General features: G+C 45.9%; 56 protein-coding genes, 2 tRNA genes and 1 riboswitch (1 of these 59 running past the window's edge). Of the genes, 23 read left to right on the forward strand and 35 right to left on the reverse strand.

What is annotated here, in order from left to right:
• The first annotated feature begins 172 nt into the window (after positions 1-172).
• Together ICN37_RS07535 and ICN37_RS07540 are read left to right on the forward strand one after the other, a co-directional pair.
• Positions 173-598 (forward strand): PAS domain S-box protein, encoded by a 426-nt coding sequence (locus ICN37_RS07535; RefSeq protein WP_216156260.1) that lies wholly within the window; start codon positions 173-175, stop codon positions 596-598.
• A 476-nt stretch (positions 599-1,074) separates the two neighbouring features.
• Positions 1,075-1,842, forward strand: a complete 768-nt coding sequence (locus tag ICN37_RS07540) for a metallophosphoesterase (protein ID WP_216156263.1) — start codon at positions 1,075-1,077, stop codon at positions 1,840-1,842.
• Positions 1,843-1,871: 29 nt separating this feature from the next.
• Here the strand turns inward: ICN37_RS07540 and ICN37_RS07545 are convergent, their stop codons facing one another.
• The 8 genes from ICN37_RS07545 to ICN37_RS07580 all read right to left on the reverse strand — a co-directional run bounded on the left by ICN37_RS07545 (position 1,872) and on the right by ICN37_RS07580 (position 9,270).
• On the reverse strand, positions 1,872-3,179 hold the full coding sequence (locus ICN37_RS07545) for a type II toxin-antitoxin system HipA family toxin (protein ID WP_216156266.1): 1,308 nt from the start codon (positions 3,177-3,179) through the stop codon (positions 1,872-1,874).
• Positions 3,179-3,535 (reverse strand): helix-turn-helix transcriptional regulator, encoded by a 357-nt coding sequence (locus ICN37_RS07550; protein WP_234397328.1) that lies wholly within the window; start codon positions 3,533-3,535, stop codon positions 3,179-3,181. Before ICN37_RS07550 ends, ICN37_RS07545 begins: the two co-directional genes overlap by 1 nt.
• 243 nt (positions 3,536-3,778) lie before the next feature.
• Positions 3,779-4,327 carry a hypothetical protein gene (locus tag ICN37_RS07555; RefSeq protein ID WP_216120886.1) on the reverse strand — a complete coding sequence of 183 codons (549 nt, stop codon included), beginning with the start codon at positions 4,325-4,327 and terminating at the stop codon, positions 3,779-3,781.
• Between the two features lie 64 nt (positions 4,328-4,391).
• The gene (locus tag ICN37_RS07560; RefSeq protein WP_216156269.1) at positions 4,392-5,216 is read right to left on the reverse strand and encodes an SDR family NAD(P)-dependent oxidoreductase; all 825 of its coding nucleotides are present in this window, start codon (positions 5,214-5,216) and stop codon (positions 4,392-4,394) included.
• Complete coding sequence (locus tag ICN37_RS07565; protein ID WP_255538489.1) at positions 5,217-5,960, reverse strand: SDR family oxidoreductase; 744 nt, start codon at positions 5,958-5,960, stop codon at positions 5,217-5,219.
• Positions 5,960-6,739 (reverse strand): citryl-CoA lyase, encoded by a 780-nt coding sequence (locus tag ICN37_RS07570; protein ID WP_216156272.1) that lies wholly within the window; start codon positions 6,737-6,739, stop codon positions 5,960-5,962. Before ICN37_RS07570 ends, ICN37_RS07565 begins: the two co-directional genes overlap by 1 nt.
• A 23-nt stretch (positions 6,740-6,762) precedes the next feature.
• Entirely contained in the window at positions 6,763-8,271 is a 1,509-nt protein-coding gene (locus tag ICN37_RS07575; protein ID WP_216156275.1) for a class I adenylate-forming enzyme family protein, read from the reverse strand.
• Positions 8,272-8,277: 6 nt separating this feature from the next.
• The gene (locus tag ICN37_RS07580) at positions 8,278-9,270 is read right to left on the reverse strand and encodes a tripartite tricarboxylate transporter substrate binding protein (RefSeq protein WP_216156277.1); all 993 of its coding nucleotides are present in this window, start codon (positions 9,268-9,270) and stop codon (positions 8,278-8,280) included.
• A gap of 234 nt (positions 9,271-9,504) precedes the next feature.
• Between ICN37_RS07580 and ICN37_RS07585 the strand changes: the two genes are divergently transcribed.
• From ICN37_RS07585 to ICN37_RS07610, 6 genes are read left to right on the forward strand one after another with little or no spacing between them, the layout of a single operon-like run.
• On the forward strand, positions 9,505-9,684 hold the full coding sequence (locus ICN37_RS07585; RefSeq protein ID WP_215363607.1) for a hypothetical protein: 180 nt from the start codon (positions 9,505-9,507) through the stop codon (positions 9,682-9,684).
• A 1-nt stretch (position 9,685) separates the two neighbouring features.
• The gene (locus ICN37_RS07590) at positions 9,686-9,985 is read left to right on the forward strand and encodes a hypothetical protein (RefSeq protein ID WP_216156280.1); all 300 of its coding nucleotides are present in this window, start codon (positions 9,686-9,688) and stop codon (positions 9,983-9,985) included.
• A 23-nt stretch (positions 9,986-10,008) separates the two neighbouring features.
• On the forward strand, positions 10,009-10,470 hold the full coding sequence (locus tag ICN37_RS07595) for a Smr/MutS family protein (protein WP_216156283.1): 462 nt from the start codon (positions 10,009-10,011) through the stop codon (positions 10,468-10,470).
• A 47-nt stretch (positions 10,471-10,517) separates the two neighbouring features.
• On the forward strand, positions 10,518-10,859 hold the full coding sequence (locus ICN37_RS07600) for a YqjD family protein (RefSeq protein WP_215322035.1): 342 nt from the start codon (positions 10,518-10,520) through the stop codon (positions 10,857-10,859).
• Positions 10,860-10,865: 6 nt separating this feature from the next.
• Complete coding sequence (locus ICN37_RS07605; protein WP_216156286.1) at positions 10,866-11,234, forward strand: phage holin family protein; 369 nt, start codon at positions 10,866-10,868, stop codon at positions 11,232-11,234.
• Positions 11,231-11,512 (forward strand): YqjK-like family protein, encoded by a 282-nt coding sequence (locus ICN37_RS07610; RefSeq protein ID WP_215322038.1) that lies wholly within the window; start codon positions 11,231-11,233, stop codon positions 11,510-11,512. The genes ICN37_RS07605 and ICN37_RS07610 overlap by 4 nt, the downstream gene beginning before the upstream one ends.
• A gap of 3 nt (positions 11,513-11,515) precedes the next feature.
• Here ICN37_RS07610 and ICN37_RS07615 read toward each other — a convergent pair whose 3' ends face one another.
• Entirely contained in the window at positions 11,516-12,034 is a 519-nt protein-coding gene (locus ICN37_RS07615) for an adenine phosphoribosyltransferase (RefSeq protein WP_216156288.1), read from the reverse strand.
• A gap of 11 nt (positions 12,035-12,045) precedes the next feature.
• Here ICN37_RS07615 and ICN37_RS07620 point away from each other — a divergent pair, with 11 nt between their 5' ends.
• The 7 genes from ICN37_RS07620 to ICN37_RS07650 all read left to right on the forward strand — a co-directional run bounded on the left by ICN37_RS07620 (position 12,046) and on the right by ICN37_RS07650 (position 20,136).
• Entirely contained in the window at positions 12,046-12,612 is a 567-nt protein-coding gene (locus tag ICN37_RS07620) for a 5'-methylthioadenosine nucleosidase (RefSeq protein WP_216156291.1), read from the forward strand.
• A 152-nt stretch (positions 12,613-12,764) separates the two neighbouring features.
• Positions 12,765-13,253 (forward strand): MarR family winged helix-turn-helix transcriptional regulator, encoded by a 489-nt coding sequence (locus ICN37_RS07625; protein WP_215322043.1) that lies wholly within the window; start codon positions 12,765-12,767, stop codon positions 13,251-13,253.
• Positions 13,250-14,728, forward strand: coding sequence for an efflux transporter outer membrane subunit (locus ICN37_RS07630; RefSeq protein WP_216156294.1), 1,479 nt, complete (start codon positions 13,250-13,252; stop codon positions 14,726-14,728). Before ICN37_RS07625 ends, ICN37_RS07630 begins: the two co-directional genes overlap by 4 nt.
• Positions 14,729-14,748: 20 nt before the next feature.
• Positions 14,749-15,717: an efflux RND transporter periplasmic adaptor subunit gene (locus ICN37_RS07635; RefSeq protein WP_216156298.1), complete on the forward strand. Its 969-nt coding sequence runs from the start codon at positions 14,749-14,751 to the stop codon at positions 15,715-15,717.
• A 9-nt stretch (positions 15,718-15,726) separates the two neighbouring features.
• Positions 15,727-17,259: a DHA2 family efflux MFS transporter permease subunit gene (locus ICN37_RS07640; protein ID WP_216156301.1), complete on the forward strand. Its 1,533-nt coding sequence runs from the start codon at positions 15,727-15,729 to the stop codon at positions 17,257-17,259.
• A 114-nt stretch (positions 17,260-17,373) separates the two neighbouring features.
• Complete coding sequence (locus ICN37_RS07645) at positions 17,374-18,528, forward strand: alkane 1-monooxygenase (RefSeq protein ID WP_216156304.1); 1,155 nt, start codon at positions 17,374-17,376, stop codon at positions 18,526-18,528.
• Positions 18,529-18,537: 9 nt separating this feature from the next.
• Positions 18,538-20,136, forward strand: coding sequence for a GMC family oxidoreductase (locus ICN37_RS07650; RefSeq protein WP_216156308.1), 1,599 nt, complete (start codon positions 18,538-18,540; stop codon positions 20,134-20,136).
• Between the two features lie 19 nt (positions 20,137-20,155).
• Here the strand turns inward: ICN37_RS07650 and ICN37_RS07655 are convergent, their stop codons facing one another.
• Genes ICN37_RS07655 through ICN37_RS07695 form a run of 9 tightly spaced genes read right to left on the reverse strand, consistent with a single transcriptional unit; the run spans position 20,156 to position 31,319 of the window.
• On the reverse strand, positions 20,156-22,414 hold the full coding sequence (locus ICN37_RS07655; RefSeq protein ID WP_216156311.1) for a molybdopterin cofactor-binding domain-containing protein: 2,259 nt from the start codon (positions 22,412-22,414) through the stop codon (positions 20,156-20,158).
• A complete protein-coding gene (locus ICN37_RS07660; protein ID WP_072582350.1) occupies positions 22,411-22,863 on the reverse strand; it encodes a (2Fe-2S)-binding protein in 453 nt (150 codons plus the stop codon). The genes ICN37_RS07655 and ICN37_RS07660 overlap by 4 nt, the downstream gene beginning before the upstream one ends.
• A 59-nt stretch (positions 22,864-22,922) precedes the next feature.
• Complete coding sequence (locus tag ICN37_RS07665) at positions 22,923-23,687, reverse strand: enoyl-CoA hydratase (RefSeq protein WP_216156314.1); 765 nt, start codon at positions 23,685-23,687, stop codon at positions 22,923-22,925.
• Positions 23,688-23,692: 5 nt separating this feature from the next.
• Entirely contained in the window at positions 23,693-24,673 is a 981-nt protein-coding gene (locus tag ICN37_RS07670) for a nitronate monooxygenase family protein (protein WP_216156317.1), read from the reverse strand.
• Positions 24,674-24,693: 20 nt separating this feature from the next.
• Positions 24,694-25,149, reverse strand: coding sequence for a DUF2147 domain-containing protein (locus ICN37_RS07675; protein WP_216156321.1), 456 nt, complete (start codon positions 25,147-25,149; stop codon positions 24,694-24,696).
• 41 nt (positions 25,150-25,190) lie between these two features.
• Positions 25,191-26,387, reverse strand: coding sequence for an acetyl-CoA C-acyltransferase (locus ICN37_RS07680; protein WP_216156324.1), 1,197 nt, complete (start codon positions 26,385-26,387; stop codon positions 25,191-25,193).
• A gap of 17 nt (positions 26,388-26,404) precedes the next feature.
• Positions 26,405-28,846, reverse strand: coding sequence for a 3-hydroxyacyl-CoA dehydrogenase/enoyl-CoA hydratase family protein (locus ICN37_RS07685; RefSeq protein ID WP_216156327.1), 2,442 nt, complete (start codon positions 28,844-28,846; stop codon positions 26,405-26,407).
• Between the two features lie 10 nt (positions 28,847-28,856).
• Positions 28,857-30,644 carry an acyl-CoA dehydrogenase C-terminal domain-containing protein gene (locus tag ICN37_RS07690; RefSeq protein ID WP_216156330.1) on the reverse strand — a complete coding sequence of 596 codons (1,788 nt, stop codon included), beginning with the start codon at positions 30,642-30,644 and terminating at the stop codon, positions 28,857-28,859.
• 45 nt (positions 30,645-30,689) lie between these two features.
• Positions 30,690-31,319 carry a TetR/AcrR family transcriptional regulator gene (locus ICN37_RS07695; RefSeq protein ID WP_216156333.1) on the reverse strand — a complete coding sequence of 210 codons (630 nt, stop codon included), beginning with the start codon at positions 31,317-31,319 and terminating at the stop codon, positions 30,690-30,692.
• Positions 31,320-31,604: 285 nt separating this feature from the next.
• Between ICN37_RS07695 and ICN37_RS07700 the strand changes: the two genes are divergently transcribed.
• The 3 genes from ICN37_RS07700 to ICN37_RS07710 all read left to right on the forward strand — a co-directional run bounded on the left by ICN37_RS07700 (position 31,605) and on the right by ICN37_RS07710 (position 35,049).
• Positions 31,605-32,414: a hypothetical protein gene (locus ICN37_RS07700; RefSeq protein ID WP_216156336.1), complete on the forward strand. Its 810-nt coding sequence runs from the start codon at positions 31,605-31,607 to the stop codon at positions 32,412-32,414.
• 141 nt (positions 32,415-32,555) lie between these two features.
• On the forward strand, positions 32,556-34,232 hold the full coding sequence (locus tag ICN37_RS07705) for a long-chain-fatty-acid--CoA ligase (protein ID WP_216156339.1): 1,677 nt from the start codon (positions 32,556-32,558) through the stop codon (positions 34,230-34,232).
• A gap of 76 nt (positions 34,233-34,308) precedes the next feature.
• Entirely contained in the window at positions 34,309-35,049 is a 741-nt protein-coding gene (locus tag ICN37_RS07710) for a lysophospholipid acyltransferase family protein (RefSeq protein ID WP_370623826.1), read from the forward strand.
• 4 nt (positions 35,050-35,053) lie between these two features.
• On the opposite strand, the gene ICN37_RS07715 is transcribed toward ICN37_RS07710, so the two are convergent.
• The 6 genes from ICN37_RS07715 to ICN37_RS07740 all read right to left on the reverse strand — a co-directional run bounded on the left by ICN37_RS07715 (position 35,054) and on the right by ICN37_RS07740 (position 40,904).
• Entirely contained in the window at positions 35,054-35,509 is a 456-nt protein-coding gene (locus ICN37_RS07715; protein WP_255538492.1) for a DUF4442 domain-containing protein, read from the reverse strand.
• A gap of 9 nt (positions 35,510-35,518) precedes the next feature.
• The gene (locus ICN37_RS07720) at positions 35,519-37,261 is read right to left on the reverse strand and encodes an IlvD/Edd family dehydratase (RefSeq protein ID WP_216156342.1); all 1,743 of its coding nucleotides are present in this window, start codon (positions 37,259-37,261) and stop codon (positions 35,519-35,521) included.
• 64 nt (positions 37,262-37,325) lie between these two features.
• Positions 37,326-38,189, reverse strand: a complete 864-nt coding sequence (locus ICN37_RS07725) for a transporter (RefSeq protein ID WP_370623827.1) — start codon at positions 38,187-38,189, stop codon at positions 37,326-37,328.
• Between the two features lie 18 nt (positions 38,190-38,207).
• A complete protein-coding gene (locus ICN37_RS07730; RefSeq protein WP_216156348.1) occupies positions 38,208-38,735 on the reverse strand; it encodes a hypothetical protein in 528 nt (175 codons plus the stop codon).
• A 30-nt stretch (positions 38,736-38,765) separates the two neighbouring features.
• Positions 38,766-40,079, reverse strand: coding sequence for a U32 family peptidase (locus ICN37_RS07735; RefSeq protein WP_216156351.1), 1,314 nt, complete (start codon positions 40,077-40,079; stop codon positions 38,766-38,768).
• A 99-nt stretch (positions 40,080-40,178) separates the two neighbouring features.
• Positions 40,179-40,904, reverse strand: coding sequence for a carbonic anhydrase family protein (locus tag ICN37_RS07740; protein WP_216156354.1), 726 nt, complete (start codon positions 40,902-40,904; stop codon positions 40,179-40,181).
• A gap of 272 nt (positions 40,905-41,176) precedes the next feature.
• Here ICN37_RS07740 and ICN37_RS07745 point away from each other — a divergent pair, with 272 nt between their 5' ends.
• Positions 41,177-41,761, forward strand: a complete 585-nt coding sequence (locus ICN37_RS07745; RefSeq protein ID WP_216156357.1) for a hypothetical protein — start codon at positions 41,177-41,179, stop codon at positions 41,759-41,761.
• Between the two features lie 65 nt (positions 41,762-41,826).
• Here the strand turns inward: ICN37_RS07745 and ICN37_RS07750 are convergent.
• Positions 41,827-41,902, reverse strand: a tRNA-Asn gene (locus tag ICN37_RS07750).
• Positions 41,903-41,923: 21 nt separating this feature from the next.
• On the opposite strand from ICN37_RS07750, the gene thiD reads away from it, so the two are divergent.
• Positions 41,924-42,808, forward strand: coding sequence for a bifunctional hydroxymethylpyrimidine kinase/phosphomethylpyrimidine kinase (gene thiD / locus ICN37_RS07755; RefSeq protein ID WP_215322085.1), 885 nt, complete (start codon positions 41,924-41,926; stop codon positions 42,806-42,808).
• 44 nt (positions 42,809-42,852) lie between these two features.
• On the opposite strand, the gene ICN37_RS07760 is transcribed toward thiD, so the two are convergent.
• The 9 genes from ICN37_RS07760 to ICN37_RS07800 form a co-directional block, all read right to left on the reverse strand.
• Positions 42,853-43,779: a thiamine phosphate synthase gene (locus ICN37_RS07760; RefSeq protein WP_216156360.1), complete on the reverse strand. Its 927-nt coding sequence runs from the start codon at positions 43,777-43,779 to the stop codon at positions 42,853-42,855.
• 35 nt (positions 43,780-43,814) lie between these two features.
• Positions 43,815-44,633 carry a thiazole synthase gene (locus tag ICN37_RS07765; protein ID WP_216156363.1) on the reverse strand — a complete coding sequence of 273 codons (819 nt, stop codon included), beginning with the start codon at positions 44,631-44,633 and terminating at the stop codon, positions 43,815-43,817.
• A 21-nt stretch (positions 44,634-44,654) separates the two neighbouring features.
• Positions 44,655-44,852: a sulfur carrier protein ThiS gene (gene thiS / locus ICN37_RS07770; RefSeq protein ID WP_216156365.1), complete on the reverse strand. Its 198-nt coding sequence runs from the start codon at positions 44,850-44,852 to the stop codon at positions 44,655-44,657.
• Positions 44,843-45,991, reverse strand: a complete 1,149-nt coding sequence (locus ICN37_RS07775; protein ID WP_216156368.1) for an FAD-dependent oxidoreductase — start codon at positions 45,989-45,991, stop codon at positions 44,843-44,845. Before ICN37_RS07775 ends, thiS begins: the two co-directional genes overlap by 10 nt.
• Before the next feature lie 23 nt (positions 45,992-46,014).
• On the reverse strand, positions 46,015-47,955 hold the full coding sequence (gene thiC, locus ICN37_RS07780; protein ID WP_255538493.1) for a phosphomethylpyrimidine synthase ThiC: 1,941 nt from the start codon (positions 47,953-47,955) through the stop codon (positions 46,015-46,017).
• Positions 47,956-47,992: 37 nt separating this feature from the next.
• Positions 47,993-48,100: riboswitch (TPP riboswitch) on the reverse strand.
• Between the two features lie 85 nt (positions 48,101-48,185).
• Entirely contained in the window at positions 48,186-49,019 is an 834-nt protein-coding gene (locus ICN37_RS07785; RefSeq protein ID WP_216156371.1) for an NUDIX domain-containing protein, read from the reverse strand.
• A 224-nt stretch (positions 49,020-49,243) separates the two neighbouring features.
• Positions 49,244-49,318, reverse strand: a tRNA-Arg gene (locus ICN37_RS07790).
• Between the two features lie 192 nt (positions 49,319-49,510).
• The gene (locus ICN37_RS07795; protein ID WP_251368549.1) at positions 49,511-50,743 is read right to left on the reverse strand and encodes an MFS transporter; all 1,233 of its coding nucleotides are present in this window, start codon (positions 50,741-50,743) and stop codon (positions 49,511-49,513) included.
• Positions 50,744-50,748: 5 nt separating this feature from the next.
• On the reverse strand, positions 50,749-51,969 hold the full coding sequence (locus tag ICN37_RS07800) for a CaiB/BaiF CoA-transferase family protein (RefSeq protein ID WP_216156374.1): 1,221 nt from the start codon (positions 51,967-51,969) through the stop codon (positions 50,749-50,751).
• Positions 51,970-52,048: 79 nt separating this feature from the next.
• Between ICN37_RS07800 and ICN37_RS07805 the strand changes: the two genes are divergently transcribed.
• Both ICN37_RS07805 and parC read left to right on the forward strand, forming a co-directional pair.
• Positions 52,049-54,037, forward strand: coding sequence for a DNA topoisomerase IV subunit B (locus ICN37_RS07805; protein WP_215322099.1), 1,989 nt, complete (start codon positions 52,049-52,051; stop codon positions 54,035-54,037).
• 71 nt (positions 54,038-54,108) lie between these two features.
• Positions 54,109-56,484 (forward strand): DNA topoisomerase IV subunit A, encoded by a 2,376-nt coding sequence (gene parC / locus ICN37_RS07810; RefSeq protein ID WP_370623833.1) that lies wholly within the window; start codon positions 54,109-54,111, stop codon positions 56,482-56,484.
• 14 nt (positions 56,485-56,498) lie between these two features.
• Here parC and ICN37_RS07815 read toward each other — a convergent pair whose 3' ends face one another.
• Entirely contained in the window at positions 56,499-57,458 is a 960-nt protein-coding gene (locus tag ICN37_RS07815) for an XdhC family protein (protein ID WP_216156377.1), read from the reverse strand.
• Positions 57,459-57,521: 63 nt separating this feature from the next.
• Here ICN37_RS07815 and ICN37_RS07820 point away from each other — a divergent pair, with 63 nt between their 5' ends.
• On the forward strand, positions 57,522-57,671 hold the 5' end (the start) of the coding sequence (locus tag ICN37_RS07820) for an NTP transferase domain-containing protein (protein WP_216156380.1). 501 nt of this gene lie beyond the right edge of the window; only the first 150 of its 651 coding nucleotides appear in the window; it begins with the start codon at positions 57,522-57,524; the stop codon falls past the right edge of the window.

Here is a 57,671-nt window from a genome sequence, read left to right on the forward strand (position 1 = left end):
TACATCCCCAAAAAGAGACCGCTATCTACTGTGACCGATAAGGAGCTTAGAATGATCCAAGACCGTTTAAACAACCGACCTAGAAAACGATTAGGATTTAAAACCCCCAATGAAGTATTTATGCAGTCCTTAAACCGTGTTGCACTTCGTGTTTGAATCTACTAGATTAAATATGTCAGACATCATAGATTTTAAGGCGCTAGTCAGTCATATTGGCGAGGCCGTGATCATTTCTGATCGGGATGAAAATATTCTCTTTTGGAATCCGTCTGCTGAGCGTATATTTGGTTATAGCTCAGACGAGGCCCTGGGAAAAACACTCAGCATCATTACGCCTGAGCGTTTTAGAGAGCGGCACTCTAAAGGGTATTTTCATACCATTCAGACTGGTGTAACAAAGTATGGAAATACTTTGTTAAGAGTTCCTGCGATGCATAAGGATGGGTGGTCTATCTCCATTGCTTTTTCAGTAAGCATGCTTTTTGATGATAAAAAACAACCTATTGCCATAGCTGCGATTGTCCGCGATGAAACTGAACGTTTTCAAGAAGAGCGTAATTTGAAGGCCAAACTGGCAGCATATGAGAGTAGCGAGTAAAGCTCCAACACTAAGATTGCTATAAATTTGCTTGGTTTTAGCCCTTTTGTTTCTCCTTCGCTATTACTTATGCCCATAATTTGCTTACCATCCCGCTTACCAGTGAAACATGGATTTTAGTAAGTTTGAATGGATTACTCGGGAGTAGAGTTTACCTTCTAAGCCATATGGGCAAGGGGTTTAATGGACATTGGTAGGCTTTATAATAGGGTCAAAATCTAGATCTCGTCTCCGCCATCACTTTTGGCATTTTTTCTCTTTTTGCTATATGCAACAAAGACTTAGCCCCCTAACCGGGGCTTTTTCTTTATCACTCCCGCTTACCGGTACGCTTACCACCTAAACAATATGTGATTGCAAATATGTGGCTAATACCAATTAAGCTAACAATCGCTTATTACATCCTGATGGTAAGGTTAATTTATTGAATACACTAGATTTCAATCTAAAGGTCACGATCGAGTCTTATCAAAATTATGAAACTTCATGTACTGAGTGATTTGCATCTAGAGTTTGCTGACTTTACCCCTGCATCAAATACGGCAGATGTTATTGTTCTGGCGGGTGATATCGGCCTTCGCGCGGAAGGTGTAACTTGGGCTAGGAAATCTTTTCCTGATCAAGAAATTATTTATGTGGCTGGCAACCATGAGTTCTATGGTTCTCAGCACTCTCATGTCATTGAGGACATCCAAAATACATGCGCAGAAAACGACATTCATTTCCTGGATGACGATGCGATTGTGCTACGTGATCTCCAATTAAATACTCCCGTCCGCTTTTTGGGAGCTACGTTGTGGACGGACTTTTTATTATTTGGTGAAGATCTTAAATCTAAATGCTTATCGTATGGTGAGCTTTACTTAAATGACTTCAGAAGAATCCGTGACGGAGGTAGAAATTTTTCTCCAAAAAAGTCTATCCAACTACATGGAAAGTCACTGGCTTGGCTGCAAAAAGAGTTAGAGAGTCCCTTTAATGGCAAGACGGTAGTGGTTACTCATCATCTACCCTCAATGAGCTCAGTAGCAGAGCGATATAAACCGGATCTACTGTCCGCCTGTTTTTCATCCGAGTTAGCCCATCTCTTTGGAAAGATGTCTTTATGGATTCATGGGCATACGCATGACTCCTGTGATTATCAAATGAATGGCACTAGGGTGGTTTGTAATCCTCGCGGTTATGTGCGATCTAATCATGCTGAGAACCCAGCATTTAATCCATCTTTAATAATTGAAATCTAGTTACCCACTATGCGCTTCATAATGAGATCTTAGTCTTTGGCTAAAGTCTTGATTAATTCAGCGCTGCAAATATCATCGATATGCCTAAAGGCTAGGGAGATTTCTTCGATTTGATCTGCAGCAATTCCAAGGCTCTCGAAGTGAGTTTTCCATTGCCTAGTTACTCGCCATACACGATCGATAATGTCGCTTGCTTGCTGTGCGGATAGGCCAAAGCGCTCTTTGGCACCATAGGCATTATCGAGTGTGGCCAATTTACCTTGTGGTCCAACGCCTAGATGTTGATAACGCTCACTTGCAATGACTGCATGAGGCATCACGTCATAGAGTGGACTCAGGCTCCAGCCTTTAAGTGCATGGCTCCATAAGAATGCATGATTGCGTAGATGATCATCATCATTACTAACAAAAATATTAAAGATCATGCGTGCATATAGTTCTTCAATATCAGCTTTGACTGTTTGAATCACGCAATATCTGCGGATAGCATCCGCAATATCCATATAACTTTTTGTATTGGATTCTGATTCGTGACAGGCAACTAAGGTGAGGGCACTAACGACATGATGACGAATTTCTATTGGCCGAGCAAAAGCAGTCCAAGAGCGATCAAAGCGTTTGACCATCAACACTTTTTTCTTGCCAACTTGTTCTAATTGCGTTTGCGCTACATTAAGACCGGCTAACTGCGCAAGTTTGAGTGTGGCGTATTCAATGCTTGGTACATCTAAAGCGCCATCTGTATTACCTGGGAACTTAGCCATCCATAAAATGTTTTCATCATCGCGCACGCTTGCCTTAGGACGCATGCCCCCAAGACCGCTACCCACAATCAAAATTTTGGATAGTGCTTCTGATACTGGCAAGCCCGCCTCAATCTTCTGTGCACCCTCGAGTACGTATGACAGATTGTGAATACTTTCGTGAGCAGGGCGCTCCTCTTGATCTAAAGAAGATCGAATGTCTAAAGCCCCAACACGATCACTGCCTGCTTCGATTAGATAGGTTGATTCTGGCAGGCTATTGGCTGGAACCTTAAGCCTAGCTTCAATGACTCTTCTCCCCCAAGAATCAGGAGCAGCATCCCGAATTCCACCAAAAGTCTCTAAGCCGTTAGGTGGAATGAGGCGCTTACCTTTGATCTCACTTTTACTTCTAAGGCTAAGAGCGACTGGATCCACTTCTTGTGCGTTGCTCCTATCTAAGTAACGCAAGCCATAAGCAAATGAAGAGGCAATAAGTCTTGAGCCTTCCTCATCCACTTGCAGTTGACCTGCTGGTACAAATTGCCCATCAAGATTGGCAAAGGCAAAAAGATCCTTAGTGGTATTGGCCATCAGAAATCAAGCGCTTTCATTTCCGCTGCACTTAAATCACGCACGCGTTGTGGACGTGAGCGACGCTCTAAAGCAATGATCGCAGGATCATCTCCGCTTAATAGTTGCAATAAGTTCATGCCTGGAGCGATTGCATCTAAGTAACGCAGGAGCGCGCCAATGGCTACACCAGGATCACCCTTTTCAATGCGCTGTGCAGTAGCGCGAGATAGGCCGGCACGGACTGCTGCCTCACCTTGGCGAACACGACGCGCAAGACGCAAAGAAACAAGGCATTGCGCTATTTCAGCGGATTGGCCAAGTTGCTTTGATGCTAGGGTCAGTTCTTGATCTACGCGCATAGTTGCCTCATGCATTTTGTTAAGTATGAGGCGTTAATATGCCTGTTTATACGCCATAGGTCAATAAATATGACTCATAAATGAGTCTTTAAGTGTTTTAATGACCGATTTATAAGTCATTTAATGATTTACAGTAGAAAATTTAGGCTTGTAATTCCGTCAAAGGGACACCTCTTTACCGGACAGATTCTCCGCCAGTACTTAAAAATAAAGGGGCTCTATGCCCCTTTATTTATTTCAATCACACTGATCGAGCTATCAATTAAATCCATTCACTGCCTGCATATAACCTTGGATATATTGTGGCGACACAAAAAGCTCAGTTTTCATTCCATTCTTAGCGGATAGGGTGATGATGAAACCCTTCTTCATCTTATCCTTTAGGAATGCCTCGGGCAATTGGATAGAGACGACTTCTCTAAAGATGCAACCTCTGTCACCACAAGCGCCAGCTTCTCTACCAACCACTTTAAATGTCGTAGCAGGTGTGTTTTCTAGCATTGCGGAATCGTAATAACGCCATTGTGAGAAATACGTTAGTTGCGCATTGAGCTCATAAGTCTTTGCCCCTTGTTTAGGCTGTTCAGTTTTGAGGCTAAACATCTCATAAGTATTGGTCGCATCCATCGTATTGATAGGTGGGCCTTGATAGGTTTTCCCACCAGTTGCTGAATTAGGCGTGATGATGGTCGAGTGATAGACATCATTCACTTCCCAGCCACTAATTTTTTTATCATTCATATTGCAAGCAACCAGAACAGCGCTAATTGCTAGCAATAAAACAACTCGGTAGATGATTCGATGCATATAAAGCTCCTAAAGAATCATCAAATCATACTATCCCTTAAGCTCGGGGCTGGAATTCTGGGACTTAGACGTATTTCCCGGTGAGGCCGCCATCAACCACCAGCTCAGTGCCTGTAATGTAGGCTGCGGCATCTGAGACCAGAAAGGCGCAAGCGTGTGCCACATCCCAGGCTGTGCCAGAGCGTCCCATGGGTACCTGCTTATCACGTGCGGCACGAGCCTCATCTAGACCGTTTTCAGAAAACATCTTCGCTATGGTATGGGCAATACGTGGAGTATCTATTAGGCCCGGTACTACTGTATTGGCCCGAATTCCTTTATCCGCATATTGTTGAGCAATCATCCGAATAAATTGGGTATTAGCAGCCTTGGTAACGCTGTAGGCGAGGTGAGGGTAGCCTAAATAGCGCATACCAGCGACCGAAGAGATGGCAATGATGTTGCCGGTACTGCGAGATGCCATTTCAGGCAAGACCTCTTGGGCTGCAAGTAGGAGGCTACGCACATTTACCTTGTGAATGCGATCAAAATCTTCAGCGCTGGTTTCCATTGGTCCGCCAACTTTGCCAATGCCCACGTTGTGATGCAGCACATCAATAGGACCAAATTGTTTACGAGCTTCGTCAAAGAGTCTTGTTACATCAAGTTCTTCAGAAACATCCCCAACAAAAGTTTCCGCTATACCGCCTTCATTCAGAATAATCTTGGTAGTTTCTTCTGCAGATGCTTGATCTCGATCGACTACGCAGACCTTTGCGCCTAAACGAGCATAGGTAACACATGAGGCTCTACCAATACTCCAGCCGGGCCCAGCAGATCCACCGCCAGAAACGAAGATTACTCGATTAGTGAGATCCGTTGGTAAACCAGGAGGATGTTTACTTTCCATTTATTGGCTCAGTCCCACTGTCATGCCGCCACAAACATAAACAACCTGACCAGTAGTAAAGCCGGCGCGATGATCCAGTAGTGAAGCAACAATATGGGCAACTTCGTCTGGTTGGCCAATACGACCTAGCGGGACGCTATCCAAGATACGTTGTGTAGCAGGTGCGCCAGGTGGATTGGCGCTTTGAAAGAGTTCTGTAGCAATGGGGCCTGGCCCAATGGCGTTCACCGTGATGCCATCGCTGGCCAGCTCTAAGGCCAATGTACGAGTCAAGCCTAGCAATCCCGCTTTCGAGGTTGCATAAGAAATTCGTTCTTCTTTACCCAAAGCTGCGCGACTGGCGATATTCACAATGCGACCAAAATGAGCGGCTTTCATCGCGGGGAGTACGGCTTGTGCACAAATAATGGCTGCTGCAACATTAACGCTCATAACCGCTTGAAGATCTGCAATCGTAGTCTTCTCGATTGTGGCGGGGCGCACGATTCCTGCGTTATTGACTAAACGAGTGATTGCAAATTGAGACGTTATCTTGGTTAATGCATCACGCAAAACTTTTTCATCTGCCACATCTACTTTGATGAAGGTTTCATGCTCAGCAATATTGCCAGGGACTTCTTTATCAAGGTTAATTACATGCATGCCATCCGCAATAAGGCGCTCTGTTATCGCACGCCCGATGCCGCGGCTAGCGCCAGTGACTAATACACATTCCCTGGTTGATTTGACTTCAGAAACCATCATTAGCCAATCTTATTGGCGCCATCCACAAACGGAATGGCATTTTCAATCGTGTCCCAAATAAATCGACCAGATGGGCTTTGTTGCTCCTCAACAATATGGGCCACTAAGCCAGCAGAGCGGGAGATGACCGCAAAGCCACGCATCACAGCTGTAGGAATGCCAATCTCACCCAATAGGGCGGCAACCGCACCAGTGGCATTAATCGTAATGGGGCGACCAGCCACTTCATCCACTGCTTTAGATAAAGTTTCTAGCGCACGAATATGATCACCTTTGAGTTCTTTCTCAGCGCGGCCCATGTCTAATAGCTTGTAAGCACGTGGATCTAGCGGCTTATGCAGGTGATGACCAAAGCCAGGCACTGCGCCTTTTATGCTCTTGTAATGTCGCGCAATCAAAAGGGCTTCAGCATGTTGGTCTTTAGAGGCAATAATCCGATCTAGCAAGGCGGAGCAGTTTTCCATTGTGCCAATAAAGGAACTACCAACAGCCAACAGGCCTGCAGATACAGCCCCTTGAAGGCTCTCTGGAGCGCTCATATAGATCAAGCGTGTGGCGATTGCACTGGGCGTTAGGCCATGCTCCATCAGCACAATGAGCACCACATCAGTAATGCGAATATCAACACCTCGAGGCTGTCTACCCAGAATCTGCATCAGCATTACTTCGGTGAATGTTTTCTTACCCATCAAATCCTCTACTAAATCCGCATCGCGATAATGCAAGCTAGTGAGAGTGTGAGTACACAGACTGGTAACAGGAGTTTTTTTGGTAGTCATAAGCTAAAAGGATTAATTATTGCCTAAGCAGGCGTTTGAAGTTTCTGAATCACTGCACTTTTCAGTAATTTACCCACATTGGAGCGAGGCAAGCTTTCGTAGAAGTGAACGTGTTTTGGAGTTTGTACTGGCCCCAATAAATTTCGAACAAAAGCAATCAGCTCCGCTTCATCTGTTTTTTGTCCTGGATGCAATTGCACTGCAGCTTGAACAGTTTCACCCCATTTTTCATCAGGGAGACCGAAGACAAGGCATTCGTGAACAGCAGGGTGCTGACTTAAGGCATTCTCAACATCCACTGGGTAGACATTAAATCCGCCAGTAATCACGATGTCCTTGAGGCGATCCTTGAGATACAAAAACCCACGTTCATCAATCAAGCCACGGTCACCAGTATGAAGCCAGCCATTGATAATGGTTTCAGCGGTTTTCTCAGGCATGCGCCAATAGCCGTTCATGAGAAGATCACCACGGGCAACGACTTCGCCGATTTCACCGGTAGGCAATAGTTCGCCTTCAGGAGACATGATGGCCACATCACTAAACCAAGTAGGTCTGCCAACGGCTGCCCAGTTGTTGGGATCTTCAAAATCCTCAGGTCGCATGACCGTCAAAATTTGCGGTGCTTCGGTTTGACCATAGGTCGTGCCCAATACCGGACCAAAGAAATCACGTACCTTACGAACCTGTTCTGGAGGCATTGGTGCACCGCCATAAATCAGTCTTCGTAACTTTGGATAATCATCTCTGGATGCATTAGGTAATGCCATCAACATATAAACAAGGGTTGGCGGCATGAAGCAAACAGTACCGCGTCTTTCACGAAAAGCAGTTCTGACTACCTCTGCGCCAGCACCATCCAAAATCACATGACAGCCACCTTGCGCCAAGATCGGAACGATATAAGTAGATGTGCCATGGGTAATTGGTGCTGCAACAACATAGCGCTCGTGCTCATCAAATCCCCATACCTGAATCTGATTGGTGATGTTTGCCAACCAAGCGCGATAGGGCTGCATAACTCCTTTAGGAGCGCCAGTTGTCCCCCCAGTAAATTTGATCGCCTGAATTGCATCTAGGGGTAATTCAAAAGAAGGCTGCGGCGCATCTTCATGCAATTGAATTAATTCGTTCATACTCCGCGCAGAAGCATCAGAGGCAGTGCCTGTATAAACCCATGCCCCTGCAGCGCCTTTAAGTAATGCTTGATTAGTGGCATCCAAAATCACAATAGAAGGCTCGGTGACATTAACAATACGCTGAATCTCAGGGTGGGTGCTCTTAGGGTTCAGTGGTACCCAGACCTTGCCACAAGCCAAAATAGCTAATAAGGCAGTAATGTGATCAGCGCTATTACCAGCACATATAGCAACACGACTCTGAAGGCTGGGGTCTAAAGCTGTGAGTCCTGCGGATAAGGCTTTAACGCGCTTCGCTAGGGTGGCGTAATGAATCGGGCCACTCGGTGTATCAATGGCAATGCGATCGGGCCAACGTTGTGCGGCCCTCCAAAAAAAATCAATCGGAAACATAATGAGTTATTCGGCTTTAGCGCCCGAAGCCTTTACAACTTCTCGCCAGCGTTTAACTTCGGTTGCTTCAAATGCAGCCATTTTTTCTGGTGAACCAGGCTCTGGTGTTGCTGCCAATTCTTGAAGTCGCTGTTTAACTTCAGGGGAGTTGAGTGCTTTATTTAAGGCGGCATTTAATTGCATGATGATCGGCTTCGGCGTTCCAGCTGGCGCCACCAATGCAAACCAAGACTGCACATCAAAGCCAGGATAGCCTGACTCAGCAATAGTCGGGACATCCGGTAAAAACGGGGAGCGTTGAGCGCTAGTAACTGCAATCGCACGAAGTTTTCCGGCCTTAATATGAGGCAATGCAGAGGGCGCGTTGTCAAACATGGATTCCACTTGACCACCAAGCAAATCGGTCACTGCAGGTGCGCTGCCTTTGTATGGAATATGGAGCATTTGAATTTTTGCTTGCATCTTAAACATTTCACCAGAGAGGTGAATAGATGATCCGCTACCAGAGGAGGCAAAGGTTACGCCATCTTTCGCATCTTTAGCATAGCGCACGTATTCTGCAAGCGTTTTTACTGGAAGATTTGGATTCACTACCAAAATATTCGGAATCTTAGCAATCATGCCGATCGGCTCAAAATCTTTGATCGGGTCATAGCTTAAATTTGGATAGAGCGTAGCGTTAATCGTATTAGCAATCGAGAAGGCGTAAAGCGTGTAACCATCAGCCGGTGAGCGAGCCACAATTTCAGCGCCCACGTTGCTGTTAGCACCAGGACGGTTTTCTACCACGATGGATTGACCTAAGGTATTGCCCATGCCGACTGATACCAGGCGGGTCAATACATCAGTTGCACCACCGGCCGAATAGCCAACAATAATTTTGATGGGTTTGGTAGGCCAAGCAGCTGTAGATTGTGCTAGGGCCGGAATCGAAGTAACCGTGATGAGCGCAGCAAAAACAGTCAGCAAGCCTTTTTTAGGCGTGAAATGTAAAGACATATATCTCCTTCAATTATTAGGGTGCTTTAAGACGATCTTAAGAAGCCCCAAATTTCTTATTTATTCAGTATTTATAACACCAAAGTGGCTTAAACGCCCTAATGTAGCCGCAGTTATAGCAACGATCGCAAATCTCTTTTATTAGGGTATCTCATTACTATATTATTAAACTTCACAACTTCACAACTTCACAACTTCACAACTTGTGATATAGTGCTACGACTGGGAGATGAAATGAAGAGAGAGATACCGAAAACACATCAAGCCTTGGAGTGGGTGGGTAAGGGTATGACCGCTGCTCAAGCGGCCAGAAAGATGCAGATTTCAGAATCCAGTGTGTATGCCGCCCTTAGAAAGACAAAGGCGAAAGAAGTGGGCTGTTGTCCAACATGTGGTCACAAAATAAGGAACTAAGATGAAAAAGACTCTATTAGCAGCTGCAACAATCACTGTTGCTGCATTCGCTTATGCAAATACATCGCCGTCAGATTCTTCTGAGTTAGTAAATCAGCAGTGCAAGATATCTGCTGAAGCGGTATCCACTTTGAAGGGTCTTCGTTACGGCAATACTGCAATCCGCAAAGATGTATCTACATTAATTAATTCCAGCCTTAAGACTCCAGAGAATCGCGAGCTGGCGCAGAAGACCTTGAACCTCATGGTTGACGATAAGACAGCTGATACACGAGGTTTAGAGGGTAAGTACTGCTCTTAAGGAGTTCAGTCTGATTTTGTAAGGTGGCACATAACGCTGAATGTCCTGATTGTGGAAATATGCGGGCATTGTTTAATCAGTGTCCGCATTGCGGTTCTGTCAATTTTCCTATCTTAAGCTCAGATACGATTGAGCTCAATATTAAGCAAGATGGGCCATATGTTGAAGAGGCCCTAGATCGCCTAACGGACATCCTACGAAAATCATTAGAGATCGGAATCAAGGCCATCATATTGATTCATGGATATGGATCAAGCGGTGAAGGTGGTCGAATTAAGTGGGCTATCCATGAAGCGCTTGAAAATAACCGTTACTCTGACCGAGTTGCTGAATACCATTTTGGCGAAGATGTAGCCTTTGGTAGTGAGTCCTATTATGCCTTGCTGAAACGCCGTCCTGGCCTAAAGCGATATCTCAAGCGCTTTAAAGAAGGTAACGCTGGTATGACAGTTTTATTGCTGGGATCTCAGGTTAGAAGTGCTTAGAATAGGGTTATTGGTATTTATGCCTCATCTATTAGGGATCCATTTCCATGACTACTAAGAAACTCGAACATTCAGATTTACATGATGAAAAGCAAGTTGGCGCAGAAAGCCTTATTAGTGAATTCAAATCCCTGATGGCTGATGCTGAAGCTTTAATCAAGGCAACCGAAGATCATCCAGGTGCGGCCATTAGCTCCATTCGTAATAAAGCCCTTGAAACTCTCGCAGGTGCCAAAGAGAGCCTTTCAGGTGTCGAGGGCAAGATGATTGAGAAAGCGAAGGTAGCCGCTGAAGGTGCGGATGATTTCGTGCATCGCAATCCTTGGGAGGCTGTCGGTGTTGCAGCTGGTCTAGGTTTGCTGATTGGCTTATTTATTGGACGCCGTTAGACCCTTATGTCTCAAGAAAATTTACTTTCCTCTATCAAAGGCCTTGCATCAACTGGTGCATCGATAGCGCAAACGCGCTTAGAGCTCTTATCTCTGGACGTGCATATCGCCAGAAGTAAATTCATCAGCTTGCTAGTGATGATTATCGGCGCCTTATTTTTTTTATTCTTTGGTTTAGTGATGCTCGCGTTGCTAATTGTTATTTACAGCTGGGAGACGGACCGAATACTGGCCTTAGGCTTATTGACCGCAGCCTTTTTATTGGTTGGTCTGGTTTTAGCGGCGCTGATTGCTCAATCACTACATACGATGCCTAGACTATTTGAGGCCTCAATTGCTGAATTAGCAAAAGATCGCGAAGCGCTTTCAAAATGAGTGAGTATTTAAAAGCTTTGGAGCTGCGCCAACACCAATTGAAGCTTCAGGCGCACCGTGAGCGCACTGAGTTTGCTGAACATTTTGAGGCTTGGGAAAAGCCTCTCTCATGGGCTGATAAAGGGGTTGATGCTGTCAACTTCCTAAGGAGTAATCCGATCCTATGGACTAGTGCATTTGCAGCCTTGGCACATTACAGGCCTAAGCTGGCAAGTAAGGCTCTTGCAGTGGGTTGGGGTGCCGTGAAGGTTATCAAGAGCGTTAAAAAACTGCTCTAGCTTCTAGCTTTTTAATACTGACTGATGGCGAATGCCCGATTGATTTAAAAGATCACGGCCATTTAGGAAAGTAATTTCCAGCAAGGTAATTGCACCACTGACTTCAAAGCCAGCACTGCGTATTAACTTATCAGCAGCCACTAAGGTTCCACCGGTAGCAAGAACATCGTCAAGCAGTAATACTCTGGCATCTTTAGGGAGGGTAGATTGCTGAATCTCTAGAGCATCATTGCCATACTCAAGACCATAAGCTTCACGATGACTAGCTAAAGGGAGTTTGTTAGGTTTTCTAGCCAGTACTAAGCCCCTGTGTGCGTGATGGGCTAGGGCAGAGCCAAAGATAAAGCCGCGAGACTCAATGCCTAGAATGTGGGTGTAATCAAATTGCTGGGACACCTCATCTAACTGACGAATAGCTTCTTTAAAGGCGGCTGGATCGGCTAATAAAGGGGATATATCCCTAAAGAGAATGCCGGGTTTTGGAAAATCAGGAACTCCGGGTAGATAATCTAATAAATTCATAAATAGCCAATATGAAAACAGAACTTCTTATTATTGCCGCATTAGAGTCCGAGCTCAAGCGTGAAGCTCTGCCAAGTGGGGTGGAAATTGTGTATTCAGGCGTTGGCAAAATTAATGCTGCCATAACCAGCATCAAAGCCATTCACCAATACTCACCAATGAGAATATTGAATTTCGGTACCGCAGGGAAAATCAAAACAGAATTACAGGGTCTACTAGAAATCGGTAAGGTCATTCAGCGCGATATGGACGCTGAGCCACTAGCACCCCGCGGCAGCACTCCTTTTTGCGCTAGACCACAAGAGTATGTATCTACCGGAAGATTTATCTGTGGCTCTGGTGATAGCTTTGTGACGGCATCCGATCCTTGGTTGCATAGCCAAGGTGTTGATGTTGTTGATATGGAGCTATTTGCAATTGCTGCGATTGCACATGATCATCACATACCTTGGCAATCATTTAAATACATCACCGATGAAGCTAATGAAGACTCTGGGGAAGACTGGCAGGCGAAAGTTCATCTCGGCCAAGAACTCTTTTTGGCGGCTTTAAGTCAGGCTCTTGCTAACGATTCCTAGTTACCTTATTCCTTAATTTGAGCCCAAAATTACCCTAAAAGCACCTAAGTAAGGTTTTTTTACCCTCATCAAGCTTGTGGTGATTTCTGCTGAGTCGCACCGGCAAAATAAGTTCTTGTGTTATAAAATTCACTGACTAGTCAATTAGTTTTATGAAAAATACCAGCCCTTCACCATCCTCTTTCTACACCCCAGATAATTACCGCCCCCAGGGGAGTGTGGCTTATTTGATGTTGCGTAACAAATCAAGCTATCAACGCCTAGGTGATTTGAGGCTGGCAGATCTTGGTATTACTGCAGCGCAGATGAGCGTGTTGCTCCTCGTTTCACATTCTGAAGCGGCTACGATTTCTTCCTTATCGCAAGCGTTAGGAGTTAATGCCGCAGCAACAGTGCGCGTGGTTCAAAAACTGGAAAAGATGAAACTCATACAAAAAGAGCCCTCCAAAAAGGACGGACGTGTAATTGGCCTATCGCTCACTGCTGACGGAAAGAAGGCGGCAATATCGATTCCACCACTGTGGTGCGATCTATTAAATCAGTCATTAAATGGCTTTACGCAAAAAGAATTTGATCAATTACGCGATTTCTTATTGCGAATTGAAAAAAATAATTTACAGCAACTTGAGGTGAGCTCATGAGGCGCTTAGCTTGGGTATGTAGCGTAGTCCTAGTGACGTCCATAGGCTCTCTCCTATCGGCTTGTGCCTTTTTTCCTAGGCAGGCGTTGCCTGAGCAAGCTGTGAAATCCATTGATGTGCTTGAGCCAAAGCTGGCTACACAAACCAATAGCAATAACAGCAGTACTAATCCTATTGAAGATGCATGGTGGACGGCATTTGGCGACCCCCAGTTAAATCAATTGATTCAACTGGGGCTTAAGCAGTCTCCTAGCTTGGATACATCAGGCGCAAGGATAGCGGCAGCCCAAGCGATGTTAGAGAGTGAAAGGGCGGCATTTATTCCTCAGGTAAGTGTTGGAGGTCAGGTTGATCGACAACAACTTTCACAGAATTATATTTTTGTGCCTGGCATGCCTATTTACACCGGATACGGACTAGCCAATGCTTCACTGAGTTGGTCTCTGGATATTTGGGGAAAGCAAAAGAAGTATTTTGATGCCGCCAAGAATCAGGTACTTGTTGCTCAAGCAAATTACAAAGCCTCAGAACTTCTTCTCTCGACAACGATTGTGCGCGTTTATTTTGACTATGACCATATGGTTCAGGCTCGAGCACTTTATGCGAGGGAGCTTGAGGTCAAAAAGAATTTACTGCGTATTGCCATTGACCGCCAGCACGCAGGTCTAGTTGATGCGTTGACAGTAAATCAACGCAAGGTAGAATTAGAGTCTGCTCAAGCTAATGTAAATCAGTCTAATTTGAGTGTGAAGATGATGCAGCATCAACTTGCTGCTTTGGTTCAAGAGGGCCCATCCTGGGGTGAATCGCTCAAGGCCCCATCGATTCAGGCAACCAATCTTAGTCTCCCCGAAGTTATCCCATCCGATCTATTGGAGCGCAGGCCTGATTTACAGGCATTGTTAAGTCAGATTGATGTAGCAAAGCTGCAATTAGAAGGTGCAAAGTTAGAGTACTTGCCGGACGTGAATCTTGCAGGTTTCATCGGAGTTCAATCATTTGGCTTATCCCAACTTTTTTCTAGCAGAAGTCAGCAATTTAGTATCGGCCCTGCGATAAATCTGCCAATCTTTGATGGCGGCGTAATTGATGCCAACGTAACCGGCAAAGAAGCGAATCGAAACCAAGCGATTGCCTCATATCAGGAGCAACTAGTACAAGCTTTGCGTGAGGTTGCCGATAGCATTGGATCTGTGAAGAATACACAGGCTAATTATGAGGGCTTCGCTAATGCCGAGATAAACGCCAAAAGAAATTTTGAAATTACGCGCAGTAGAAGCGAGGTTGGAATCGCCTCCAAAGAAGCGTCTTTAACTGCGGAGCAGGCTTATCTGTTGCAGGGGCAAAACTATGCAGATGCTAAATCCAAACTGTTAACTGCCAATGTGGTGCTGGTTCAGGCCTTAGGCGGATCTTATCTTCAGTCTAAATCTGAATCTAGAACTCAAGCGAAATTAAGCGGACAAACTCAATAAGTATTTCACTCGGAATATCCATGGACACTACTACAAACAATGGCGGTTTTAATCGACCAAAAGCTTTCAAGATCTTTTTCGCGATCCTGGTTGGCGTCTTTCTTTTAGGACTGCTGTACTGGCTTATTTTTAGCCGTAATTCAGAATCTACTGATGATGCATATGTATCAGGATCGCAGATTCAGGTTGTATCTCAAATAGAGGGGGCCATTGCTACTGTCAATGTTTCTGAAACCCAATCTGTCGAGGAGGGCCAAACACTCTTTAGGATTGATCCTACAGAAGTAATGATTGCTTCAGAAAAAGCAGATATTGATTTGCGTAATGCGGAGGCTGATTACCAAAAACGTAAGGCCTTACAAGGCGATGCCAGTGTGTCTAAAGAGGAGCTGGAGCATTCCCAGTTGGCCTTGCTAAAAGCGATGGCTAATGCACGCCAAGCCTACATTAATCTACTTCGAGTTGATGTCCAAAGTCCAGCTAAAGCCACAATAGCAAAACGGTATGCTCAAGTTGGCCAGCGTGTAGCTCCAGGCACTCAACTGGCAATGATGGTTGCTGGCGATCAGATTTGGGTTGATGCCAATTTTAAAGAAGACCAGCTTAAAAATATTCGCATTGGACAGTCAGTCAAATTGGAGTCTGATATCTATGGCGGAAAGATGGAATTTCATGGGAAAGTCGTTGGCTTCGCCCCTGGAACAGGTTCCACTTTAGCTCTTTTGCCACCTCAGAATGCCACAGGAAATTGGGTAAAAGTAGTGCAGCGCTTACCTGTGAGAATCGCGCTGGATAGTAATGAGTTAAGTAAGTACCCCTTAAATATTGGCTTATCAATGAATGTTAAAGTCGATACTAGTGATCGCGATGGTAGTTCACTACAGGCGATGGATAAAGGTCCCATTAGTGACACTACTATTTATCAAAAGCAATTTGATAAAGCTGAGCGCCATATTCAGTCTCTATTGACGAACTCTAAGAAGCCATAATTAGCCCTTATGAGTGCGCCTGAGCTAGAGCCTCTTAAGGGATATAAGCTGGTACTTGGAACCTTGGCTTTTGCCTTGGGATCCTTTATGAACGTTCTTGATATGTCCATTGCAAACGTTGCTTTACCAACGATTGCAGGAGATTTTGCTATTAGCCCAACTCAAGGGACCTGGGTCATTACTTCCTACGCAGTTAGCGAAGCTATCTTTTTGCCATTAACCGGCTTTCTAGCCAAGAGAATTGGCGAGGTACGTCAGTTTATCTTTGCCACAATACTTTTTACGATAGCTTCAATGCTGTGTGGGTTGGCGCCATCCTTCGAGGTGCTGGTCATCTCGCGCATCTTGCAAGGCATTGTTGGCGCTTCAATGATTCCGCTTTCCCAAACCTTGATCATGAAATGTTATCCGCCAGCAAAGCGGGGTATGGCATTGGGTATTTGGGCGACAACTACCATAGTGGCGCCTGTATTAGGGCCCTTAATTGGTGGCTGGCTTACCGATAATTTGGTGTGGCGTTGGGCTTTCTATATCAATTTGCCATTTGGCATTTTGGTTGCTGTGATGGTTTACTGGTTGTATGGGGCTCCAAAGCCTGAGCCCTCTAAAGAGAAAATTGATCTTATTGGCATAGCGCTACTAGTTGCTGCTGTCGCCTCGATGCAAATTGCACTTGATAAGGGTAGTGAATTAGATTGGTTGTCATCATCATTCATTGCAACTTTAGCAACGATCTCCTTTATCTCTTGGGTCGCCTTTGTTCTCTGGGAGTTGGGGGCAGAGCACCCCATTGTGGATTTGCGCTTATTTAGGCTGGTGAACTTTCGTACCTCTGCCATCTGCTTGGGGATAGGATCTTTTGCCTTTTACATCTACATTGTGATCGGCCCTTTATGGCTGCAAACCCAATTGGGCTATACCGCATTTAACTCTGGCAAGGTCATGGCAATCACTGGAGTATTGGCTTTATTTTGTGGCCCTTTATTTGGGGCCAATATCCATCGTATTGACGCGAGAATCATTGCCACTATTGGATTTGCCGCCATGGCAATTGGGTGCTGGATGGCTGCCGGCTTTACAACTGGCGTCGATGAAAAAACACTGATGTTTGCTCGCCTCATTATGGGTGTGGGTATTGCAGGATTCTTCATGCCAATGTCTGCAATTTCTATGTCACAGCTCAGGGGGAGTCAAATTGCTTCTGGTACGGGTATCTCTAACTTTTTAAGAAACGTGGGTGCCAGTGTAGGAACAGCGGTTGCCACTACGCTCTGGCAGGACAATGCGATTAGACAGCATGAGAACCTCATGAGCAATATTCAGACGGGGAATCTTGCATACCAACAATTGATGGAAACAACTGCCAAACTCGGCATGACAGAAATGCAACGATACGCCTTGATCGATAACTTGGTTACCTCTCAGGCCTACATGCTTTCAACCAATCAGCTAATGCTATTGGCAGGACTCATTCTGGTGGCGCTGATGCCCCTAATTTGGTTATCTAAACCTCCATTTGGATCAGGCCTTGTCGGCCATTAATGAGGCTTTAATGCTGCGTCATTAGGGACTCTACTGAGATGCTCCGAACACTGCATCCCAAAAGGCGGGCCATCCAATCAAGCAATTTTTGTGAGTGGAGGCTAAGATGTAGTTATGAATGGCATAACAACAACCCAAAATCCAGAGTGGAATGATAAGCGCTGGCTTTGGTTATTGAGCCCAACTATTCCATTTGCTTTTACCGCTTCTATTCTGGCATTCGTATTGACGGGTCAGTGGCTTTATTTGCTTTTTGCCCCCGCCATCATTCATATCGCCATACCAATCTTGGATCTGACTTTTGGTGAAGACTTTAGCAATCCTCCGGAATCCGCTGTTGAGAACTTGAATAAAGATTTCTTTTATCGTGCGTTGGTTTGGCTCTATGTTCCCTTTCAGCTCATTGGCACAGTCTATGGAACTTGGTTGGCAGCGACTCAGTCTTTAGATTGGTATGCCTACATCGCCTTAGTATTTACTGTGGGATCTACCAATGGTATTGGCATTGGAACTGCTCATGAGTTAGGGCATAAACAAGAGTCCGTAGATCGCTGGCTTTCTAAATTGGCATTAGCCTCCAGTATGTATGGCCACTTCTTTGTGGAACATAACCGCGGCCATCATAAGCGGGTGGCAACACCAGAGGATCCTGCTAGCGCCCGTATGGGGGAAAGTTTTTGGGCATTTCTGCCGCGTACTGTATTGGGCAGCCTAATTTCCGCATGGGAATTAGAGCGAGAACGCTTAAAAAGAAAAGGGAGGGTCGTTTGGAGTATTCAGAATGAAAATCTCCAAGCTTGGTCTCTCACGATTCTCTTGTACGGTGCTCTCATATTTTGGTTGGGATGGGCAGCCCTGATCTTTCTTGCCCTTCAGGGCATCTACGCTGCCTCCATGTTGGAGGTTGTGAACTATGTAGAGCACTACGGACTATTGCGTCAAAAAGATCAAGATGGTGAGTACGTGCGCTGTGCACCAGAGCACTCTTGGAACAGCAACCATATAGTTGGAAACATTTTGCTGTATCACCTACAGCGCCATTCTGATCATCATGCTCATCCAACTAGACGATATCAAGCGCTGCGACATTTTGATAAAGCACCGCAATTACCGGGTGGGTATGCATCCATGATTACCTTGGCTTACTTTCCACCATTATGGTTTGCCTTGATGGATCATCGTGTAGTCAAACACTACACTGGTGATCTAAGTAAAATAAATATTCAGCCATCGGCCAGCAGAAAGCTATATCAGCGCTGGTGCAATTAAGGAGACAGCATGACTTCACATAGCTATGACTATGTTGTGATTGGCGGAGGATCTGGTGGCTCAGTTGTGGCAGGGCGCTTAAGCGAAGATGCCAGCACCTCAGTGGTGCTACTAGAGGCGGGCGGCAAGGGCGATAGTTGGGTTGTGAAGACTCCGGTAGGCGCTGTTGCTATGCTGCCAACCCCATTAAACAACTACGCTTATGAGACCGTAAGGCAATCGGGCTTAAATGGACGTCGTGGATATCAACCCAGAGGAAAGTGTCTTGGAGGCTCCTCAGCAATTAATGCAATGATTTATATCCGCGGCCATAAATCAGACTATGACCACTGGGCGGAATTAGGAAATGACGGTTGGTCATATCAAGATCTACTACCTTATTTCAAAAAAAGCGAAAATAACGCCGCTATAGCTGATGAGTTCCATGGAAATGATGGCCCTTTACATGTTTCCAATCTTCAATCCCATAATCCCTTTCAACAATATTATTTGGAGGCCGCTAAAGAAGCTGGCTTTAAAATTAATGATGACTTCAATGGTGAGGAACAAGAGGGTCTGGGTATCTATCAAGTAACCCATAAAAATGGGGAGCGTTGGAGTGCTGCGCGCGGCTATATTCATCCATATATGGGCAAGCGCTCTAATTTAAATGTTCAAACTGGCGTTCAAGTCGAGCGCATATTATTCGAAGGTAAGCGTGCAATGGGTGTGAGTTACAACCAAGGCGGCAAGCACCATATCATTCGCGCAAACAAAGAAGTCATCCTGTGTGCTGGAGCCTTTAATTCCCCTCAATTGTTAATGGTGTCTGGAGTGGGACCTAAAAAAGAACTGCAAAAGTTTGATATTCCACTGGTACATGATTTACCGGGCGTTGGTCAAAACTTGCAAGATCATCCCGACTTTATCTTTGGTTATTCTGCGGATAGTCTTGATCTAATTGGCATTTCACTTGGTGGCACCGTCAAAATCACGGGTGAGATTATGAAGTATGTGCGCTCTCGCGAAGGCCTGTTGGCGACTAACTTTGCCGAAGGAGGCGGATTCTTGAAAACAGATTCCAGCTTAGAGGCTCCAGATGTGCAGTTGCATTTTGTAGTGAGTCTAGTAGAGGATCATGCCAGAAAACTCCATATGGCTCATGGATACTCATGTCACGTTTGCGTTCTTAGGCCAAAGAGTCGCGGTCAAGTGACATTAGCTAGCGCAAGCATGAATGAAGCCCCCTTAATTGATCCTGGTTTCCTAAAAGATGATGAGGATCTTGAAACTTTAGTTAAAGGCTATAAATTAACTAAAAAATTAATGGATGCCCCAACGTTTACTAAGATTCGTAAGAAAGATATTTTTACGCCTTATGTAAAAACAGATGATGATATTCGTCAAATTCTTAGACAAAGATCAGATACCGTATATCACCCGGTGGGTACCTGCAAAATGGGTAATGATCCAATGGCAGTTGTCGACTCCCAATTAAAAGTGCATGGCATTGATGGTCTTCGGGTAGTTGATGGATCCATCATGCCGACCCTCATTGGCGGTAATACCAATGCCCCTATCATTGCTATCGCCGAAAAAGCAGTTGATCTTATTCGGGCAGAAGCTTAAATAAGTTTCATTTTGAAAACTAGACTAATAAAGGTAGCTTTCGGATGCGATTGCCAGTCAATGCAAATAAGGCATTACTTAAGGCTGGTGCAACAGGAGGGACCCCTGGTTCACCCACGCCTGCTGGTGCCCTAGTGCTCGGCACGATCCAAGTCTCTACCTGGGGTGACTCTGACATGCTCAATATTGGATAGTTATTAAAATTTGTTTGCTGAACCACGCCATCTTTGATATCTATCTTGCCGTACAAAGCTGCTGTTAATCCAAAATTGACTGAGCTTTGTATTTGCTGGGCAACCGTATTGGGATTGATTACTGTGCCACAGTCAATTGCGCAAACTACCCTGTGGACCTGAGGTTTTCCATTCTGAATTGATGCTTCAACAACTTCCGCCACAATCGAGCCAAAGGATTCATGGAGTGCAATTCCTCTAGCGTGACCACTTGGAAGAGGCCCACCCCAATTTGCTTTTTTGGCAGCCAGCTGTAAGACTGTTAAATAGCGCGGCGCATCTGTCAGCAAGGATTCTCTAAAGGCTAGTGGATCTTGTTTAGTAGCATACGCCAATTCATCCATGAAACTTTCTAGGAAGAAGGCATTTTGAGAATGACCAACGGAACGCCAATAACCAATTGGTACACCCATATGGGTTGGTATATGGGATATATGTTGATTAGTAAAGGCATACGGAAAGTCAAACAGTCCTTCTGATGCTGTTTTATCTGGGGCATCAATTGGGCCAGCCAATGGAATGGAAACACGTTCCATCCATCGAGGGGTAATGGCATCACCAGCAGAGATGATGCGCAAGCTTTGCACTTGACCTTTTTCATTGAGGGCCGCTTTGAGCTGCGTGGCTTGCATTGGTCGATAAAAGTCGTTAGCCATATCTTGTTCTCGTGACCAAGTTAGCTGAACTGGTTTACCGTCTGTAACCATGGCAACTTGTACGGCTTGGGAGACAAAATCAAGCTCTAGGCGTCGTCCAAATCCACCGCCCAATAAAGTCACATGAACATTTACCTTCTCAACAGGAACATTGGCGATTTTTGCAGCCATTGCTCTCGCTAGTCCTGGAATTTGAGTCGGGACCCATACATCCACTTGCCCATCTTTAACCTGGACAGTGCAATTCATTGGCTCAAGAGTTGCATGTGCCAAGTAGGGGGCAGAGTAGCTAGCTTCGATAATGTTGTTGGCTTTTTTCTCAGCCTCATTTGTGTCGCCTGTTTTATAGAAAGTAAAACCACTATCCGTTTTTATATTTTCGTGGAGTGTTTTCAATATTTGATCGGTATTAATGGCGCCATTTTTTCTCTCGGCCCACTGCACTTTGACTTGTTTAGATCCTTGCATCGCGTCCCAGGTTGTTTTGCCAACAACGGCAAAACCATTGGCTGATCCTGCATGGCTCTTGAGTGGAACGATACTTATCAATCCTGGTACATTTTGGTTTGTGTCTAGCTCCCTCACACTTCCACCCATCATCGGCGCTTGAACGATGGTTGCATAAAGCATGTTTGGCAGTCTGATATCTATGCCAAATATTGCTGAACCATCTGTCTTTGATGGGATGTCCACACGTTTCGCACTCCTGCCAATTACCTCCCAGTTTTTGCGATCTTTTAACGTCACTTCATATGGCGTGAGAGCTGCAGCCTCTTTAGCAAAGTCTCCAAAGTGAGCTGATTTGCCACCAGGGCTAATAATTTTTCCATTTATTACCTGTAAATCTTTGGCGGGTACATTCCATTGCTTGGATGCAGCCATCAGTAGGCTGGCTTTTGCTGTAGCTGCAGCATAACGTAAATTGAGCCACGAATCCGCTACTGAAGTAGAGCCGCCAGTAGCATTGATACCTAATTCACGAGCAACTTTGCCAACAAGCCACTCACTACTTTTCATAATGAAAGGTTTTTCACCGTCATTGACGACAGGATGGAGCGGCAGGGCTCCCATAAAAAGTGCTACGTTGCCATAAATGCCGTCATAAGCAGCTTGGTGAAGATAAATGCTGGCCATTGGGGCGTTTAACTCTTCTGCTACAAGCATCATCAGGGCATTAAAAATACCTTGTCCCATTTCACTTTTATTCATAGCCAGACCCACGCTACCATCGGGTGCAATCTGAATCCAGCCATTCAGAGAAATAGCCCCATCTCCAGTCAAGAAATTATCAGGACTTCCAAGTCGTGATCTGGCTGGGAGGACGCCCCATCCCACAATGAGCGCACCTGCAACACCAAGTGTGCTGAGGATCATCGTCCGGCGCTTCATGCTCGCTCCTTTGCTGCGGTATGTATGGCAGCCTTGACTCTTTGATACGTACCGCAACGGCAAATATTGGACATCGCTTCATCGATATCAGCATCGGTTGGCTTAGGTTTGCGTGCCAATAAATCTACAGCGGCTAATAGCATGCCACTTTGACAATAGCCACATTGTGGAACTTGTTCTTGAATCCAAGCAGCTTGAAGAGGGTGGGGCTTTTCTGGGGTGCCTAAATATTCAATAGTGGTAATTTTTGCGCCAGAGACACTTTCCACCGGGGTTACGCAGGAACGCGTAGCTCGACCATTAACGAGAACAGTACAAGCTCCGCAAGCGGCTATGCCGCAGCCATATTTCGTTCCAGTCATATTCAAAACATCGCGAATAACCCACAGTAGGGGCATGCTAGGATCTACCGTCAGCTCAACTGATTTATCGTTAATGGTTAATTGCATATTTTCTCCCGAATTGATAGATCTAGGAATGCTACATTCTCAAAAACTAAAAATCATTACTAATCCAGCCCATCAAAATTAGGAGCGCGCTTTTCTAAAAAGGCGGTCAGAGCCTCTTTCGCTGCAGGACTATGAAGCCTATCAATGAAGAGTTTGCCCTCAATATCAATTTGATTGAGTACTGCAGTCTTCAGAGCGCCATCTTTCAATAGTGACTTAGTGCGTAAAACAGACCCGAAGGAGAGGGAGGTAAGTTTTTGAGCTTGCAGCTCTGCATAAGGCAAAGCGGATGGCTCTGTAATTACCTTGTTTGCAAATCCAATTTGCTGTGCATCGTCAGCGCTCATGGGTTCGCCAAAAAGCAATATTTCTGACGCTCTTTGATGACCAACGAGGCGTGGAAGTAATAAAGAGATGGCGCCTTCTGGAACCAATCCTAGCGAAACAAATGGAAAAATAAAGCGTGCATCCTTTTGAGCGTATACCAAATCACAATGAAACAGTAATGTCGCCCCTATACCAACGGCAACACCATCAACCGCAGCGATTAACGGCTTAGTTAATCCTGCCAGCACTTTCAATAGGTTAATGGGCGGGGCATCTTTATGAGTAATGGGGGATTGCATGAAATCAGCAATATCATTTCCGGCAGAAAAGGCATTGCCAGCCCCAGATATCAACATCACTTTTACTTCGGGATTTTGGTCGCCATCAGACAATATCTGCGTAAGCTCACTATACATGGCATTGGCGAATGCATTTTTTTTCTCAGGACGATTCAGTAGTATCTTGAGGATGCCATCCGATAGATGATGATTAATCATGTCGTCTATGCTGTACCTTTAAGCAAATTCGCTTTAGTTTGATCATATTCAGCCTTTAAGCGACTTACAAATTGCGCTGTAGGTGTAACCGCTTTCACGGCGCCAATACCTTGACCGCAACCCCAAATATCCTTCCAGGCTTTCTGAGCTGCGCCACCAAAGTTCATCTTGCTTGGATCGCTTTCGGGGAGATTGTCTGGGTCCAAGCCGGCATTGCGTATAGATGGCGCTAAATAGTTGCCAGATACGCCAGTAAATAGGTTGCTCAAGACAATATCGTCTGAATTGCAATCAACCACCGCTTGCTTATACGCATCACTGGCACGAGCTTCCTCGGTAGCGATGAATGCTGAACCAATATAAGCATAGTCAGCGCCCATTGCCTGAGCAGCTAAAACAGCGCCACCAGTAGCAATGGATCCACTTAAAACTAGCGGGCCTTTAAACCACTCCCGAATCTCCTGAATCAATGCAAATGGGCTTTTAATGCCAGCATGTCCACCAGCGCCAGCTGCAACAGCAATTAAGCCATCAGCACCTTTTTCTATCGCCTTTTTAGCAAAGGCATTATTGATAATGTCATGCAATACGATTCCGCCATAACTATGTGCGGCAGTATTAATTTCTTCACGAGCACCTAACGAGGTAATGATGATGGGTACTTTGTATTTGACGCACAGAGCCATATCATGTTCAAGGCGATCATTGCTCTTGTGCACAATTTGATTGATGGCAAAGGGTGCGGCAGGCTTTTCAGGATGTTCTTTGTTGTATAGATCCAATGCAGTTGTAATTTCAATCAACCATTCTTCAAACTGCTCAGCCGGCCTCGCATTAAGTGCGGGCATAGAGCCAATCACTCCCGCTTTGCATTGGGCAATTACCAATTTAGGATTGCTGATAATGAATAGAGGCGCTGCAATGACGGGTAAATTACCATCCGCCAAATGTTTACGAAGAACTTCTGGAAGAGATTTATTGCTCATATTTTTAAATGATCTGTGGATTACTGCTCAGCTTTGTACCAAACTTGGGTACGACCTAATAATGGAACCCCAATATAGCCACGGACATCCATTTTCTTGCCATCTTCAGTGGCAACCTTGACTTTGTAGGTTTCGCCATTCTTAGGATCCAAGATTTTTCCATCTGACCAAGCGCCTGACCCATCTTTTTTAAGATCACTCATAATTTTCATGCCAACAAGTGGTTTATCTTTGCGCTCATCTTTGCAGAGATTGCAATAGACTAGCGGCGTTTCGCCTGGAGATGGGAATGTCTTGATGATGGTGCCCTGTAAAAGGCCATTGGCTTCTTCAATCTTAATTAAGGAAGCTGGTTGATTGGTTTTATCATCAATCGTTTTCCAAACCCCAATAGCTGGGTCGGTTGCTTGAGCGTACACATTTCCCGCGATCAGACTAAGACAACATGCCGATAAGATCAATTGTTTTTTTAGCATTCTCTTGCCCCCTAATATTGGTTGATGTTGATAAATTCTGATTAACAACGCTCAAAGATTCCAGCAGCGCCCATACCAGTACCAACGCACATTGTCACCATGGCATGCTTAAGATTACGTCTCTGTAGGGCATGAATCGCTGTCGCAGCTCGGATGGCGCCGGTTGCCCCCAATGGATGTCCAAGGGCAATAGCGCTACCCAAAGGATTGACTTTACTTTGATCCAAGCCAAGATCTCGAATGACTGCTAAAGACTGGGCTGCAAACGCTTCATTCAACTCGATCCAGTCCAAATCCTGCAAATTGAGTCCAGCTAGTTTTAATGCGGCTGGAATCGCCTCTTTAGGGCCGATGCCCATAATTTCAGGTGGAACACCCTTAACGGCAAAACTGACAAAGCGTGCCAAAGGGGTAAGGCCAAAGGTCTTGATCGCTTTTTCACTGGCTAAGATGAGTGCGCCAACACCATCAGAGGTTTGTGAGCTGTTGCCAGCGGTAACGCTACCTCTAGCTGCAAATGGAGATTTGAGTTTAGCTAGACCTTCAAGTGAAGTGTCAACGCGCGGACCTTCATCCTTCAAAAAATCGCGCCATTGCACATCTACTTGACCCTTGTCTAGATTCATGGAGCGATAAGCCACCTTGACTGGAAAAATTTCAGAATTAAATTCACCGGCGGCTTGTGCAGCCATGGCCTTTTGATGCGAATGGAATGCAAAAGCATCTTGATCTTCGCGACTGATCTTCCATTGTTGCGCAACTTTCTCGGCGGTTAAGCCCATACCGTAAGCAATACCAATGTTTTCATCGGCCATAAAGATTTCTGGTGACATCGATGGAGAGTTGCCACCCATGGGAACCATACTCATTGACTCAACACCGCCAGCAATCATCACATCCGCTTCGCCAACCCTTATGCGGTCAGCGGCCATAGCAATCGCATTTAAGCCTGATGAACAGAAGCGGTTAACGGTAATGCCGCCGACAGTATTGGGAAGGCCGCCTAAAAGAAGTCCAATGCGGGCCACATTCAATCCTTGTTGACCTTCTGGCATGGCACAGCCAATAATGGCATCCTCAATGGCTTTGGGATCTAGGGTGGGTACTTGCGTCAGAATATGTTGCAAGGCGTTGCCAAGTAAGTCATCCGGACGAGTATTTTTTAATGCACCTCGCCCAGATCTACCAACGGCACTGCGAGTGGCAGCAACGATATATGCGTCTTGAATATTTTTCATGGTGATATCTCGGTAAATTAGTTTCTAACAGGCTTGCCGGTTTGGAGAATGCCCATAATTCGCTCCATGGATTTAGGGTGGCCAATAAGCTCCACAAAAGCCTGACGCTCCAGTTTGAGTAACCACTCTTCAGTAACTAGTGTTCCGGCATCAACATCACCACCAGTAATAATCTCGATAATTTTCTTGGCGATGTGCGCATCGTGCTCGGAGATAAAGCCACCATCACGCATATTGACTACCTGACCCATTACTGTTGCCGCTACAGAACGACCACCAACCGGAATTAAGGTTTTGATGGGCGGTCTATATCCAGAGTAGTGCATTGCTTTAACTTGATCTTGTGCCAAAGCAAGCAGCTCATATACGTTTGGCACGATAATGTCGCCTTTTTGAAGGTAAGCCATCTTCATCGCTTCCTGCGCTGATGAAGAAACCTTAGCCATCGCAGCATTTTCAAAAGCGGCTTTGGTAAAATCCAAATAATTGGTGTTCCCAGCAAGCGCAACGCCTTGAGCCGCACGAATGGCTGCTTCTTTAAGTCCGCCACCAGCAGGTAATAAGCCAACACCAACTTCCACCAGGCCAATATAGCTTTCCATAGCAGCAACTCTGCGCGCAGATTGGAGAACTAATTCACAACCACCCCCTAGGGCAATACCAGAGACTGCGGCAACTACAGGCACTTGGGAGTATTTGATTTTCATCATCGTATCTTGAAACTCTTTGACGAACGGCTCAACTCCAGCAGGGCCGCCTTTCATGACCATAGGCATTGCAGCTTCTAGATTAGCACCTGCAGAAAAGGGCCCACCAGGCGTGCCTAGCTTCAATGAAGTAGGTTGCCAGATCACCAATCCTGCATAGTTCGCTTCTGCGATCTCAACGGCTTTTTGTAGGCCACTTAATACGTCTGGGCTGAAGGTATTCATCTTCGAGCGGAATGAGGCAATTAATACCTCAGGCTGATTGGTATCTACCCAAGCTCGGAAGTCCGTGTTCTCAAAAACAGTGGTGCCCGCTGTTTTAGGATCAGGAGAGCCATCCCCTAACAGTGGCGCCCTAAATACTTGCTTTTGGTATACCGGCAAAGCAGAGCGGGGAATGTATTTATTCTCAGATGCAGACCATGAACCTTCAGGCGTATGGAAAGCTTGCTTATCAGCAACTGGTCCATTAAAGATCCATGCGGGCAAAGGCTCTTTGCTTAGTGTTTTGCCTGCATCAATATCCTCTTTAATCCAATTAGCCACTTGCGTAACGCCAGCTGCTTGCCAGTCCTCAAAGGGGCCTAAATTCCAACCATAACCCCAGCGCATCGCGAAGTCGATTTCTCGAGCAGATTGTGCAATCTCATCAAGGTGAATCGCACAGTAGTGGAAGATATCCCGATAGATAGCCCATAAAAACTGAGCTTGAGGTTCATCGGTCTCGCGTAGCAATTCAAGTCGCTCTGCAATTGGTTTTTTCAGAATGCGCTCAATCAGCGGTTCAATCGTTGCGGTAGATGGTTTGTATTCACCAGTAGCAGCATCGAGAACCAGAACATTTTTACCATCTTTGCGATAAAAGCCGGCTTTAGTTTTTTGACCTAGAGCACCTTTTGCTATGAGCTGGCTCAGAACCTCAGGCGTTTTAAAGAGGGCGGAGAAAGAATCGCCTTGTAATGCATTTTCCATGGTCTTAATGACATGGGCCATAGTATCCAAGCCAACCACATCGCTGGTTCTAAAGGTAGCTGATTTAGCACGTCCAAGTTTGCTGCCGGTAATGGCATCAACTTCATCAAAGCCTAGGCCAAACTTTTGTGCCTCTGCAAACACTGCCAGGATCGAGAAAACACCTACACGGTTGCCGATAAAGTTCGGGGTATCCTTAGCGCGCACAACCCCTTTGCCCATCGTGGAAGTCATAAAGGTTTCAAGTGCATCCAATACGGCGGGATCAGTGTCTGCCGCTGGAATGAGCTCTAGTAAATGCATATACCGAGGTGGGTTAAAGAAGTGCACGCCACAGAAGCGCTTCTTCAGATCACCAGAAAAACCTTTGGCAAGTTCGCCGATAGGAAGGCCTGAGGTATTGGTAGCAAACAGAGCATGCGCCGGAATATGTGGCGCTACTTTTTCATAGAGAGCATGCTTCCAATCGAGACGCTCTGCAATGGCTTCAATGATGAGGTCGCAACCCGCTAAAAGACCTAAGTCGTCCTCATAATTTGCTGGAGTAATTAGATTGGCTTCTGAAGATAAACCCAAAGGTGCCGGCTTTAACTTTTTAAGACTCTCAATCGCTTTGATGGCAATTGCATTCTTATTAGAAGGTTTGCCATCTTCAGAATTCGTCGGCAAATCAAACAACACTACAGGCAGCCCTACATTAATACATTGCGCAGCAATCTGAGCGCCCATCACGCCAGCGCCTAGGATGGCTACTTTCTTAATTATCTTGTTATCACTCATATTTAGTCTCTCAGAAAAAATCAGCAGGCATAGCCATTAACGATTTAGAGCCAGCACGTGCTTGACGGATCAGCATGGCTGTCTCAGGAAGGAGTTTGTCAAAGTAGAAGCGGGCAGTAGCCAATTTCGCTTCATAAAAAGGATCTTTGCTAGCCTTATTGGCTAAAGCAATTTTTGCCATCCGCGCAAAGAGGTATGAGTAAATCAAGTGACCCACAACACGTAAGTAAGGTACGGCAGCAGCACCCACTTCTTCGTGATTCATCATAGCTTTCATGCCAATCTCTTTGGTGAGTTTTTCTACCTTGACGGCGATATCAGAGAGTGGATCAATAAACTCCTGCATTTCCTTGCGCACACCTTCATCTTCGATGAACTGTTCGATGATTTTGCCAAACTTGGTAAGCTTCTTGCCCATATCTCCAAGAACTTTTCTACCTAAGAGATCAAGAGATTGAATGGTGTTGGTGCCCTCATAAATCATATTGATACGAGCATCACGAACATATTGCTCCATACCCCATTCAGCAATATAGCCATGACCACCAAATACCTGCATGCCTTCGTTTGTTGCAGTAAATGCGTTATCGGTTAAGAAGGCTTTAATGATTGGGGTGAGTAGGGCTACCATCTCACCTGTTTCTTTGCGAACTTTTTCATCAGGATGATTAAGTTCTTTATCAATCATGAGGGCCACCCAGTAAGAGAAGGCTCTACCTGCTTCTGCATAAGCCCTCTGAGTTAAGAGCATGCGCCGTACATCAGGATGAACAATGATTGGATCAGCTGCTTTCTCAGGAGCTTTGGCACCAGTCAAGCTGCGCATCTGCAAACGCTCTTTGGCATAAGCGGCAGAGTTCTGATATGCCACCTCGGTTAAGCCAAGACTTTGCATACCAACACCCAAACGCGCCGCATTCATCATCACAAACATTGCGTTAAGGCCTTTGTGCGGTTCGCCCACAAGGGTGCCAATAGCGCCATCGAAGTTCATAACGCAAGTGGCATTCCCATGAATACCCATCTTATGCTCAAGGGAGCCGCAAGACACTGCATTAGGTGCACCAACGGCACCATCAGCGCCAACCTTAAACTTCGGAACAGCAAATAAGGAGATGCCTTTACTGCCAGCTGGTGAGTCAGGTAAGCGCGCCAATACAAGGTGCACAATATTTTCTGCTAGATCATGATCTCCACTGGAGATAAAAATCTTGGTTCCATTGATAGCGTATGTGCCATCGGCTTGAGGCTCAGCTTTGGTTTTCAGTAAGCCAAGGTCGGTACCGCAATGAGGCTCAGTTAAACACATCGTGCCAGTCCATTGACCAGACACCAATTTTTCTAAGTAAGTTTTTTTCTGTTCTTCAGTTCCATGAGCATGCAGACACTCGTATGCACCATGGGATAAACCTGGGTACATGGTCCATGATTGATTGGCCGAGTTGAGGGTTTCATAAAGTACTGTATTTAAAAGCTGGGGTAATCCTTGTCCACCATATTTAGGATCACAAGACAGAGCAGGCCAACCGCCGGCAATATACTGTTCATAGGCTTGCTTAAAGCCAGTAGGCGTTGTCACTGATCCATCTTCATGACGCTTGCAACCTTCTTGATCACCAATCTGATTCAAAGGGAAGGCGATCTCACTGGCAAACTTGCCTGCCTCCTCGATGATCTGATTCATAGTGTCTTTATCAATATCTTGATATGCAGGCAGAGCGGCAAACTCTTTGCCGGCATCGAGCATTTCATGGATAACGAATTGAATATCACGGAGTGGTGGGTTGTATTGAGGCATGGTGTTCTTCTATAAAGGTGTTAGAGAGGAATATTGGCTTACTGTTTAGTTGGATTTATTGCTACTTAAAATTTCTTTGATTAACTTATTTGCATTGGCTAGACATTTGGGGTTGTCTAAAAAACGGGAATCATGATGAACACCTAGAGCGATGCTATACAACTGAAAGAGAAGGGCTTCCACATTCACGGATTTCTTTAGATGACCTTCAGTAATAGCTTCTTTAATTGCCCTCAGAAGTGCAGCGCGCCAAATTTCAACGCTTCGTAGTAGTTCATCACGAACAATGCCAGGACAATCATCAAATTCAGCGGCGCCAGAGATAAAAAAGCAACTTGAGGTATCGCCACCGCTACTCATCTTGAGCCAAGAGCCAATCATTTGATTTAATCGAGGCAACCCTTTTGGCTTTAAAAGAGCGGGTGCAAATACAACCTCCTGAAATTTTTGATGGTAAGAGCGCACAACCTCAACTTGTAGCTCTTCACGAGAACCAAAATGAGCAAAAACTCCACTTTTACTCATTTTTACAACTTCAGCTAAGTTCCCAATGGTCAAACCTTCAAGACCTGATCTGCTGGCAATTGCCAATGCTGCCTCCAAAATCAAAGTCTTGGTAGCAGAGCCTTTGGTTTGCTCTTCCGGCACCTTGAAATTAGTCCTTGCTTGGTTCATGGGATTCTTTTTGACCTTGGTATGTTGTAAAAATAATACGATCGTTCGTTTATGTTACATGAATAATATTTAAATACAATTCCTACGAAAGACTACGTAAATCCTCATTTTGAGTTCGCCGCTATTGTTTTTTGTAAAGATAAGTGGTTTTGCAATGAAGTAAATATTGCAGTGCAAAAATAAATCTCGGGAAAACCCGAGCTATAAATTGAATTAAATATCTATATCGTTGCGCATGTAGTGGTTGATTTAAAAATAACTAATTAAATTTTCAAGGGAAGACACATGAAGAAATTACAAATGAGCGCAATCGCTTTTGCAATTACAAGCGTTGCTGCAGGTTCTGCCATGGCACAATCGACTCCTGCACAAGCTTGGGCTGGTGCTTCTGTTGATGTTAAGGCAGGTTATGCATCATTTATGCCTAAGATTGGAAATGGCACAGTTACAAATTCAAACTCGTTTTACTATCTTGCTCCAGGCCCAACCCTAATGCCTGCTAATACTAGTTACGCGACTACTACCGCTTCTGCCAGTAATTTAAATACGGCAACTGCAGCTGTAGAACTTGGTTACAACTTTGCGGTAAATCAAGACTATTTGCTGGGACTGGGTTTGACTTACTATACTGGTGCAACTGGAAGTGGAAATGGCACCTTGTATCCAACATCAAACGGGGGATCGGCTTTCCCTCAGGTTAATATCAATTACCAACTTAAGAATTTATGGGCAATCAGTCTTACCCCTGGATATGCTATCGATAAAGATCGCTTGGTATATGGTAAGGTTGGATATACAGGCGTAACCATTGGTGCATCAGGCTCCAGCGCATCAAATACTCTTGGGCCTTACGGCGGTGGAAGCTCAGTGTCATATCAAACAGTCACTTTAAGCGGCTTTAATATTGGCCTCGGATATAAGCAAATCATTACTGGTGGCTTGTATGGTCTTGGAGAAGTCAATTACGCCTCATTTGCGAATAAAAATGCTGCAATTGGCCTTACTAATGCAGCTGCTGGAGGCCCAAATACTTTAAACGCGAGTTTTGGCGGTTCTGGCTTTAATTTCTTGGTTGGCGTTGGTTATCGCTTCTAATTTTTGCCTGTTTCAAAAGAATAAGCCCTCTCATAGCAGAGGGCTTTTTCTTATGATTTAGTGCCATGATGTTTAGAATGAGTCATACAGATTTAACAATCTGACTACAAATAAAAATATATCGAGACTGGAAATAACTACATGGTTAATCCCGCAAAGCCTTGGCTAAAACACTATCCTGAGGGCGTACCTCATGAGGTGGATATCTCTGGCTATAACTCCTTACTGGACATGTTCGAGGAAGCTTTTGAGCGCTATCCCAATCGTCGTGCCTGTGAGTACCTTGATAAGTTTTTAACTTACAGAGAACTTGATCAGCATTCGAAACATTTTGCTTCTTATTTGCAAAGCCTGGGTTTAGAGCCGGGATCTCGTGTGGCAATTATGTTGCCTAACGTTTTGCAGTTCCAAATTGCAATGATCGGTATTCTGCGCGCTGGGTTTGTAGTCGTCAATGTCAATCCACTCTATACCGCTCGCGAATTAGAGCATCAACTCAAAGACAGTGGTGCATCAGCGCTAGTCATTCTTGAAAACTTTGCACATGTCTACCAGCATATTGCTGCTGAAGTACCATTGAAGCAAACCATCGTCACTTCACTTGGCGAAATGATTGGTTTAAAAGGTGCTGTAGTTAATTTTGTTGTACGTAATGTAAAAAAACTCGTTCCCGCATGGGATATCCCCGGCCATATTACGTTTTTAGCGGCTCTAAGCGAGGGCAGTCGTCAGCGCTGGAACAAACCTAATACCTCCTTGAGCGATATTGCTTTCTTGCAATACACCGGGGGCACTACAGGTTTATCAAAAGGCGCCATTCTGTTACATAGCAACATTCTTTCGAATGTCATTCAGACTGAGCTATGGCTTGAGCCCGGATTAAAGCGTAAACAAGTTGATCAGTTAGTTTTCTTATGTGCTTTGCCGATGTATCACATCTTTGCTTTGACGGCCTGTTCAGTCTTAGGTATGCGCAAAGGGGGCCTATTAGTATTGGTTCCCAACCCACGTGATTTTGATGGATTTATAAAGTTACTGAAGAAGCATCCAAACATTAATATCTTTCCCGGTGTGAATACCTTGTTTAATGCGCTGATGCATAAGCCAGAATTTGCCACAGTGAAATTCCCGAATATTTTGGCAACGATTGGTGGTGGTATGGCAATGCAAAAGGTAGTGGCTGACCATTGGCAAGAAATGACTGGCGCTCCTATCGCCGAGGGCTATGGACTCTCCGAAACCTCCCCAGTCGCTTGCGTCAATTCTGCTCTGATTGAGAGCTTTACTGGCTATATTGGTTTTCCAGTACCAAGTACAGAAGTAATTATTTTGGGTGATGATGGCATCGAGGTGCCTTTTGGCACCCCTGGTGAAATTTGTATTCGGGGTCCACAGGTGATGGCTGGTTACTGGAATAAACCAGAAGAAACCAAAAATGTCATGACTGCAGATGGTTATTTCAAATCAGGCGATATCGGCATCATGAATGCGGATGGCCTTACAAAGATTGTCGACCGCAAAAAGGATATGGTCTTAGTTTCCGGATTTAACGTCTATCCAAATGAGGTAGAAGAGGTCTTATCTTTGGTGCCTGGTGTTTTGGAGTGTGCAGTCATTGGTGTGCCTGATGAAGATTCTGGTGAGGCTGTTAAGGCCTTTATCGTGAGACAGGATCCATCATTAACGGAAGAGGCTATCTTGGCATTCTGTAAAGAAAACCTCACTAACTACAAGCGTCCTAAACATATTGTTTTCCGTAAGGACCTACCTAAGACCAACGTTGGAAAAATCTTGCGACGTGAATTAAGGGATTTATAAGTCATCTCCCTATCCATCTTGCTAAGGCCAATCATTTAAAATACGTTTTTAGCTCCTTATTAGTAAAAATACTATCGTGATCCTTTGGCTTCGCTCCTTACTGTTTTATATATTTGGTTTTACAACTGTCACCATTGTTGCAAGCGCCATTATTCTGGTCATCCCCTTTACTGATCGAAGTGCGCGTTACAAGATGGGGGTGTTTTGGTGTCAATTAACTCAAAAAGCGCTCTTATTATTTTGTGGAATCAACATCAAAATAAAGGGTTTTGACAATATTCCTCTAGACCCCAAAAAACCATTGATCCTTTTGGGCAAGCATCAGTCGGCATGGGAGACCTTCATCTATCCAGCCTTTTTTCCAAGACAGCTTTGTTTTGTATTCAAACGAGAATTATTATTTGTGCCATTTTTTGGTTGGGCTTTGGCTTCACTGCAAATGATTCACATTAATCGCGGCGATCGTGAGAGGTCACGAGAGGCGGTCAATGAGCAAGGTAAGGCAGTATTGGCTGAGGGTAGCTGGATTGCTATTTATCCAGAAGGTACACGAACCCCACGGGGAACATTTAAGCCCTACAGAAAAGGCGGCGTACGCCTTGCGATCAGCACTCATACGGACATTCTTCCTGTGGCGCAGAACTCTGGAGCCTTATGGCCCAGAAACACCTTCTTAAAGCGCCCAGGAGTGATTACGCTTTCGATTGGGCCAGTGATTACAGTTCAAGGAAAGACGGAAGAGCAATTACAGCTAGAGGTTGAGGCTTGGATTGAGGGTGAGATGCGTAAACTAGATGCACCAGCGTACGCTCAGTAATTCTTTAACTTTTCTTTATCTTCTTGCGTATATATAAAGTCTTGGTAATGCGGGCCACGACATCGTCTTCATGATCTTTAATCTCGGCTACAAAGTCTCTTAGTACCTTGTCTCCAGAGTCTGCTGCATGAATGATTTCATCTAGTTGGTCTTGAGTAATTTCAAAAGTGGCGTGAACCTTTCCTTTGCCAGGCTTCAGAAATTCAATCTTGGCCGCTTGGTCCCAAATAATGTAACCCTTACCTAGATTCTGGGAGACCATCATCATGAAGAAGGGGTCAGTCATTGCAAAGAGGCTGCCACCAAAGTGAACACCAACAATATTGCGGTTCAATATGCCATGCTTGAGGCGTACCGTAGCATGGCGAAAGTCCTTAGAAATTTTCTCAACAGTAATGCCAGCACCCAGAAATGGGGGCCAAATATTCATACCCCTACGCAAGAGATTGGCGTTAATCATTGAAAACTTTTATTTGGATGAGGGGGTTTTGCCGACCATCTTTGCTGCTCTTAAGAAGTCAAAGTCCACACCTTGGTCTGCTTGAGTCACGGTATCCAAGAAGAGCTTTTTATAACCGCGTTCAGCAGTTGGAGAAGTAATCGGATTGTCTTTCATGCGCTGAGCCAGTTCTTCATCTGAAATGAGTAAGCTAATCTCTCGATTCTTAACGCTCAAACGAATGCGATCACCGTTGCGAACTTGCGCTAAAGGACCGCCAATAGCCGATTCAGGGGTAACGTGCAGCACAATCGTGCCAAAAGCAGTGCCGCTCATACGTCCATCAGAGATGCGCACGATATCTTTCACGCCAGCGCGGGCTAGTTTCATCGGAATTGGAATATAGCCAGCCTCTGGCATGCCAGGAGCGCCTTTAGGCCCAATATTTTTGAGCACCAAAATATCATCAGCAGTGACATCTAAGTCTGGGCTATCGATGCGGTTAGCTAAATCGGCAGCATCTTCAAACACTACGGCACGACCTTCATGCTCCATCAGCTTTTCATTAGCAGCAGACTGTTTAATGATGGCGCCACCAGGCGCTAGATTGCCGTGCAAGACAGCAATACTGCCGCGTGGGTAAATGGGTTTATCAAATGGACGTACTACATCTTGTTTAAAGCTTGGTGGAGCAGCATCAATCTCTTCACCAAGAGTTCTGCCGGAAACAGTCATTGCATCAAGCTTCAAGAGAGGCTTCAGTTCACGAAGCAAGGTGGTCATGCCGCCAGCATCATGGAAGTTTTCCATATAGTGGTCACCAGATGGTTTTAAGTCTACCAAAACAGGGGTCTCATCACCCATCTTATCAAGCGCATCTAAATCAATCTCGAGACCCATACGGCCAGCAATGGCAGCTAAGTGAACAATGCCATTGGTTGATCCACCAATTGCTAGCAAAACACGCATGGCATTTTCAAAGGCGTCTGCAGTGAGTATCTTGTCTATCGTCAAACCTTCTTTTGCCATCTTCACAGCACAAGTACCAGTTTCTTCAGCTACGCGGATACGGTCTGCAGTGACTGCTGGAGGAGTTGCGCCACCGGGAACTGTCATGCCCAGCGCTTCCGAGATGCAGGCCATCGTGCTTGCTGTTCCCATTACTGAACAAGTGCCAACGCTGGCTACCAGTTGATCATTGACTTCATCTTTTTCAACTTCATCAATTTCACCGGCACGGAATTTACCCCAGTAACGACGGCAGTCAGTGCAAGCGCCTACACGTTCGCTGCGATGGGATCCGGTGAGCATTGAGCCGGTAATCAGTTGAATGGCGGGTAAGCCTGCTGAAGCGGCACCCATCATTTGTGCAGGAACAGTTTTATCGCAACCACCAATCATGACGACTGCATCCATTGGTTGTGCGCGTAACATTTCTTCGGTGTCCATAGACATCAAATTACGCAAGTACATGCTAGTAGGTGCAGCAAAACTCTCATGTATCGAAATCGTCGGAAATTCCATTGGCAGACCACCAGCCAACATCACACCGCGTTTTACCGCTTCCAAAAGCTGAGGCATATTGCCATGGCAGGGGTTGTAAGCGCTACCGGTATTGATAATACCGATGACAGGGCGATCTAATGCGCTATTGGTATACCCAGCGCCTTTAATAAACGCTTTGCGTAAAAATAAAGAGAAACCTTTATCTCCATAGCTAGTCAAGCCTTTACGTAAACCGCTCTCTGCGGGATCTTTTGGTTTATTACTCATGATTGTCTCGTATCTCTTTTTAATGTTCTTTGGCTTTATTGTAGCGATGGAATAGCCTATTTACCTACAGTCCGCCACCCCAGCGGTACTGCCAAGAGATCCCCAGCGCGGTGTAATCAGTGTTGGTATTGGAATAAACACCTTTGCTGCCAGTTAGGCGGATTGAATTGCGCTTATTAATGGGGTAAGAAAAAGTGCTGCCAAAACGCCAATTTTCTTGTGAGCCGCTGATTGCTGTGCCATTGACATATTTCTGACCACCCATGAAGTAGGTGGCATCGGCAGAGATGTAGGCCGTATTCTGAAAGTAATAGATCGCATGGGCTTCCGAAGAGTAGATGGGATTTTGAGAGAGCGTATTACTTCCCAGAAAACTGGTATTGCTGGTGTAGATGGTAGCCATACCTGCCAGTTCCAAACGCCATGGACCAACTGCTTGGGATGCTCCGATGGCTGGCTGAATAAGAGAGCGATTGGCGCCTACGTTGAGCATTTGCTCGCTGTTGTACTTACCCCATGGGATGGATGCAGCAAGACTGGTGCCAATAATGAGATCTTGTTTGTAGTTATTAAATTCTTCTAGCGAGAGTGCTGGCGCACCATAAAGATTGGCGGAGATCTTTACAACCGGATCGGATAAGCCTTCGGCAGATGCATTGACATTTTGAGGGCCAAGACTGCCAGTTCCAGAAAGCTGGGCATACGGTAGCAGCAGGCTAATCCGGCCAGACTGTCCAAACACATTAATAATGCGGGTCAGACTTGTTGCTTCAGTAGTGAGGGTGTACGAACCACTCTTGGCCTGGGCTATTCCACCTGAAACAAAGTTAATGCCAATAGGCGCATTCGAATACGCGCGAGCTTCAATCTCTTGAGCGGATGCTTCTTGGCTAATGAATGCTAACAAGCAGAGCCAAAAAATTCTCACGCAATACAAGTAAGGCAATTATTTTTTGGAGCCAAACAAGACTGCAAGAGTTTCAGTATTGCCTACGACCATATTAAAGCCCACAAAAATCAAGTAAGGCCAAACAATCAACCAATACACAATTGACATGGCCAATACTCTTAATGGATCACCGCTTCCAAAAGCTGCCATAGAGGCAATAAAGTCTTTACCATTAATGAGTCCATGAACTCCAGCCTCAAGATAATTTAGCGCCACAACTACCACTAGATAAATCAGCGACTCAAGCATGAGTGACTTAACAATGCCGTTTTGTTTATCAATTTTAACTGGATACACAGCCTGAGCAATCAACATAAATTTTGCCGATAAAGCAGCTTTAATCAACGCAAACCCAAAAAGAGATAGGGGAATGGGGTGCTCCTCAAGAGCGGTTGCAGCCATAAAGGCAATCGCGCAGAACCAAGTGCCAAAGTAAATTGATAAAGCAAACGCTTTTTTTATTTCCTCCTCAAACTTGATTTTCAAGCCTGTTTTATTTGTAAGGTTTTTGGCGCTGTTAGTCATGAAAATCTTTATTCAGAAGATTGGGGTGTATTAATCGCCGCAAGTGGAGCAAGAGCTGGAGGTAGCTACTTCAGCTGGTGCTGGCTCTTGGGTATAGCGTGCAATAAAAGCATGTTTAGTAGTCATCGGGATTTTTAGCCAAACAAAGTGACCCGATCCAGGGGCCACATCAATTGATTCACCCTTCATATTCCACATCTCAGTCAATACAACATCTGCGTTTCCGTTTGGTTCAATGATTTCAATTTTGTCACCAACAGAAAAACGATTCTTGACATCTACCTTAACTCGGCCGGTAGCAGCATCGATCTCCAGCGTTTCACCAACGTACAAGCTACGTCCTGATAAAGAGTGGCCACGCATATAGAGTTGGTACTCTTTGTCATGGTGACGCTCATAAAAGCCATCCGTATAACCACGATTAGCTAAACCTTCTAATTGACCTAACAAGGCGGTATTAAATGGCTTGCCTTGAACAGCATCATTAATTGCCGCTCTATAGGATTGCACGGTACGCGAAACGTAATAAGGTGATTTGGTGCGACCTTCGATCTTAAAGGAGTCAACGCCCATCTTGGTCAGGCGCTCAATATGTTCAACGGCACGCAGATCTTTGGAGTTCATGATGTAGGTGCCATGCTCATCTTCTTCCATCGGCATTAAGTCATCAGGTCGACGTGCTTCCTGAAGCAGCACCACATCACCGCTAGTATTTTGTTGCCCAGGTTTCACCTTGTAATCCCAGCGGCAAGCATTGGTACAGGCACCTTGATTGGAATCTCGATGAGACATATAGCCAGATAACAAGCAGCGACCTGAGTAGGCAATACAGAGAGCGCCATGAACAAATACTTCAAGCTCCATCTCAGGACAGTCTTGACGAACCTCTTCGATTTCATCAAAGGAAAGTTCGCGGGACAAAATCACACGACTGATGCCAACTGATCGCCAAAACTTAGCAGAAGCACCATTCACAGTATTGGCTTGTACTGATAAATGAATTGGCATATCTGGCCAAGCTTCACGAGCCATCATGATGAGGCCAGGATCAGACATGATTAAAGCATCTGGCTTCAATGCAATGACTGGATCCATATCTTTAATGTAAGTGCGCGTCTTACCGCCATGGGGCAATAAGTTAGAAACCAAATAAAACTTCTTGCCCAGTTCATGCGCAGTATCGATGCCTTGCTTGAGAACCTCAATCTTGCCGAAGTCGTTATTACGAACCCGGAGTGAATAGCGAGGCTGTCCGGCATAGATAGCGTCGGCACCAAAATCAAAGGCGGTACGCAGCATGGAAAGGCTGCCGGCTGGGGCGAGAAGTTCAGGAATCTTAGTCATGGACTCTATTTTAGTGCCCTTAGGCACTTGGTGCCGACCTCCTATCGGAGGCTTTAATTGCTTGCCTTAGATGGGGGGGTAGTGCTTTAGTGGTTTAAATTACCGCCAAGATACTCTGCCAGTAGAGGTGTCATACAAGGCGCCAACGATTTTGACTTTTCCTTGTTTTTCAAGATCCGCAAGAATTGGACTCTTAGTGCGTATCTCATTGACTGAATCATCAATATTTAGCTCAGTAACTTCGTTCACAAATTTGTAGTTCTTACCATTACGCTCCCCCGGTGTTTTTGACATTTGAACGGCGGGCTGAATTTTTTCAAGCAATTGAGTTAGGTTGCCTAGTTTCACTCCATCACAGGCACCCTTAATAGCGCCACAGCTGGTGCGACCTAGCACTACGATGAGTGGAGTGCCAACCACTTTAGAGCCATACTCTAAGCCACCTAAAATGTCATCGTTAATCACATTGCCAGCAACCCTGTTGGAAAATATATCTCCGGTGCTCATATCAAAAACAACTTCAGGCCCACTTCTAGAGTCCATGCATGCAATAACATGAGCTAAAGGGTATTGCCCTAAAGCGGTTTGAGTGACCAGAGTCTTTTGGTTTCTGCTCAATGGTTTTCCGGAAACAAAACGTTCATTGCCTGCTTTAAGGATATTCATTGCGTCATCAGGAGAGATTCCGGCCTGAACTGATTTTGTCATCGTGATGCCAGGTTTGTATGGAGTAACTTTAGTAACTGCCGGTGAGTCATCAGATGCAAGGACTGCTGATGATGAGATCAATGCGGCGGCGGCGAGAATAATAAATGGATTTTTCATGTGAGACTCATCCCTGGACAGTTGATGGATTAATCATATCTAATACCCATTAGTACTGTCTATTAAAAAAAGATTGTCACCCTCTAGCCATCCCAGGAGCTTGCTAGAACTGGATTAATTCCAGCCTTGCAATAAAACGATGGTAAATGAAGAGTATCCTTCGGGGGATGTGGAGAGCATTGTCAAAATGAAAGGGGGAGCCTTCCCTTTGACTTTTCACCCTAAATTGAAGGCGCTTACTAAAAAAGTAGAACGAATCCAGAAAGAATGCAATGTCAAAACTCACATCCAAACCTATCCTAAAAAAAGCCAGCGGTATTTTGGCTCAAGAGTTTGCAATACCCAAAGATATTGCCTGGGCATGGGTGACTTTGCTGCTCTCACAAGAAGAGCAAAAGCGCGATAGCGAAGAAAAGCGCTACAGCCGCATTGCTGAATTTGAAGCTTGGATTTTAGGTCTAAGTCTACCAACTGATCCAAAGAATCCTGAGAGCGGTGCAGTGAGTCCTGAGGCAGTTAAAAATTCCGCCAGAAATGTCTTTGAGTGGCCACATGAGTACATCTTCGAAGAACCAGCAGCCCCAAATCATATGGATACCAAGGTTACCTATGGCGATACCATCACCAAACCCATTTTGGATGCGGTTAAAGATGCTGGTGGATCCGATGATCGGGCGGCACTGATCGCCATCTTAGAAGGCTATGCAAAAGAAGGTAAAGAGCCTTTTGCTAATGTCACAGCAGAAGGCATCGAATGGAAAGGCAGCGCTTGGAAAGATGGCGATAAATATAATCTCCTGACTATTAAGACTCTTAATAATCGCCTGGCCAATTTACGCAAGAAGGGCTTGATCTAAGCGGGTTGCCTTACCCGTACTACAAAAGAAAAAGCCCCTAGATTGCTCTAGGGGCTTTACTTATTTGGCTCCTCGACCTGGGCTCGAACCAGGGACCTACGGATTAACAGTCCGGCGCTCTACCGACTGAGCTATCGAGGAATAAGCCGATATTATAGCAAGATGAAATCACTTCTTCCCACTTCTGTGCAGATCCCCAAAGTACTGACCATTGCTGGGTCCGATAGCGGCGGTGGGGCGGGGCTCCAGGCCGACCTCAAGGCGATCACCGCCCTTGGTGGCTACGGCATGTCAGTCATTACGGCAATTACCGCCCAAAATACCTTGGGTGTAACGCGTATTCAGGATGTAGATCTTGATGTGGTTGAAGCCCAGATCGACGCTGTTTTAATGGATATTGGCGCCGATATAGTCAAAATCGGTATGTTGGCCAGCCCAGAAATAGTCCGCACAGTTGCTAAATCGTTACGCAAACACGGCGTTAAGCGGATTGTTCTAGATCCTGTTTTGCGCGCTACTTCTGGTGCAAGCTTAGGTGGCGACGATACCGCTCAAGCCATGATTGCTGACTTGTTTCCGATTGCAACACTGGTTACGCCCAATCTAGATGAAGCTTCATTACTACTTGGTCGTGAAATAAGCGGTCCAAATGATTTCAAATTGGCTGCCGAAGAATTACTCGAGATGGGCCCACAAGCAGTCCTCATCAAGGGCGGACACTTGGATAGCACGCACACTCAAATTACCGATTACTTAATGTGGCGCTCCATGGAAGACGGTCTTGAAGTTGTGCAATCAAAAGAATTCAAACACTATCGTGTCAATACGGTAAATACGCACGGCACTGGATGTTCTTTAGCATCTGCCATTGCTACCTATCTAGCTGATGGTCATGATCTAGCTCATGCCGTTGCTAAGGCGATTGCCTATATAGAGGCAGGTTTAGAGGCGGGACGCTTCTTGAGTATTGGCGAAGGTCCGGGGCCGCTATGGCATATGCACGATTTTTATCCAACTTCATTGCTCGAAGAAAAAGGCAATTACTGAGCAGATCTGGGCTAACTTAGGTCAGTTACTAATAAATCAGGAAATCACGACTGCATTAATTCTTGTAAGTATTTGACCGCCGCCTTAGGGTCTTTGGCTTGGGTAATGGCTCTCACAACGGCTACTGAGCCAACACCACTTTTTGCTACCGCATGAATGCTGTCTTGATCAATGCCGCCAATCGCTACCAGTGGGTAGTTGCTCATGAGCTGAGCATATCGATATAAACGACCTAGTCCTTGCGGTGCTGTAGGCATCTTCTTTAAATTTGTTGGAAAGACTGCGCCCATCGCAATGTAGCTTGGGCAAAAGCGATCTGCATAAGCCAGCTCTGCATAGCCATGAGTGCTTAGTCCCAGTCTTAAGCCCGCACCCCGAATTTCTTCTGGGTTGGCATCTACTAAATCCTCTTGACCTAAATGCACGCCATAGGCGCCAGCATCAATTGCTTCTTGCCAATAGTCATTAATGAATAGCAAGGTCTTGCTATCTTTGACTGCTGCAACAGATTCTTTAATTTGTTTTCGGATCTTAGACTTTTCGTCTGACTTAAATCTAAGTTGTACCGTCGGCAACTCTGCATCGACCATGCGCTTTACCCAATCAGCATCCGGCATGACTCCATACAAGCCCAGGCGTTTTGGACACTCTTTAAAGGCATTGGGATTCATATTGCGAGTCCAGGGCAATAAATCAAAATGCTCTGGCCTGCTGGGCCATTTAAAGGGATTAAAGCCACCATCTTGCAATGTCATGCGTGACCATGCCTTACCCAGAATTCTGGCATCAGACTCGATAAATCCCATTTCAATGGCAGCTAGTGCGCCTGCCAATTCGTAGTGATCGACGGCTGCTTCGTTATCAATCAGTGGAGGCGGAGAGTTCAGACTAAAGGTCGGAATCGGAATACATAAATCTTCATTGCGATGTGCAGCAACGATTTGATCAGCAAGGTCACGAATGAGGCTCATGAGTTCAGTGTACTTAACTTAGTGTCCTGTTGCGACTACGATTGATGCCAAAACGGAGTACCCACCAAAGGCGTGCTTGCTTGAGCAGACTCTTGAGGCTTCATGGCGCCCGATAAGAAGGTGGCACGACCTGCATCAACCGCCATAGCAAAGGCTTTGGCCATTACCACAGGATCATCCGCCAAGGCTACTGCGGTATTGAGTAGTACACCATCAAACCCCCATTCCATGACGGTGCAGGCATGAGAAGGAAGCCCTAGACCAGCATCCACCAAGAGCGGAACTTTTAATCGGTCGCGCAACAGTTTCATGGCATAGGGATTTAAAGGCCCCTGTCCGGTACCAATTGGAGCCGCCCAAGGCATGACTGCTTGGCAACCGACATCAACCAGACGTTGGCACAAAATGAGATCCTCCGTGCAATACGGCAGAACCTTAAAGCCATCTTTAATCAGAGTCTCTGCTGTCTGCACTAAGCGCAAGACATCTGGTTGCAAAGTGTAATCATCGCCAATGAGCTCTAACTTGATCCAGTCGGTTTCAAACACTTCACGCGCCATTTGCGCGGTGGTAATGACTTCTTGTGGGCTATGGCAACCAGCGGTATTTGGTAAAACGGGAACTGCCATCTTTTTGAGCAAATCCCAAAAGCCGCTATGCGCTTCAGCGGTTGATGTTCCCTGGCGACGCAAACTTACGGTAATCATGCCAGGGTTAGATGCCTCTACTGAGTTCTCAAGCACCTGTGGAGAAGGGTAGCGTGAGGTTCCTAATAGCAAACGGCTCGCAAAGCTCTCGCCATATAAGACAAGTGTGTCTGCGCTATTGAGGTTATTAGGAAAAGGAGCGTTCATAGAAAAATAATTGGTTCTTAATCAACCGCCAGTAACTGGGGCAATCACTTCAATTTGATCATTCTCATTTAATACAAAGTCAGCATGCTTAGTCTTGGGCACAAAATTAAGATTCACGGCAACAGCATAAGGTGGCTTCGCATCGATCAAGGCCAGAGCATCGCTCACCATGCTCTTGCTGGGCAACTCATAAGCCACTTGATTAACGATTACGCGCATACCGCCTCAATCTGATTATTGTATTGAGTCATACTCAATCCCAAATCCAATGCAGTCTTACTGGTGCCGAACTCTATAAGTTCCAATGCGCAGTCAAGCACTGCAGGAGAAATCATAAAACCATGGCGATATAGACCATTGATCATGATCAAATCAGATAGCCCTGTATCCCTTTGCGATCGAATTTCTGGAAGATTATTTTTTAAAGTAGGGCGACACTGCGTTGCCATCTCTAAAATACGTGCCTCAGCAAACCCACTATGAACGGTATAGACGGCGCTGAGCAATTCCATAGCAGAGCGTACGCTCATTTCTGACAAGTCATCGGACTCAATCTCCGTTGCACCCACCACATAAATATCATTTTCTTTAGGGGCAATATAAATCGGGTAGCGTGGATGGATTAAGCGCGTAGGGCGACGCAACTTCACTTCTGGCGCATAGAGTCGAATAACCTCACCACGAACACCACGCAAGCTATTGGGCTTGTCACCAAATGACCAAGCTTCTTTAGCTCCCGTACCGCGGCAATCAATTACGGCCTTATAGCCCGTCTTTTTGCGCAATTCGGTTGGGTCGATTTCGGTATGCCAGTGGCAATTGACCTTCAATAGCGTTAACTCACTAGCGAGAGCATCCAATAGCTGGCGATTATCCAATTGCCCCTCATTGGGTAAGTACAGTCCCTGAGTAAAGCGATCGGCAACACCAGGCTCAAGTTCACGCAAAGCTTCATTGCCGAGCTTTTGTGGCGCACTGAGATCAGCGTTCGCGCGACAGTTCTTCTCTAAATGAGCAGTAAAGCGTTCGGCTTCACTGGCATCTTGGCGATGCCACAAAATCAAAGTGCCATCTTGCTGAAAGTAAACCGGATTAGACAAATCAGCAATAAGCTCCTTCCAGCGGGGCAAGCTATGCAAACCCATACGAACTACTGAATCTTCAGTAATGGCGGATTCAGCTAATGGCGACAACATCGCTGCAGCAATGCGCGCAGCAGCATGGGCACCATTCGGCCCACCCTTATCAAAGAGATCGACTTGAGCACCTTCTTTAGCAAGCGCAACAGCCAGCAGGCGACCCATCAGACCGCCGCCAGCAATTGCATATTTACTATCGGTGAAGCTTGCACTAGTCATATTTATCTTTTGAGCTAGTTGGCTTATTGATAAATCTCACTACCGCGTTTACGGAACTCTGCAGACATCTCTTCCATGCCCTTAGAAGCGTCAGCTACTTCAGTAATCGGAATAACTTTCGCTTTTGGATTTCCATCTGCATCTAAAGTTGCAGCATAGTCACGAACTTCTTGAGTGATCTTCATCGAGCAGAACTTCGGACCGCACATTGAGCAGAAGTGCGCAATCTTGGCGCCTTCAGCTGGCAGTGTTGCATCGTGATACTCACGTGCGCGCTCAGGATCTAAGCCTAGATTAAATTGGTCCTCCCAGCGGAATTCAAAGCGTGCTTTAGAGAGGGCGTTATCACGCACTTGTGCACCAGGCAAGCCTTTAGCCAAGTCAGCACCATGGGCAGCAATCTTGTAGGTAATGATGCCTTCACGAACGTCTTCTTTATCTGGCAAACCTAAATGCTCTTTTGGCGTGACATAGCAAAGCATTGCTGTACCGTACCAACCAATTTGCGCAGCACCAATACCGCTGGTAATGTGGTCATAGCCAGGAGCAATATCGGTAATCAATGGTCCGAGCGTGTAGAAAGGAGCTTCCAAGCAATGCTTCAGCTCTTCAGTCATATTCTCTTCAATGCGCTGCATTGGAACGTGACCAGGACCTTCAATCATGACTTGCACATCATGCTTCCAAGCCTTAGCCGTCAATTCACCAAGGGTGTGAAGCTCACCAAACTGAGCGGCATCATTAGAGTCGGCAATACAACCAGGGCGCAAGCCATCACCCAAGCTAAATGACACGTCATACGCTTTCATGATTTCGCAGATCTCATCAAACTTCGTGTAAAGGAAGTTCTCTTTGTGATGAGCCAAACACCATTTAGCCATGATCGAACCACCGCGAGAAACAATACCCGTAATACGATCAGCTGTTAGCGGGACGTAACGTAGCAATACACCTGCATGGATGGTGAAGTAATCCACGCCTTGTTCAGCTTGCTCAATAAGTGTGTCACGGAACATTTCCCAGGTGAGGTCTTCGGCGATACCGCCGGTTTTATCTAGTGCTTGATAGATTGGCACTGTGCCAATAGGTACCGGAGAGTTACGAATAATCCATTCACGAGTCTCGTGAATATGTTTACCAGTGGAGAGATCCATGATGGTGTCTGCACCCCAACGAATCGACCACACCATCTTTTCAACTTCTTCATTAATGGATGAAGTAACAGCAGAATTACCTAAGTTGCCGTTAATCTTCACGCGGAAGTTACGGCCAATAATCATTGGCTCTAATTCAGGGTGATTGATGTTTGCTGGAATGATCGCACGGCCTGCAGCAATCTCAGAGCGCACAAATTCACCGGTGACAATGTCTGGCAGATTCGCGCCATAGCCTTTACCAGGGTGTTGCTTTAGGAGTTGCTTATAGGCTGGATCTTTGCGAAGTTGCTCAAGGCCCATAGATTCACGCAGGGCGATGTATTCCATTTCAGGAGTGATGATTCCTTGGCGGGCGTAATACATCTGACTCACGTTATGACCGGATTTAGCGACTCGCGGTGCACTGATATGAGAGAAGCGTAAATTTTGAGTAGCTTCATCTTGAGAGCGAGCTACGCCGTATTCAGAGCTAGGTCCTGCCAACTGGATGGTGTCATTACGCTCAGCAATCCAAGCATCACGCCGCCTTGGCAAACCTTTTTCCAGGTTGATCACAACATCAGGATCACTGTATGGGCCTGAAGTGTCATAGACGGGTACCGGAGGATTTGCCAACATTTCTTCACCTACGCGAGTAGGTAGTTGCTCAATCATGCGGATTGGCGCTTTGACATCAGGCCTTGACCCTTGAAGATAAGTTTTGGTTGAGGCTGGATAGGCAAACTTTTGCCCAAAGTCGCGCTCCAAACTTTTTAAGCTTGGAATCTCGTGTTTAGCGTTTTTAGTTGAGGTGTTGCCTGTACTCATGTCCATCTCCTGGCTGTTTTAGATGGACGAAACCGGGTGTCGGTCTGATGTAACTCCCCACGCCAGCATTACCTGGATCGGGTTCTAGGGTCTTTCTCAGCGCCTTCTAGCAAAACTGCTATGAAGGGCACCCCTGTTTCATCCTTAAGATGAATTTAACCACGAATTGACGGTTTAAGGCATGACGCTAGTCAACCAGCAGCCCTGATGCGCTAAACAAGGCGAATACCCTATTTATTGCGGCGCAATATGAAGTCAGCCGTAACAAAAGCAGCATCAGAAGTAAATTCATCAGCCAGGATTCTGGCGGCAGCCTCTGGCAGCGAGATTTCAATAAAGCCACTGACTTCACCATCATGATTGGTAGGGATAAAGTTGTCAGCCAACTCTAAATCGTATACATATAGCTGCTCATCATGAAAGCCTCGACCGGATATTGGGCGGCGCATATGAATACGACCCACAGGCTCAATTTGATCGGAGATTTGCTCAGGTACGCCAGCTTCTTCCCAAAGCTCACGACGAGCGCTAACCCAGGGTGTTTCATCGGCTGTAATGCCGCCGGCTGCCAAGTTGTCTAGCTTACCTGGATCCGTTGGCTTGGTTTCACTGCGTCTACCCAACCAAATGGTATTGCCGCGGGTGTAACCATTGATATGCGTTGCCATGCTCCGAAAACCAAAGGTACGAAACGCAGCACGCTCCATGCGAAAGTATTTGTGACCATTTAGATCAACCCAAGCAAAGTCTTCGTTACGCCAGCCTGGAATAAATCCACCCAGTCTCATACGATTGGCTAACTGATAAAGACTATTGGATAAATCTCTAGGTTTGCCTAATTGAATGGTGAGCTTGTCATGACCCATGGCAATCAGTGCAATGGATTCTTTTTGTAAAGACTCTTGCAGATAAGGAATAAATTCTGGATTGAGGTGGCCAATGAGTTGCTCACCTGTTGCGTCGCGGGATAAATAAATCGGCAGGTATTCCGCAGGAGCAGAGCGCGCCGTGTTTTGGAGCATTTCCTCAAGGGCGGCTAGCGTACTGGTTGAGAGACTGGTCATGGTCTAAGTGTAAGGGAACTTCCGGTTCTATGTCCTTATTGGTAAAGCTCCCTAACACAAAATTTCATAAGAACTAACTTAAATATTTATAAGTAAACATCCAAAACAGGGAAAGCTATCCTGCACACAAATTAGGCAAGCTAGGTCTGTCTATACAAATCTGTGACTTACGAAAACTTTTGAGGATTTATCCACATGACCTGTGGATAACTATGAAGAAATTCTGGTCCCGCCGACAGGAATCGAACCTGTATCCCACGCTTAGGAGGCATGTGCACTATCCATTGTGCTACGGCGAGATGCTAAAAAATAAAAAAGTGTGCTAGGTCAATTCTAATGAATTACAAACCACGAATTACCAACCACACAGCGCCCATACTTGATTTGTCACTGCCACTATCATATCGGGTGCGAAGTACATCGAGAAAACAAACAACAAAGCGAATAGAGCAAACCCATAAAACATGATTTCCCCAATGCTTGGTTTTCTCTTAAGCATTGGCCACTCTGTGAATTGCTCGTTCCTTTACGGGAAGATTAACCAAGAAAGCAAAGACGCCCAATCCAATCGCGATTTCCCAAACAATTAAATAAGAACCAGTATGGTCAAATAAATAGCCGCCTAGGAAGGCTCCGCAGAAACTGCCCAATTGATGAGAGAAAAAGATGAGGCCAGAAAGCATCGTTAAATACTTCACGCCGAAAATTTGCGCAACGATACCGTTGGTCAGTGGAATAGTTGAGAGCCACAAGAAGCCCATGATGGCCGCAAAGATATAAGTGCTCATCGGTGTTGGTGGCAACAATAAAAACGCTGTAATGGCAATAGAACGCCCGATATAGATTGCAGATAGTAAATAGCGTTTAGGAAAGCGCTGACCTAGGATGCCGGAGCTATAAGTGCCGAAGATATTAAATAAGCCAATTAATGCTAGGGCGGTCGTGGCAACAACCGGAGCCCCAACAGCTGGATAGGTAGAAGACAGATCCTTAAGGTAAGGCGCCAAATGCACCGCAATAAACACTACCTGAAATCCGCAAACAAAATAACCTAGGGTCAGATAACGAAAGCTTGGATTACTCATTGCTTCCTTTAATGCCTGCTTAATCGTCTGATCACCTGGATTATGGTTGTAAGTGAAATTCTTTTCACGCAACATGAATGCGGTTGGTACCATCAAACTTGCCATCAACGCCAACATTAGTAGTGCATCTTGGGTGCCAAACATGCTGAGCAAGCCTTGCTCGGCTGGAATCATGAGGAACTGACCAAATGAACCGGCAGCTGCAGTAATGCCCATTGCCCAAACCCGCTTCTCCGCAGACACATTGCGACCCAGGATTCCATAGACCACGCTGTAGGTCGTGGCAGTTTGTGCCAAGCCGATGAGTAAGCCACCAGCCAATGTGAAATTCATGACATCAGTAGAGATAGCCATGCCTGCCAAACCTAGGGCGTACAAAATCCCACCAGCAACCATAATTTTAAATGCGCCGTAACGATCGGCCAAAGCCCCAGTAACTGGTTGCACAGCCCCCCAAATCAGATTTTGTAAAGCAATAGTCAGAGCAAACGTTTCGCGACCCCAGCCATTGGCTGAAGTAATGGGTAAATTGAAGAGGCCAAAGCCATGACGAATACCCATCGATAGGGTGACCATGAGTCCACCATAAATGAGGACTTCCTTCATCGAAAGCCCTGCTTTGGATGTTTGTGTTGTCATGGTTCCTAGATGATCCCCTTGGTACGTAAAACTTCAATCGCTTGATCATCTAACTTGAGACGTTCATGCAAGATCTCTTGCGTATGCTGACCCAGTGTTGGTGGCGCCATTCGCACTTCAGTGGGTGTTTTAGATAGGCGCATCGGACTAGCAACTAATTTCATAGTGCCAACGGTCGGGTGTGGTACATCAATCTGTACTCCACGATGAATTACCTGTTCGTTTTCAAAGACTTCTTTGAAGTTATTGATCGGACCACAAGGAACATTAGCTTTCTCAAGCTGTGCAATCCATTCACCTTTGGTTTTCTTGCGCGTCATTTGTTCTAAAAGCGGAATGAGTTGCTTGCGATGCTCAACACGCTGCGGGTTGGTTGCAAAGCGTGAGTCATCCGCTAACTGGGGTTCGCCACCTGCAGCTACAAAATGTCGAAATTGACCATCGTTACCAGCCCCCACAATCATCCAGCCATCAGAGGTAGGGAAAGTTTGATAGGGAACAATGATCGGAGAAGCATTACCCCAGCGTTTCGGAACTTCTCCTGAGGTGAGGTAGGCACTCGATACATTGGCCATCACGGCTACTTGTGTATCTAGTAGTGACATATCAATGTATTGACCTTCACCGGTATGGTCTCGATGCACAATGGCAGCGAGAATGGCGGTACTGGCATACATGCCAGTAAAGATATCCGCGATCGCAACCCCGGATTTTTGTGGGCTAGCACCCTCGAAGTCATGAGCTTCACCGGTCACGCTCATGAAGCCGCCCATACCTTGAATAATAAAATCGTAGCCAGGGCGATGGGCGTAAGGCCCAGTTTGACCAAATCCAGTAATTGAGCAATAGACTAAATCGGGTTTGACCTTCTTCAGGCTTTCGTAGTCGAGTCCATATTTAGCCAAGTCACCCACTTTGTAGTTCTCGATGACAACATCAGAATCAGCCGCAAGTTTGCGAATTAGCTCTTGACCCTCGGGCTTGGCAATATCAACCGTAATAGAGCGTTTATTGCGATTGATGCAAATAAAATAGGCAGATTCGTCAGTTTCCTTGCCATTGGCATCTTTGGCGAATGGAGGGCCCCAATGGCGGGTATCGTCTCCAACCCCAGGTCTTTCGACTTTGATGACATCCGCACCCAAATCGGCAAGATTTTGAGCGCACCAAGGACCAGCCAAGACACGGCTAAGGTCTAAAACGCGAATATGACTTAAGGCTCCCATCCCCCGATTTTGGCATGGATGACAGGGGAATTCCCGAAAAATTCCGTCTGGATCTCAGACATGACTACAATTTGCGCGCATGGCTACCCGTAAAACTTCCGAATACAGCGAATCGTCGATTCAGGTCCTAAAAGGACTAGAGCCAGTCCGTCAACGGCCTGGAATGTACACCCGCACCGACAATCCACTCCATATCATTCAGGAGGTGCTGGATAACGCATCCGATGAGGCTTTAGGAGGTTTTGGCAAGCAAATCATCGTTACGATGCATAGCGATGGCAGCGTGAGCGTGGAAGATGATGGTCGAGGTATTCCAGTGGGAATGCATCCAACTGAGAAATTGCCGGTTGTTGAGATCGTGTTTACCCAGCTACATGCAGGCGGTAAGTTTGAAAAAGGTACTGGTGGAGCATACGCATTCTCAGGTGGCTTGCATGGTGTGGGTGTTTCAGTAACCAATGCTTTATCCAAAAGATTAGAAGTCACCGTTTGGCGTGACGGCCAAATGTCAACATTGACCTTTGCCGATGGCAAGGTGATTGAAAAGCTCAAAACGATTTCTTCTCCAAAAGAAGATAAGTCACACGGTACGCGCGTTCGTGCATGGCCAGATGGTAAGTATTTTGATAGCTCAGTGATTCCAATGCCTGAGCTCATTCGCCTACTACGTTCCAAGGCTGTTTTATTGCCAGGTGTGAAGGTAACCCTGATTCAAGAAAAATCAGGCGATACCCAGACTTGGCAATATGCGCAAGGCTTGCGCGGTTATTTAAATGAAGCAATTGCGCAAGCTGGCCATGGTGCTGAAGTCATTCCTCCGTTCGAGGGTGAGCAATACGCTACCGGTACTGGAGAGGAAGATTCTTTTGCTGAAGGCGAGGGCGCGGCTTGGGTTGTTTGCTGGACTGAAGATGGTGCGCCAGTGCGCGAGAGTTATGTGAACTTGATTCCAACACCTGCAGGCGGTACTCACGAAAGCGGTTTACGTGAGGGCTTATTTAATGCTGTTAAAGGCTTTATTGAGATGCATGCATTGCAACCGAAAGGTGTGAAACTCATGCCTGAAGACGTTTTTGCTCGCGCATCTTTCATTCTGTCAGCCAAAGTATTGGACCCTCAGTTCCAAGGACAGATTAAAGAGCGTCTGAATTCTCGTGATGCTGTACGTTTAGTTTCCGGCTATGTGAAGTCTGCCTTAGAGCTTTGGCTCAACCAACACGTTGACTACGGTCGCAAGTTAGCCGACCTGGTGATCAAGCAGGCGCAAGCGAGAACTCGTGCTGGTCAGAAAGTGGAGAAGAAAAAATCCTCTGGCGTAGCCGTACTCCCGGGCAAGCTTACAGATTGCGAGAGCGAAGATATCAGCATGAATGAAATCTTCCTTGTGGAGGGTGATTCTGCTGGTGGTTCAGCCAAGATGGGACGTAACAAGGAATATCAAGCCATTCTGCCATTGCGCGGCAAGGTATTAAATACCTGGGAAGCTGAGCGCGACCGCTTGTTTGCCAATAATGAGGTGCATGACATCGCTGTAGCGATTGGTGTGGATCCGCATGGAGCAAATGACACCCCCGATCTTTCCAATCTACGCTACGGCAAGGTATGTATTCTTTCTGATGCAGACGTCGATGGCGCGCATATTCAAGTATTGCTCTTAACCTTGTTCTACAAACATTTTCCTAAACTCATTGAGTTAGGGCATATACATATTTCTAGACCGCCACTATTTAGAGTGGATGCTCCGGCGCGCGGTAAAAAACCAGCGCAAAAGATTTATGCCTTAGATGCTAATGAGCTTCAGGCTATTGAGGATAAATTACGTAAAGATGGCGTCAAAGAAACTGCATGGCAGATCTCTCGCTTTAAGGGCTTAGGAGAAATGAGTGCAGAGCAACTCTGGGATACCACTCTGAATCCAGATACACGTCGTTTGCTACCGGTTACTTTGGGCACGTGGACTGAAGACGAAACCTTTAAAACAATGGATATGCTGATGGGTAAATCAGAGTCTGGTGCACGCCGTGACTGGCTTGAAGAGCGCGGCAATGAAGTGGAGGCAGATATCTAATGACAACTAAAAAGACCCCTGGAAAAAATACTCCGGCTGATCAGGCCGACTTGTTCTCTAGCCCGATCGAAATCGATATTGTTGAAGTAGATGAAGCTCCTGCTGTAGCTGCTACCTCGGGTGGTGGATCAAGCAATCACGACCCCAAAACAATTGATCTCAATGAAGATGGAAAAGATAACTTAACTCTGGCGGTGTACGCAGAGCGTGCCTATCTAGATTACGCAATTAGCGTGGTTAAGGGTCGTGCACTACCAGATGTGTCTGATGGTCAGAAGCCTGTGCAGCGCCGTATTTTGTTCTCGATGAGCGAAATGGGCTTACGCGCTGATGCAAAACCGGTGAAGAGTGCACGTGTAGTTGGTGATGTATTGGGTAAGTTCCATCCGCACGGCGACCAATCTGCATATGATGCTTTAGTTCGTTTGGCACAAAGCTTCTCATTGCGTTACCCATTAATCGATGGTCAAGGTAACTTCGGCTCGCGCGATGGCGATGGCGCGGCAGCGATGCGTTATACCGAGGCTCGCCTAACCAAGATTGCTGGTTTGCTACTGAGTGAGATTGATGAGGGTACTGTAGATTTTGCACCGAACTACGACGGCTCATTCCAGGAGCCTAAATTATTACCAGCGCGCCTACCGTTTGTATTGCTCAATGGCGCATCCGGTATTGCAGTAGGTATGGCGACCGAGATTCCTTCACATAATTTGCGTGAAGTGGCTACCGCTGCCGTTGCTTTAATGAAGTCTCCGAAGATGAGCACTTCAGAGTTATTGGAAATCATGCCTGGTCCCGACTATCCAGGTGGCGGTCAAATTATTTCTTCTGCTGCAGAAATTGCGCAGATTTATGAAGCGGGTCGCGGCAGTATAAAAGTGCGTGCACGTTGGTCTGTCGAAGAGCTCGCTCGAGGTCAATGGCAGATCGTGGTTAACGAATTGCCTCCAGCTACATCTTCACAGCGTGTTTTGCAAGAGATTGAAGAAATCACCAACCCGAAGGTTAAGGTAGGCAAAAAGACCTTAACACCTGAACAAAATAATCTTAAATCAACCATCTTGAATGTGCTAGATGGCGTGCGTGATGAATCCAGCAAGGATGCCGCAGTACGTTTGGTATTTGAGCCCAAGAGTAAGAATATTGACGTCAATGAGTTTGTCAATTTATTGCTTGCTCACACTTCATTGGAATCCAATGCACCAATGAATTTGGTGATGATTGGTAACGATGGGCGCCCACGGCAAAAAGGCTTAAAAGAAATTCTGTCTGAGTGGGTTGCATTTAGAGTTGCCACAGTGACGCGCAGAACTCAGCACCGCTTAGGCAAAGTCAAAGACCGTATGCATATTTTGGAGGGGCGCTTAACCGTTCTTCTCAATATTGATAAGGTCATCAAGATCATTCGCAATAGCGATGAACCTAAAGCTGATCTTATTAAAGAGTTCAAGCTGAGCGATCGCCAGGCTGAAGATATTCTAGACATTCGCTTGCGCCAGTTGGCGCGTCTTGAAGGCATCAAGATCGAGCAAGAGCTGAAAGAGCTTAAGGCTGAACGTGATGACCTAGAGGGTTTATTGCAAAACGATGCCGTATTGCGCAAGCGCATCATTAAAGAAATCGAATCCGATATGAAGGACTTCGGTGATGATCGTCGCACCCTGATTCAGGAAGATAAGCGAGCTGTTGCTGAGACCAAGGTCGTTGATGAGCCGGTTACAGTGATTGTTTCTCAAAAGGGCTGGGTACGTGTGCGCCAAGGTCATGAGCATGATGCAACCCAATTTGGCTTTAAAGCAGGTGATGCTTTGTATGCCACCTTTGAGGTGAGAACAGTAGACGTTATTCAGGGCTTTGGTAGTGACGGACGGGTATACACCGTTCCTGTCAGCGAATTACCAGGGGCTCGTGGTGATGGCTCGCCATTAACTAGTTTCGTCAATTTGGCTGCTGGCTCACAAATGGTTGCCTATTACGCTGGTCAACCTGATGATTTAGTATTGCTATCCACTAGAGCAGGTTATGGATTCTTGGCCAATGTATCTGATATGACTACTCGTAATAAAGCGGGTAAATCATTCTTGAGCATGGACGCTAAAGTTCCTGGCGATGCTCCTTTAGGTGCTGCCAAGGTGAAAGTAGGTATGAAGCAAGTTGCCTGCTTATCAGAAGCTTCTAAGTTATTGGTATTCCCGCTAGATGAACTCAAGCGTCTGCCAACCGGCGGTAAGGGTGTAATTTTGATGGGCTTGGATGAAAAAGAGCACTTGGCTTCTGCTATCGCAGTTGGGTCGGATGGTGCCACCTATTCAGGCGCTGGACGTGCCGGTAAACCAACTGAACTCGGCCTTGATGCCAAAACATTGAAGTCTTTTGCAGGTAACCGCGCACGCAAAGGCCACTTTGTTGAGCCGCGGTTGAAAGACGGCAAGTTAACAGCAAACTAAGCTAGTTAAATCAGCTAAGTATTCTTCGAAATACTCACACCATATTTAACGGCAATCACTTCTGCCAGAATCGATACAGCGATCTCTGGCGGAGTGAGTGCGCCGATATAAAGCCCAACAGGGCCGTGTAACTTTTCAACTTGTTCTTGGCTCACGTCGAACTCGAGTAAGCGCTCTTTGCGCTTCTGTGTATTTTTGCGACTACCGAGTGCCCCCACATAAAAGGCAGGTGACTTTAAGGCCTCCATCAAAGCCATGTCATCTAACTTAGGGTCATGTGTAAGAGCAACGACAGCAGTGTGAGAGTCAACGCCAATTTCCAGCAAGACATCATCTGGCATGCCCTTTACAAAGGTGATGTCTGAGCGATTTAAACCCTCGGCATATTCTTCACGGGGATCAATCACAACGACTTCAAAGTCGGAAGCCAGCGCAAAATCCGCGGTGTATAGGGATAGCTGACCAGCGCCAATAATCACCATGCGCCAACGGGGGCCGTAGGTGGTTTGCATTTCTTGTTCGGTGCAAGCAAATTCATCGCTGCGATCGCCTAAACGGAGGGTGGATTTGCCAGTAGCCAAATTTACGGAGCGGCGCGTAATGTGATGGGATGAAATATTTGCAAGCAACTTCTCTAAAATTGCCAATTCTGGTTTTGGTTCGACTAGCAGGCGAAGCGTGCCACCACAAGGTAGACCAAAACGGGCAGCTTCTTGCTGGGTTACTCCATAAACCACCATTTCTGGGGTATCGCGAGTGAGGATTTCAGATTGGACTCGACGAATAAGGTCATCTTCAACGCAGCCACCTGAAACAGACCCAGCAACTTGCCCATCAGCTCGAATAGCCAGCCAGGAGCCGACTGGACGCGGTGCTGAACCCCAAGTCTGGGCAACGGTTGCAATCGCAACAGATTGACCCGCTTGGAGCCATTCGACGGCAGATTTGAGTACGCTTAAATCGGTGCTGTTCATGCGTTTTCTTCTTTTTCGTTCTTTTGTGAAAGCTTTTATTAATAACTATTTATTATCACTCTAATGACAGTCTCCGGTGAATCCTCCAAAAGCCCCAATTTGCGTCTAGCCATCCTGATATTGGCGGCGGGTGAGGGAAGTCGTTTGGGTGGATATCCAAAAGCCCTGTTAAAAAAAGACGGGGATAGTTTGTTAAAGTACTTTGTCCAATCA

It is taken from the genome of Polynucleobacter sp. P1-05-14, from assembly GCF_018881675.1.
Lineage (GTDB): Bacteria > Pseudomonadota > Gammaproteobacteria > Burkholderiales > Burkholderiaceae > Polynucleobacter.

Excerpts from the sequence above, each read along its gene's own strand:
- ICN37_RS07740 (WP_216156354.1), bottom strand. The coding sequence starts at position 40,904 with ATGAAAAATCCATTTATTATTCTCGCCGCCGCCGCATTGATCTCATCA.
- ICN37_RS07745 (WP_216156357.1), top strand. The coding sequence starts at position 41,177 with ATGTCAAAACTCACATCCAAACCTATCCTAAAAAAAGCCAGCGGTATT.
- ICN37_RS07735 (WP_216156351.1), bottom strand. The coding sequence starts at position 40,079 with ATGACTAAGATTCCTGAACTTCTCGCCCCAGCCGGCAGCCTTTCCATG.
- thiS (WP_216156365.1), bottom strand. The coding sequence starts at position 44,852 with ATGCGCGTAATCGTTAATCAAGTGGCTTATGAGTTGCCCAGCAAGAGC.
- ICN37_RS07635 (WP_216156298.1), top strand. The coding sequence starts at position 14,749 with ATGGACACTACTACAAACAATGGCGGTTTTAATCGACCAAAAGCTTTC.
- ICN37_RS07675 (WP_216156321.1), bottom strand. The coding sequence starts at position 25,149 with ATGCTAAAAAAACAATTGATCTTATCGGCATGTTGTCTTAGTCTGATC.
- ICN37_RS07715 (WP_255538492.1), bottom strand. The coding sequence starts at position 35,509 with ATGATTAACGCCAATCTCTTGCGTAGGGGTATGAATATTTGGCCCCCA.
- ICN37_RS07565 (WP_255538489.1), bottom strand. The coding sequence starts at position 5,960 with ATGATGGTTTCTGAAGTCAAATCAACCAGGGAATGTGTATTAGTCACT.
- ICN37_RS07800 (WP_216156374.1), bottom strand. The coding sequence starts at position 51,969 with ATGGGAGCCTTAAGTCATATTCGCGTTTTAGACCTTAGCCGTGTCTTG.
- ICN37_RS07655 (WP_216156311.1), bottom strand. The coding sequence starts at position 22,414 with ATGAAGCGCCGGACGATGATCCTCAGCACACTTGGTGTTGCAGGTGCG.
- ICN37_RS07650 (WP_216156308.1), top strand. The coding sequence starts at position 18,538 with ATGACTTCACATAGCTATGACTATGTTGTGATTGGCGGAGGATCTGGT.
- thiD (WP_215322085.1), top strand. The coding sequence starts at position 41,924 with ATGAAATCACTTCTTCCCACTTCTGTGCAGATCCCCAAAGTACTGACC.
- ICN37_RS07605 (WP_216156286.1), top strand. The coding sequence starts at position 10,866 with ATGTCTCAAGAAAATTTACTTTCCTCTATCAAAGGCCTTGCATCAACT.
- ICN37_RS07690 (WP_216156330.1), bottom strand. The coding sequence starts at position 30,644 with ATGCCTCAATACAACCCACCACTCCGTGATATTCAATTCGTTATCCAT.
- ICN37_RS07760 (WP_216156360.1), bottom strand. The coding sequence starts at position 43,779 with ATGAGCCTCATTCGTGACCTTGCTGATCAAATCGTTGCTGCACATCGC.
- ICN37_RS07600 (WP_215322035.1), top strand. The coding sequence starts at position 10,518 with ATGACTACTAAGAAACTCGAACATTCAGATTTACATGATGAAAAGCAA.
- ICN37_RS07720 (WP_216156342.1), bottom strand. The coding sequence starts at position 37,261 with ATGAGTAATAAACCAAAAGATCCCGCAGAGAGCGGTTTACGTAAAGGC.
- ICN37_RS07630 (WP_216156294.1), top strand. The coding sequence starts at position 13,250 with ATGAGGCGCTTAGCTTGGGTATGTAGCGTAGTCCTAGTGACGTCCATA.
- ICN37_RS07540 (WP_216156263.1), top strand. The coding sequence starts at position 1,075 with ATGAAACTTCATGTACTGAGTGATTTGCATCTAGAGTTTGCTGACTTT.
- ICN37_RS07765 (WP_216156363.1), bottom strand. The coding sequence starts at position 44,633 with ATGAACGCTCCTTTTCCTAATAACCTCAATAGCGCAGACACACTTGTC.
- ICN37_RS07610 (WP_215322038.1), top strand. The coding sequence starts at position 11,231 with ATGAGTGAGTATTTAAAAGCTTTGGAGCTGCGCCAACACCAATTGAAG.
- ICN37_RS07625 (WP_215322043.1), top strand. The coding sequence starts at position 12,765 with ATGAAAAATACCAGCCCTTCACCATCCTCTTTCTACACCCCAGATAAT.
- ICN37_RS07695 (WP_216156333.1), bottom strand. The coding sequence starts at position 31,319 with ATGAACCAAGCAAGGACTAATTTCAAGGTGCCGGAAGAGCAAACCAAA.
- ICN37_RS07575 (WP_216156275.1), bottom strand. The coding sequence starts at position 8,271 with ATGTTTCCGATTGATTTTTTTTGGAGGGCCGCACAACGTTGGCCCGAT.
- ICN37_RS07535 (WP_216156260.1), top strand. The coding sequence starts at position 173 with ATGTCAGACATCATAGATTTTAAGGCGCTAGTCAGTCATATTGGCGAG.
- thiC (WP_255538493.1), bottom strand. The coding sequence starts at position 47,955 with ATGAGTACAGGCAACACCTCAACTAAAAACGCTAAACACGAGATTCCA.
- ICN37_RS07685 (WP_216156327.1), bottom strand. The coding sequence starts at position 28,846 with ATGAGTGATAACAAGATAATTAAGAAAGTAGCCATCCTAGGCGCTGGC.
- ICN37_RS07645 (WP_216156304.1), top strand. The coding sequence starts at position 17,374 with ATGAATGGCATAACAACAACCCAAAATCCAGAGTGGAATGATAAGCGC.
- ICN37_RS07705 (WP_216156339.1), top strand. The coding sequence starts at position 32,556 with ATGGTTAATCCCGCAAAGCCTTGGCTAAAACACTATCCTGAGGGCGTA.
- ICN37_RS07795 (WP_251368549.1), bottom strand. The coding sequence starts at position 50,743 with ATGACAACACAAACATCCAAAGCAGGGCTTTCGATGAAGGAAGTCCTC.
- ICN37_RS07590 (WP_216156280.1), top strand. The coding sequence starts at position 9,686 with ATGAAAAAGACTCTATTAGCAGCTGCAACAATCACTGTTGCTGCATTC.
- ICN37_RS07620 (WP_216156291.1), top strand. The coding sequence starts at position 12,046 with ATGAAAACAGAACTTCTTATTATTGCCGCATTAGAGTCCGAGCTCAAG.
- ICN37_RS07775 (WP_216156368.1), bottom strand. The coding sequence starts at position 45,991 with ATGACTAGTGCAAGCTTCACCGATAGTAAATATGCAATTGCTGGCGGC.
- ICN37_RS07700 (WP_216156336.1), top strand. The coding sequence starts at position 31,605 with ATGAAGAAATTACAAATGAGCGCAATCGCTTTTGCAATTACAAGCGTT.
- ICN37_RS07665 (WP_216156314.1), bottom strand. The coding sequence starts at position 23,687 with ATGATTAATCATCATCTATCGGATGGCATCCTCAAGATACTACTGAAT.
- ICN37_RS07640 (WP_216156301.1), top strand. The coding sequence starts at position 15,727 with ATGAGTGCGCCTGAGCTAGAGCCTCTTAAGGGATATAAGCTGGTACTT.
- ICN37_RS07730 (WP_216156348.1), bottom strand. The coding sequence starts at position 38,735 with ATGACTAACAGCGCCAAAAACCTTACAAATAAAACAGGCTTGAAAATC.
- ICN37_RS07615 (WP_216156288.1), bottom strand. The coding sequence starts at position 12,034 with ATGAATTTATTAGATTATCTACCCGGAGTTCCTGATTTTCCAAAACCC.
- ICN37_RS07670 (WP_216156317.1), bottom strand. The coding sequence starts at position 24,673 with ATGAGCAATAAATCTCTTCCAGAAGTTCTTCGTAAACATTTGGCGGAT.
- ICN37_RS07815 (WP_216156377.1), bottom strand. The coding sequence starts at position 57,458 with ATGAACAGCACCGATTTAAGCGTACTCAAATCTGCCGTCGAATGGCTC.
- ICN37_RS07580 (WP_216156277.1), bottom strand. The coding sequence starts at position 9,270 with ATGTCTTTACATTTCACGCCTAAAAAAGGCTTGCTGACTGTTTTTGCT.
- ICN37_RS07680 (WP_216156324.1), bottom strand. The coding sequence starts at position 26,387 with ATGAAAAATATTCAAGACGCATATATCGTTGCTGCCACTCGCAGTGCC.
- ICN37_RS07570 (WP_216156272.1), bottom strand. The coding sequence starts at position 6,739 with ATGACTACCAAAAAAACTCCTGTTACCAGTCTGTGTACTCACACTCTC.
- ICN37_RS07545 (WP_216156266.1), bottom strand. The coding sequence starts at position 3,179 with ATGGCCAATACCACTAAGGATCTTTTTGCCTTTGCCAATCTTGATGGG.
- ICN37_RS07555 (WP_216120886.1), bottom strand. The coding sequence starts at position 4,327 with ATGCATCGAATCATCTACCGAGTTGTTTTATTGCTAGCAATTAGCGCT.
- ICN37_RS07805 (WP_215322099.1), top strand. The coding sequence starts at position 52,049 with ATGGCTACCCGTAAAACTTCCGAATACAGCGAATCGTCGATTCAGGTC.
- ICN37_RS07560 (WP_216156269.1), bottom strand. The coding sequence starts at position 5,216 with ATGGAAAGTAAACATCCTCCTGGTTTACCAACGGATCTCACTAATCGA.
- ICN37_RS07550 (WP_234397328.1), bottom strand. The coding sequence starts at position 3,535 with ATGCATGAGGCAACTATGCGCGTAGATCAAGAACTGACCCTAGCATCA.
- ICN37_RS07785 (WP_216156371.1), bottom strand. The coding sequence starts at position 49,019 with ATGACCAGTCTCTCAACCAGTACGCTAGCCGCCCTTGAGGAAATGCTC.
- ICN37_RS07660 (WP_072582350.1), bottom strand. The coding sequence starts at position 22,863 with ATGCAATTAACCATTAACGATAAATCAGTTGAGCTGACGGTAGATCCT.
- ICN37_RS07585 (WP_215363607.1), top strand. The coding sequence starts at position 9,505 with ATGAAGAGAGAGATACCGAAAACACATCAAGCCTTGGAGTGGGTGGGT.